This window comes from Streptomyces flaveolus, assembly GCF_044765825.1.
Taxonomy (GTDB): Bacteria; Actinomycetota; Actinomycetes; order Streptomycetales; family Streptomycetaceae; genus Streptomyces; species Streptomyces flaveolus.
Genome location: NZ_JBIWKU010000004.1, coordinates 368,063 through 424,429 on the forward strand (window position 1 = coordinate 368,063; position 56,367 = coordinate 424,429).

Here is a 56,367-nt window from a genome sequence, read left to right on the forward strand (position 1 = left end):
AGCCACCGACAAGGCCGGCAACACCTCGACGGCCAAAACCGTCCAGTTCACCATCACAGCCCCCGAACCACCCAAGGACACCACCGCCCCCGACACATCAGCAACCGTGACCGGCACAAAGGACAACAACGGAAACTACGTCTCCAACGCAACCATCACCCTGACCGCCTCCGACACCGAATCCGGCGTCGCCACCATCGAATACTCCCTCGCCGGCGCCGCATACACCGCATACACCACACCCATCGCCGTCAACACCGTCGGCCAGCACACCCTCACCTACCGAGCCACCGACAAAGCCGGCAACACCTCGGCCGCGCAGTCGGTGAATTTCACCGTCGTGGCGGCTCCGCCACAGGACAGGACGCCGCCGCAGGTGTCGGCCTCCGTCTCCGGCACGAAGAACGACGCCGGTGACTATGTCGGCAGGGCGACGGTGACGGTGACGGCTTCGGACGCGGAGTCGGGTGTGGCGAGGATCGAGTACTCCCTCGACGGTGGCCCCTACCTGCAGTACTCCGCCCCGGTGGCGATCGACAGGGCCGGGAGCCACACCTTGCTCTACCGGGCCAGCGACAAGGTCGGCAACACGTCCACGCCGCAGTCGCTGTCCCTCACCGTCGTCGACAGCGAGCCGCCGACCGACTGTCCCGAGGCGGACGGCCGCTCAACCGTGTTCACCGGCTCGATCAACACCGGTGTGCCGAACCGTGTCACGGCCAACGGCTGCACGATCAACGAGCTGATCGAGGATCACCGGGCCTGGAAGAACCACGGCACCTTCGTCTCCCACGTCGGGGAGGTCGTCATGACGCTGCGCAAGCAGGGTGTCATCGACCAGCGGGAGGCCGCAGCGATCAAGAAGGCAGCCGGCCAGTCCGACGTCGGTACGCCGGACCACGGTCCCACCCGTCACTGAGTCACTGAGTCACCGGACAGCACACCAGGCCCGATGGGGGTGGAGAGTCGGACGGCTCCGCTCCCATCGGGCCTGGCCGCCTCCGCGGCGGCCGAGGCGGCAACACGGCCGGCTGCCACGCACCGGCTCCGTCCATCAACTGGAGCACGTTCTGTGAAGCGGTACAGGAGCCTTTGCTACCGTCCAGGTGGAAGGTCGCACCCCCAAACACCGGGCATGCGAACGACTCTGATCTCCACGGGGGCGACGTGAGGAGTACGACGACTCGACCGGCCAACCTTCATCAGGCCCGACTGCTCCGGCTCCTGCGCGACCTCGGTCCGCAGTCCCGGGTGGCCCTCGGGGACCAGGTCGAACTGTCGCGTTCCAAGCTCGCCTTCGAGATCGACCAGCTCCTGGGTTCCGGTCTCGTCGTCCCGGACGGCCTCGCCGCCTCCCGTGGCGGCCGGCGCTCGCACACCGTCCGGATCGCCCCGGCCTTGCGGTTTCTCGGCGTGGACATCGGCGCGACCTCAGTGGACGTCGCGGTCACCAACGCCGAGTTGGAGATCCTCTGCCATCTGGCCGAACCGCTGGACGTGCGCGACGGGCCGGTCGCGGTCTTCGAGCGGGTGCTGGCTCTGGTCGGCAAGCTGCGTGAGACGGCGTCGGTGGAACACTTCGACGGCGCCGGGATCGGCGTGCCGGGCCCCGTCCGGTACCCCGAGGGTGTCCCCGTCGCACCGCCGATCATGCCCGGGTGGAACGGCTTCCCCGTCCGCGAGGCCATGAGCCAGGAGCTCGGCTGCCCCGTGCTCGTCGACAACGACGTGAACCTGATGGCCCTGGGCGAGCAGCAGGCCGGCGTCGCCCGGTCCATGCGCGACTTCTTGTGCGTGAAGCTCGGGACCGGCATCGGCTGCGGCATCGTCGTCGGTGGCGAGGTCCACCGCGGAGTCACCGGCAGTGCCGGTGACATCGGCCACATCCAGGTGGAACCGGACGGGCTGCGGTGCGCCTGCGGCAACACCGGCTGCCTGGAGGCGTACTTCGGCGGCAACGCCCTCGTACGCGACGCGACCGCGTCCGCCCAGTCCGGCCGTTCGACGGAGCTGGCCGGACGGCTCGCATCGGCAGGGAGGCTGACCCCCGAGGACGTGTCGGCCGCCGCGGGCGCCGGGGACACCGTGGCCCTGGATCTGATCCACTGGGGAGGGAGACGTACCGGTCAGGTCATCGCAGGCCTGGTCAGCTTCTTCAACCCCGGCCTGGTGGTCGTCGGAGGAGGCCTCACCGGACTGGGGCACAACCTTCTGGCCAGCATCCGCACCCGGGTCTACCGTCAGTCGCTGCCGCTGGCGACCGGCCATCTGCCGATCGTGCTCGGCGAACTCGGGCAGGTCGCCGGCGTCGTCGGCGCCGCCCGGTTGATCAGCGACCACGTCTTCTCACCGGCCTGACACTTCGCTGCGCCCCCGGAGCCCGTGGTGGGGCCGGCCTCGCGGCAGGGAGCCTCGCCCCGGCCACCCCGACCGACCACGCCGAGTCACGGAAACGACACAAGGACCGCGACCGTACGGTCGGGGTCCTTGCATGCGCATCGTTGAGCACAGTGTCCGAGGGGGGACTTGAACCCCCACGCCCGATAAAGGGCACTAGCACCTCAAGCTAGCGCGTCTGCCATTCCGCCACCCGGACTAGGTGTCTGCCGCCGTGACCGGGGGTGTTCCCCGCGGCGACATGGACAACCATACCAAGGTTTCGCAGCGCCTTTCACCTGCGTTTCCGTCCCCTGAGCGGTGGCGGACCGGGGCACACCGTGCGTGTCCGGACGGCTACACGACCGGCGCCATGAGCTGGTGGTCCGGGAAGTTCCCCGGCAGCCTCTCCCCCGCCGGCCCTGTGTCACCGCGCGCACCAGCAGCTCGCCGCCGACGAAGGCGCCGCGCCAGGAGGCGCCGTGTCCGCCGAACAGCTCGTCGCGGTCGCCGCGCGAGCGCGGTACACCGTGGCCGACCTTGAAGGCGCGGATCTGCGGTGCGAGCCTGTCGTAGGTCGCCCGGTCGTCCGTGGACAGCGTGGCGACCAGGGCGCCGTTGGAGGCGTTCATCGCGGCGAGCAGCTCGGCCTCGGTGTCGACCAGGACGATGGTGTCGACCGGGCCGAACGGTTCCGCGTGGTGCAGCGGTGAGGACGGGGGCGGGTTGAGGAGCGTGACCGGCTGGACGTACGCCGAGGTGTCCTGGCCGGGCAGGAACCGCGCGTCGGCGGCGTCACCTCGGTGCAGCGGTACGGCACCGCGGTCGACGGCCTCGGCGACCTGGTCCCGCAGTTCCTTCGCCTTGGCCGCGTTGATCAGCGGCCCGAAGTCCAGTGCCGGGTACGGGTCGTCCGGGTGCGCGACGGCGAGCGGGTGACCGACGCGCAGGGAGCGGACCGCCGGGAGGTAGGCCGCGAGGAAAGCGTCGAACAGCTCGCGCTGGACGACGAAGCGCGGGTAGGCCGTGCAGCGCTGCTTGCCGTAGTCGAAGAGCCCCGGGATCACCGCCGTGAGCGCGTCCCAGTCCGTGAAGTTCCAGACGCCCCAGGTGTTGAGTCCCTCCTGTTCGAGGATGTGCCGTTTGCCGAGGTCGGCGACGGCGGTGGCGACGGCGGCGCCGGTGTCGCGGCCGCCGACGAAGGAGACGCAGCCGATCTCCGGCGCCCGCACCAGGGCGTGGGACAGCTCGCCTCCGCTGCCGCTGACGAGGGTGACCGGGACTCCCTCGCGGGCCGCGAGCGCGCAGGCCAGGGTGAGACAGGCGACACCGCCGTCGGTCGGGGTCTTCGCGATGACCGCGTTGCCCGCCAGTGCCTGGACCAGCAGGGCGTGGACGAGCACGCTCATCGGGTAGTTCCAGCTCGCGATGTTGGACACCGGGCCGTCCAGCGGGGCCCGGCCCGCGGTCATCTCGTCGATGCGGTCGACGTACCAGCGCACGCCGTCGACGGCGCGGTCGACGTCGGCCTGTGCGAGCCGCCAGGGCTTGCCGATCTCCCGGACGAGGAGCAGGGCGAGGAGTTCGCGGTGCCGGGCGAGGGCGTCGAGGGTGGCGGCGACGCGGGCCCGGCGTTCGGACAGGGGGACGTGGCGCCAGGCCCGGTGCTGGTCGAGCGAGGCGCGTACGGCCTGGTGGGCGGTCCGGCGGTCCAGCCGTGGCGGCCCCGCGATCGGAGTGCCGTCGACGGGGCTGGTGGCGGGCAGGACGCGGCCGTCCGCCTGCCAGCTCGCACCCCAGAGGTTGAGCACGCGGTCGTCCCGGAATGCCTCGGGGGCCGCGGTGAGACAGCGCTGCCAGGCGTCGGCCCAGGAGGTGCCGGACTTGACGGTGAGCGCGGGTGCGGCGGCTGCGGTGGGTGTCATGCGAGGGCTCCGTCCCGCGCCTCGCCGCCGAGTACGGCGACGACGTGCCGTGCCGTCTCTGTGGGGGTGCTTCCGACCCGTACGCCGGCCGCTTCCAGCGCCTCCTTCTTGGCCCGGGCGGTGCCGGAGGAGCCGGACACGATGGCGCCCGCGTGTCCCATGGTCCGGCCCTCGGGTGCGGTGAAGCCGGCGATGTAGCCGACCACCGGCTTGGTGACGTGCTCGCGGATGAAGGCCGCCGCGCGTTCCTCCGCGTCGCCGCCGATCTCGCCGATGAGGACGATCAGTTCGGTGTCGGGGTCGTCCTGGAAGGCGGCGAGGCAGTCGATGTGGCTCGTGCCGGCGACCGGGTCGCCGCCGATGCCGACGCAGGTCGAGAAGCCGATGTCGCGCAGCTCGTACATGAGCTGGTAGGTGAGGGTGCCCGACTTGGAGACCAGGCCGATCGGGCCGGGCTTGGTGATGTCCGCCGGGATGATGCCGGCGTTGGACTGGCCCGGGGTGATCAGGCCCGGGCAGTTGGGGCCGATGACGCGGGTGCCCCTGGCGCGGGCGTACGCGGTGAAGGCGACGGAGTCGTGGACGGGGATGCCCTCGGTGATGACGACGGCGAGGCCGATGCCGGCGTCGGCGGCCTCGGTGACCGCGGCCCTCGCGAAGGCGGGCGGGACGAAGACGACGGTGACGTCCGCGCCGGTGGCCTCGACGCCCTCACCCACCGAGCCGAAGACGGGTACGGCACGCTCGTCGAAGTCCACGGTGCGGCCGGCCTTGCGCGGGTTGACGCCGCCGACCACGTTCGTCCCGGCCGCCAGCATGCGGCGGGTGTGCTTCATGCCCTCGCCGCCGGTCATGCCCTGGACGAGGACCTTGCTGTCCTTGGTGAGGTGAATGGCCATGTCGTCCTTCTCCTTATGCCGTGGTGGCGAGCCGGGCGGCACGGCGGGCGGCGTCGTCCATGGTGGTGGCCTGTTCGACCAGCGGGTGGGCGCGGGCGTCGAGGACGGCCCGGCCCCGGGCGGCGTTGTTGCCGTCGAGGCGCACGACGAGCGGTTTGGTCGGCCGGACCTCGTCCAGGGCCCTGACGATGCCGTCGGCGACCGCGTCGCAGGCGGTGATGCCGCCGAAGACGTTGACGAGGACGGATCTCACGTCCGGGTCGGACAGGACGACCGAGAGTCCGTCGGCCATGATCTGCGCGGACGCGCCGCCGCCGATGTCGAGGAAGTTGGCCGGGCGGGCGCCGCAGCCGGCGACCACGTCGAGCGTCGACATGACCAGGCCGGCGCCGTTGCCGATGACGCCGACCTCGCCGTCCAGCTTGACGTAGTTCAGGCCCTTGGCCGCGGCCCGCGCCTCCAGCGGGTCGTCGGACGCCGCCTCCTCCTCGCCCCAGCGGGCGCGGCGGAAGCAGGCGTTGTCGTCGAGGGTGACCTTGCCGTCGAGGGCCACGATCCTGCCCTGGGCCGTCCTGACCAGCGGGTTGACCTCGACGAGCAGGGCGTCCTCGCGGACCAGTACCTGCCAGAGGCGGACCAGGACGTCGACGGCCTGCGGGGGCAGTCCGGCGGCGGCGGCGATCTGTGCCGCCCTGGCCGTGGTGACGCCCTCGGCGGGGTCGACGGGGATGCGTGCCACCGCCTCGGGCCGCTCTGCCGCGACCTCCTCGATCTCCATGCCGCCCTCCGCGGAGGCGATGGCGAGAAACCGGCCGGCCGCGCGGTCGAGGACGTAGGAGACGTAGAACTCCTGGTCGATGTCGACGGGTTCGGCGAGCATGACGGTGCCGACCGTGTGGCCCTTGATGTCCATGCCGAGGATCCGGCGTGCCGCCGCTTCGGCCGCGGCCGGGTCGGCGGCGAGTTTCACTCCGCCGGCCTTGCCCCGGCCGCCGGTCTTCACCTGTGCCTTGACGACGACGCGTCCGCCGAGCCGGCGGGCGATCTCGCGGGCCTTCGCGGGCGAGTCGGTGACCTCCGCCCGCGGCACCACGATGCCGTGTTCCTCGAAGAGTTCCCTTGCCTGGTGTTCGTACAGGTCCATCTCGGCTCCTGACTGAAAGTGCCGCACGCCCCCTGGACACCACCCACCGGATGCGGGATAACAAGCTTCATACAGTATTCGTCGACTGTATGCAATGTACCGCGAGAGCGCCCCAACCCCTCGTGAAGGGACAGGACTTCGCCATGCCCGACGACACCCAGGACGTCATTTCAGGCGGTCACCTCGTGGCCAAGGCCCTCAAGGCCGAGGGGGTCGACCGCATCTACACGCTGTGCGGCGGCCACATCATCGACATCTACGACGGCTGCGTCGACGAGGGCATCGAGGTCGTCGACGTGCGCCACGAGCAGGTCGCCGCGCACGCCGCCGACGGATACGCCCGCATCACCGGCAAGCCCGGCTGCGCGGTGGTCACCGCCGGCCCGGGGACGACCGACGCCGTCACCGGGGTCGCCAACGCCTTCCGCGCCGAGTCACCGATGCTGCTGATCGGCGGTCAGGGCGCGCACACCCAGCACAAGATGGGGTCCCTCCAGGACCTGCCGCACGTCGACATGATGACGCCGATCACCAAGTTCGCGGCGACCGTGCCGGACACGGCGCGTGCGGCGGACATGGTGTCGATGGCGTTCCGCGAGTGCTACCACGGGGCGCCCGGCCCCTCCTTCCTGGAGATCCCGCGCGACGTGCTGGACGCCAAGGTGCCGGCGGAGAAGGCGCGGGTGCCGCGGGCCGGGGCCTACCGCGCCTCGACCCGCTCGGCCGGGGACCCCGAGGCCGTGGAGAAACTCGCCGACCTGCTGGTGCACGCCGAGAAGCCCGCCATCCTGCTCGGCAGCCAGGTGTGGACGACCCGCGGGACCGAGGCCGCCGTCGAGCTGGTCCGCACGCTCAACGTGCCGGCGTACATGAACGGCGCGGGCCGCGGCACGCTGCCGCCGGGCGACCCGCACCACTTCCAGCTCTCGCGCCGCTACGCCTTCTCCCACGCCGACGTGATCGTGATCGTCGGCACGCCCTTCGACTTCCGCATGGGCTACGGCAAGCGGCTCTCCCCGGACGCGACCGTCGTGCAGATCGACCTCGACTACCGCACCGTCGGCAAGAACCGCGACATCGACCTCGGCATCGTCGGCGACGCGGGACTGGTGCTGAAGTCGGTGACCGAGGCGGCGTCGGGGCGCATCAACGGCGGAGCGTCCCAGCGCAAGGAGTGGCTGGACGAGCTGCGCGCGGCCGAACAGACGGCGCTCGACAAGCGGCTGCCGCAGCTCCGGTCCGACGCCTCCCCCATCCACCCCTACCGGCTGGTCAGCGAGATCAACGACTTCCTCACCGAGGACTCCCTCTACATCGGCGACGGCGGCGACATCGTCACCTTCTCCGGGCAGGTCGTGCAGCCCAAGTCGCCGGGCCACTGGATGGACCCGGGCCCGCTGGGCACGCTCGGCGTCGGCGTCCCGTTCGTGCTGGCCGCCAAACAGGCCCGGCCCGACAAGGAGGTCGTCGCCCTCTTCGGTGACGGCGCCTTCTCCCTCACCGGCTGGGACTTCGAGACCCTCGTCCGCTACGACCTGCCCTTCGTCGGCATCGTCGGCAACAACTCCTCCATGAACCAGATCCGCTACGGGCAGGCCGCCAAGTACGGCAAGGAGCGTGAGCGGGTCGGCAACACCCTCGGCGACGTCCCGTACGACCAGTTCGCGCGGATGCTGGGCGGTCACGGCGAGGAGGTCCGCGACCCCGCCGACATCGGCCCCGCGCTGCGCCGGGCCCGCGAGTCCGGCAAGCCGTCCCTGATCAACGTCTGGGTCGACCCGGACGCCTACGCCCCCGGAACCATGAACCAGACGATGTACAAGTGAGGTGAAGGCCCATGACAGCCAAGGCACTCGAGGGCATCCGCGTCCTGGACATGACGCATGTGCAGTCCGGGCCCTCGGCGACCCAGCTCCTCGCCTGGCTCGGCGCGGACGTCGTCAAGCTCGAAGCGCCGACCGGTGACATCACGCGGGGACAGCTGCGCGATCTGCCGGACGTCGACTCGCTCTACTTCACGATGCTCAACTGCAACAAGCGGAGCATCACCCTCAACACCAAGACCGAGCGCGGCAAGGAGATCCTCACCGAGCTGATCCGGCGCTCGGACGTCATGGTCGAGAACTTCGGACCGGGCGCGGTCGACCGGATGGGCTTCACCTGGGACCGCATCAGGGAGATCAATCCACGGATCGTCTACGCCTCCGTCAAGGGGTTCGGCGAGGGCCCGTACACCGACTTCAAGGCGTACGAGGTCGTTGCGCAGGCCATGGGCGGATCGATGTCCACCACCGGATTCGAGGACGGGCCGCCGCTGGCGACGGGGGCCCAGATCGGGGACTCGGGCACGGGCGTCCACGTCGTGGCGGGCATCCTCGCCGCCCTCTACCAGCGGGAGCACACCGGACGCGGTCAGCGGGTGAACGTGGCCATGCAGCACGCGGTGCTCAACCTCTGCCGGGTGAAGCTGCGCGACCAGCAGCGCCTGGCCCACGGTCCTCTCGCCGAATATCCCAACGAGGACTTCGGCGACGAGGTTCCCCGCTCCGGGAACGCGTCCGGAGGCGGTCAGCCCGGCTGGGCGGTGAAGTGCGCGCCGGGCGGCCCCAACGACTACGTGTACGTCATCGTGCAGCCGGTCGGCTGGCGGCCGCTCAGCGAGCTCATCGGCCGGCCCGAGCTGGCCGACGACCCCGAGTGGGCGACGCCCCAGGCCCGGCTGCCGAGGCTGAGCAAGATGTTCCAGCTGATCGAGGAGTGGTCGTCCACCCTTCCCAAGTGGGAGGTGCTGGAGCGGCTGAACGCCCACAACATCCCGTGCGGGCCGATCCTGTCCACCAAGGAGATCATCGAGGACAGTTCGCTGGCCGCCAACGAGATGATCGTCAAGGTCCCCCACCCCGAGCGGGGGGAGTTCGTGACCGTCGGCAGTCCGCTCAAGCTCTCCGACTCGCCGGTGCGGGTCACCAGTTCACCGCTGCTCGGCGAGCACAACGAAGAGGTCTACGTCGGCGAGCTGGGCCTCGGCGACGAGGAGCTGCGCCTGCTCAAGTCGAACGGGGTGATCTGACGTGATGGCCGAGGACCGGGTGCAGCGGGTGCGCCGGCTGCTGGACGCCGTGCGGGCCGAGGAGCGCACCGCCCTGACCGCCCCCGAGGGCAAGGTGCTCGCCGACGCCTACGGGATCGCCGTACCGGGCGAGGAGCTGGCGCGGGACGTGGACGAGGCGGTGGCGTGCGCGGCGCGCTTCGGCGGTCCGGTCGTGATGAAGATCGTGTCGCCGGACATCCTGCACAAGACCGACGCCGGCGGTGTGGTCGTCGGGGTGGAGGGTGCGGCGGACGTGCGGACCGCGTTCTGCCGGATCATCGGCAACGCGCGCGCCTACGACGCGTCGGCGCGGATCGAGGGCGTGCAGATCCAGGAGCTGCTGCCGAGCGGGCAGGAGGTCATCGTCGGCGCGGTGACCGACCCGACGTTCGGGAAGGTGGTGGCGTTCGGGCTCGGCGGGGTGCTGGTCGAGGTGCTGAAGGACGTCACGTTCCGGCTGGCGCCCGTGGACGCCGACGAGGCCCTCTCCATGCTGGACTCGATCCGGGCCGCGGAGGTGCTGCGCGGGGTGCGCGGGCAGGCCGGCGTGGACCGGTGGGCGGTGGCGGAGCAGATCCGCCGGGTCTCCGAACTGGTGGCGGACTTCCCGGACATCGCCGAGGTCGACCTCAACCCGGTGATCGCCACGCCCGAGGGCGCGGTCGCCGCCGACATCCGGGTGATCCTCGCGACCGAGTCGCCCAAGGAGCGCCGCCGGTACACGCGCGAGGAGATCCTCACCTCGATGCGCCGGCTGATGCAGCCCTCGTCGGTCGCCGTGATCGGCGCCTCCAACGAGGCCGGCAAGATCGGCAACTCGGTGATGCGCAACCTCGTCGACGGCGGTTTCGCGGGCGAGATCCACCCGGTGAACCCCAAGGCCGATGACATCTTGGGCCGCAAGGCGTACAAGAGTGTCACCGACGTTCCCGGTGAGGTGGATGTGGCGGTCTTCGCGATCCCCGCGAGGTTCGTGGCGGCGGCTCTGGAGGAGGTGGGGCGCAAGGGGATCCCCAACGCCGTGCTGATCCCCTCCGGGTTCGCCGAGACCGGTGAGCACGAGCTCCAGGACGAGATCGTGGCGGTCGCCGAGCGGCACGGCGTCCGGCTGCTGGGCCCGAACATCTACGGCTACTACTCGACCTGGCAGGACCTGTGCGCCACGTTCTGCACCCCGTACGACGTCAAGGGCGGCGTGGCGCTGACCTCGCAGTCGGGCGGCATCGGGATGGCGATCCTGGGCTTCGCGCGGACCACGAAGACGGGCGTGTCGGCGATCGTGGGCCTCGGCAACAAGTCGGACCTGGACGAGGACGACCTGCTGACCTGGTTCGGCGAGGACCCGCACACCGACTGCATCGCGATGCACCTGGAGGACCTCAAGGACGGCCGCGCGTTCGTCGAGGCCGCGCGGGCGACCGTGCCGAAGAAGCCGGTCGTGGTGCTCAAGGCGGGGCGCACGGCGGCGGGCGCGAAGGCCGCCGGGTCGCACACCGGGGCACTCGCCGGGGACGACGCCGTGTACGACGACGTCCTCAGGCAGGCCGGCGTCATCCGGGCGCCGGGGCTGAACGAGATGCTGGAGTACGCCCGCGCGTTGCCGGTGCTGCCCGCTCCCCGGGGGGACAACGTCGTGATCATCACCGGGGCCGGCGGCAGCGGCGTGCTGCTGTCCGACGCGGTGACGGACAACGGCCTGTCCCTGATGGAGATCCCGCCCGACCTGGACACGGCGTTCCGCGCGTTCATCCCGCCGTTCGGGGCCGCGGGCAATCCGGTCGACATCACCGGCGGCGAGCCGCCGTCGACGTACGAGGCGACGATCCGGCTCGGTCTGGAGGATCCGCGCATCCACGCGCTGGTCCTCGGCTACTGGCACACGATCGTCACTCCCCCCATGGTGTTCGCCGAGCTCACCGCGCGCGTGGTGGCCGAGTTCCGCGAGCGCGGGATCGAGAAGCCCGTGGTGGCCTCCCTCGCCGGCGACGTGGAGGTGGAAAAGGCCTGCCAGTACCTCTTCGAACGCGGGGTCGTGGCGTACCCGTACACGACCGAGAAGCCGGTGGCCGTCCTGGGCGCGAAGTACCGCTGGGCGCGCACCGCGGGGTTGCTGGGGGGCGGTTCATGAGCTGAGGGAGCACGGGACCGGCCGACGGTGCGCGTCGGCCGGCCCCAGGACCCGCGCGCGCACGAAAGGCATGGGACAGGGGGCGCTGGCCAGATCTTTCGAACGCAAGGGGTGCACACGACATGACAACCACCGATGTCACACGGGTCGCCGTCTACCGGGAGGTGACCGACAGGAACGGACGCGTCTATCGCGTGGGCGAGTCCGACATCGACATCATGGGGCGCAAGCGCAAGTGGATGGTGATCCTGCCCTGGATCGGCATGATGGGCATCTCTTCCGCCGAGTACGCGTTCGCGTCCGCCGAGGACACGCTCCACGAGGCCCACCACTGGTCCAGCGGCAGCATCTACTGGATGATGACCGCCTGGATATTCTGCCAGGCCGCGGTCGCCTTTCCGGCGGGGCGGCTGCGGGAGAACGGCAGACTGCCGGCGCGCTGGGCGATGATGCTGGGTTCGGCCGGCACCCTGCTCGGCTATCTGTCACTGGCGTTCGCGCCGCATGTCTCGCTCGCCTTCATCGGGTTCGGCGTGTTCAGCGGCATGGGTGCGGGCATGGTGTACGCGACCTGCGTCAACATGGTCGGCAAGTGGTACCCGGAGCGCAGGGGCGGGAAGACCGGCTTCGTCAACGGCGGTTTCGCCTACGGCTCGGTGCCGTTCGTCTTCATCTTCCACGGCTACATGGACGGCTCCAACTTCCGCTGGGTGCTGGTCTCGGCGGGTGTCTTCCTCGCCGCGACGGTGGCTCTCGCCGGCTTCTACTTCCGGGACCCGCCGAAGAACTGGTGGCCGGACTCGATCGACCCGCTGAACCCGCCGGACGACCCGCGGGCCCGGCGTTCGCTGGAGAAGAACCCCCCGGCCACCAAGCAGTTCTCCCCCCTGGAGGCCTGGCGGACCGGCCGGGTGGCGCTGATGTGGTTCTGTCTCGCCTGCACCTCCGGAGTGAACATCTTCGGCATCGCCTTCCAGGTCGACATCGGCGAGGAGGCGGGCTTCGCGGCCGGGATCGTGGCCACCGCGATGTCGCTGAAGGCGATCGTCAACGGCACCGGGCGCGGTGTCATCGGCTGGCTCTCCGACCTCTACGGCCGCAAGCAGTGCCTGCTCTACGTGTGCGCCATCCTGGGCTTCGCCCAGTTCGGCATCATCTTCTCGGCCGAGATCAAGAACCTGCCGCTGTTCCTGCTCTTCTCCGCCGTCTCCGGTTTCGGCGGCGGTGCCATCTTCCCGATGTTCGCGGCGCTGACGGCGGACTACTTCGGCGAGAACAACAACGCCACCAACTACGGGATGGTCTACAGCTCCAAGCTCGTCTCCGGTCTGGGCGCGGGCATGGGCTCCGTGGTCGTCGGCGCCTGGGGCTACAACGGCGCCTTCAGCCTGGCGGGCTGCATCTCGATCTTCGCCGGGTTCGTGGCGCTGTTCCTGCAACCGCCGGGTCGCTCGAAGGACAAGCGCATCACGCCCAACCCCCGGCCACTGGGTGAGGGATGACCTGGCGAAGCTTGCTTCGCACGGACCGGGCGGGGGGGGCCCCCCCCCCCCCCCGGGGGGGGCCCCCGCCCGGTCCGTGTCCGTCAGCGGCGCTTGCGCAGGGCCGCGAGGTTGTCGTAGCCGGTCTTGGCGTGCCGCAGGGACTGGCCCGGGTCGGTGGAGCTCGGGGCGTTGTCCTGCTCGACCATCGGGTTGTGGTAGTTCCGGTGGCCGACCCGGGTGAAGAAGGTCCGGTAGTCGATGACGCCCGTTCCGAAGGGCACCATGTCGTAGCCCTGGCCGTTGGTGGTGTTGACGGTGCCGTCCTTGGCGTGGAACAGCGGGTAGCGCTTGTCGTTGCGTTCCACCAGGCCGGCCGGGTCGAAGACGTTCTCCCGGGTCGAGCCGTCGTGCGCCGTGTAGGTGTGGAACTTGTACTGGGCGACGTGCGCCCAGAAGATGTCCATCTCCAGCCAGACGGACTTGGGGTCGGTGATCTTCAGGAAGTACTCCAGCTTCCGGATGCCGGAGCTGCGGGTCGGCCGGCCCTGGGCGTCCAGCGGGCCGCTGTCGAGCAGGAAGCCGTAGGCCGCGTCGTGGTTGTGGGTGTAGAGCTTGATGCCTTCGCGGCGGGCGATGGCGCCGAGGGCGTTCCACTTGTCGGCGGCCACGTCCCAGTCGGCGCGGTAGGAGCTGCCCGTGGGGTCTCCGCCGGTGCCCATGTGGTCCATGCCGAGGATGTTGGCGATCTCCAGGTGCTTCTTGAAGGTGTCCAGGTCCGCCGTGGTCAGCGGCCAGGAGGACGGGATGAAGCCGTGGTTGCCCTGCGCCCGCAGGCCGTACTCGTCGAGCCAGGAGCGCAGCAGCTTTGCGCCCGCGACGGACTCCAGGCTGGCGCCGCCGGGCGCGTTCGCGTGCTGGCCGTAGCCCGCGAACTCCACCTGGCGGTAGCCGAAGCGGGAGAGCTGCTTGAACACCTCGCGGAAACCGGAGGGCAGGTCGGTGGAGAGGGGGTCGCGGCCGGTGGCGTCGCGCACGGTGTAGAGGATGATGCCGCGCCTGTCCGCGGGGACCAGGACGTCCCCGCCGCGGTCGTGGCCGTGGCCGTGGTCTTCGTTCCGGCCGCCGGCCAGGGCCGGGCCGGCGCCGAAGACGGGGGCCGCGACGGCGCCGGCCGCGACGGCGGTGCAGGTGGTGAGGAAGCGGCGGCGGCCGACGCCGAGGGTGCGGCGCAGGGCCTCGCCGGGGCCGTCGGCGGCGGGGGTGGTGTCGGTGCGGGACGGGTCGGGGAACAGGTTCACGGGTGCCTGCCTTCTGGATCGTGGCCTGCGCCCATGCGACGGGGCGGGCCGTTGTCAGTGCCGTGTGTTTCACTCTGGGTAGCTGGATTCCGGGGGCTGTACGCCGTGGTGCGTGGCCGTACGTCACCCGAGTCCGGCGAGCCGGAGCAGGAGTTGCTTGACGTCGGTGGCCGCGACGCGGTCGCCGACTGCGCGGGGGGTGGAGCAGATGAGGAGCGGACCTTCGTCGTCGCTCGCTGGGAGGCGGCCGTGGCTGCCGCGAATAGGTGAGGCGTCCAGGGGCACGACCGCCATGCGGTAGCGCATGCCGAGTTTCTTGCGGGCCACGGCGGTGGCCGCCTTGACCTTGACGTAGGGGTCGAGCGGGTCCATGAACAGCTCGACCGGGTCGTAGCCGGGTTTGCGGTGGATCTCGACGAGCTGAGCGAAGTCGGGCGCGCGGTCGTCGTCGAGCCAGTAGTAGTACGTGAACCAGGCGTCCGGCTCCGCTACGGCGACGAGTTCGCCGGCGCGGGGATGGTCGAGGTGGTGGGCCTTCTTGCCCTCGTCGTCCAGGAGTTGCTCGATGCCGGGCAGGCGGTCGAGGGCGGCGCGGGTGGCGTCGAGGTCCTCGGGACGGCGGACGTACACGTGGGCGATCTGGTGGTCGGCGACCGCGAAGGCGCGGGAGGCCATCGGGTCGAGGTACTCCATGCCGTCCTGTGTGTGGACCTCCAGCAGTCCGGCGCGGCGCAGGGCGCGGTTGATGTCCACGGGCCGGTTCACGCGGGTGATGCCGTACTCGGACAGCGCGACGACGGTGCGGCCCTCGGCGCGGGCGTCGTCGAGGAGCGGGGCGAGCGCCGCGTCCAGGTCGGTGGCGGCCTTCAGGGAGCGCGGGTCGTCGGGGCCGAAGCGCTGCAGGTCGTAGTCGAGGTGAGGGAGGTAGCAGAGCGTGAGGTCGGGGTGGCGGGTGGCCATGATGTGCCGGGTGGCGTCGATGATCCACTGGCTGGAGACCAGGTCGGCGCCGGGGCCCCAGAAGTGGAAGAGGGGGAAGGTGCCGAGTTTCTCGGTGAGTTCGTCGTGCAGGGCCGGGGGCCGGGTGTAGCAGTCGGGTTCCTTGCGGCCGTCGGCGTAGTAGACGGGACGGGGGGTGACGGTGATGTCGGTGTCGGCGCCCATGGCGTACCACCAGCAGATGTTGGCGACGGTGTAGCCGGGGTGGGCGCGGCGGGCGGCGTCCCAGAGTTTGTCGCCGGCGACCAGGCCGTTGTGCTGGCGCCACAGCAGGACGTCGCCGAGTTCGCGGAAGTACCAGCCGTTGCCGACGATGCCGTGCTCGGAGGGGTGGGTGCCGGTGAGGAAGGTGGACTGGGCGGCGCAGGTGACGGCCGGCAGGACGGTGCCGAGCGGTGCGCGGGAGCCGGACTGGCCGAGCGCCTTGAGGTGGGGCATGTGGTCGAGGAGACGGGGGGTGAGGCCGACGACGTCCAGGACGAGGAGCGGGGTCGGTCCGTCGGAGGGGATCGGTGGGGTCATGGCAGTTCCTTCAGGCCGAGGTCCGTCAACAGGTCGCGGGCGAGGGTCAGCTCGGCGGCGATGCCGTCGGTGAGCTGGGCGCGGGCGCGGGGCCGCAGCTCGGGCGGGAGGGCCTGCCAGGTGTAGGTCTCGACCTCCAGGTGCCGGGTGAGCGGGTGCGGGCCGCCGACGAGCCGGGTCAGCGCGGCCTTGAGCACGGGGAGGGTGGAGGTGAGGGGCGCGGCGGGTGCCGCGTGCAGCGGGACGTGGAAGTGGGCGCGCCACGGCGCGGTGTCGGGCAGCGGGCCGTCGGCGGCGAGGGCCTCGTCGAGGTCGTCGGTGCCGTGCAGCGGCGCGGTCCCGGACCCGTCGGCGGTGCCGGCGCTGCGGGTCTGGTGCAGGAAGCGGGGTTCGGCGAAGGCCGCGAGTGCTTCGCGGACGTCGGGGAGACGGGGGTGTTCGGCGTGCAGGGCGGCGGAGAGCTGGGACTTGACGACGGGGACGCGGGCCTCGGTCAGGGCGTCCAGGGCGGTGTGCGGGTCTTCGAAGGAGGTGGCGAGGTGGCACGTGTCGACGCAGATGCCGATGCGGTCGTGGGCGATCGCGGTCAGCGGGGCGATGGCGTCGTGGGTGGTCTCCACCACGCAGCCGGGTTCGGGTTCGAGGCCGATGCGGATGGAGCGGCCGGTGAGCTCCTCGAGGGCGTCGAGACGTTCGGCGAGGGTGACCAGGGCGCCCCGGGCCTTGTCGGCGCGGGTCTCGTCGTAGGCGGTGCGCCAGGCCAGCGGCAGGGTGGAGATGGTGCCGTCGGTGACGTCGTCGGGCAGCAGGCCGGCGAGGACGCGGGCGAGGGAGGTGGTGTGGTCGAGGCGCTCGGGGTCGGCCCAGTCGGGCTTGTAGACGCGGTACTTGACCTCTTCGGCGCCGAAGCCCTCGTAGGGGAAGCCGTTGAGGGTGACGACCTCCAGGCCGCGCCGGTCGAGTTCGGTGCGCAGCCCGCGCAGCGCCGAGGGGTCGGTGACCAGGGCATGGGCCGCGTCGCGGGCGAGCCACAGGCCGATGCCGAGGCGGTCGCGGCCCAGGCGTTTACGGACGGGTTCGCAGTGGTCGCGGAGCTGGGCGAGGACACCGTCGAGGGTCTCGGCGGGGTGGACGTTGGTGCAGTAGGCGAGGTGGACGGTGGAGCCGTCGGGGTGCCGGAAGCGCATCGCTCACTCCCCGCCGCGCAGGATGGAGTTGCCCTCGTGCGTGGCGTCGGGCGCGGTCACGTCGAGGCTCAGGCGCCCGCTGAGCCCGTAGAAGGCCACGGGGTTGCGCCACAGCACCCGGTCCACGTCGTCCTCGGTGAACCCCTCGGCGAGCATCAGGTCGCCGACCTTGCGGGTTTTGAGCGGGTCGCTCCTGCCCCAGTCGGCGGCGGAGTTCACCAGGACCCGTTCCGGGCCGTACTCGCGCAGGAGGGCGACCATGCGGATCTCGTCCATCTTGGTGTCCGGATAGACGGAGAAGCCGAGCCAGGCGCCGCTGTCCTTGGCGTCCTTGACGGTGGTCTCGTTGAGGTGGTCGACCAGGACCCGGTCCGTGGGCAGGGCGGACTCGCGGACCACGTCGAGGGTGCGGCGCAGGCCGGCGAGCTTGTCGCGGTGCGGGGTGTGCACGAGGGCGGGCAGGCCGTGGTCGGCGGCGAGCTGGAGCTGGGCGGCCAGGGCCGTGTCCTCGGCGGGCGTCATCGAGTCGTAGCCGATCTCGCCGACGGCGACGACGCGGTCCTTGACGAGATAGCGGGGCAGTTCGTCCAGGACGGGGAGGCAGCGCGGGTCGTTGGCCTCCTTGGGGTTGAGGGCGATCGTGCAGTGGTGGGCGATGCCGTACTGGGCGGCCCGGAAGGGCTCCCAGCCCAGGAGGGCGTCGAAGTAGTCGCGGAAGGAGTCGGGAGAGGTGCGGGGCTGGCCGAGCCAGAAGGAGGGCTCGACGACGGCGCGGACGCCCGCGGCGTACATGGCCTCGTAGTCGTCGGTGGTGCGGGAGGTCATGTGGATGTGGGGGTCGAAGATGCGCATCAGGACTCCTTGCCGTGGGGGTCGACCGTGCCGTGCGAGGAGCGCGGGGCCTCGGTCAGGGCCAGGACGCGGTGCAGGTCGTCGGGGACGGGACGGCCCGCGGCGGTGCGTTCGGCGGCGTAGTCGGCGAGCATGCGGGCGAGTTCGGCGTCCGCGCCGGCCCGCCGGTCCAGGTCCGCCACCTGGTCGACGGGGACGCCGGTGAACAGGCACTTCAGCACGGCGTGCCGCCACTGGTGGGCGTCCAGGTGCCGGGCGGCGTACGGGCCGAGGGCGGCGGCGACCAGCCGGGTGTCGTTGGTGCGCAGGGCGTCCTCGACGAGCGGGAGGGCGTCGGGGCCGGGCACGAGGTGGGGCAGCGCCAGCAGGACGGCGCGGCGCTCGTCGGCGGTGCCCTGCGCGTACACCCGGGACAGGACGGCCGCGTCGGCGTGGGCCGCGTGCAGGATGAGGACGCGGGCGGCGTCGGCGTGGGCGGGGCCGCAGCGGCGGCCGGCCTCGGCGAGGCGCAGCTCCCAGACGGAGATGGGGCCGTGGGCGCCGGGGTGGGCGGTGGCCTCGTCCAGGGCCTGGTCGAGCCAGGCGCGGGCGGCTCCGTCGAGCCGGGAGGCGAGCGTGGCCCGCAGGTCGGCCGGCGCGGTGTGGGCGGGGGTGGTGCCCTGGGCGGCCTGCTCGACGGGGGTGCCATCCGTGTCCTGGGTGCGGTGGGTGGCGTGGCTTCTGGTCATGAGGTGGCTCCCTTCAGAGGGTGGCGGACGGCTCGCCCCGGTGGTTCGTGGAGGTGGACGCCGCTGCCGCCGCCCGGCGGAGGAACGGGAGGGAGTGTTCGGCGAAGTGGGGGCCGGCGTGCGAGTGGCGGGGCAGTTCGACGACGGTGAGGCCCTGGTAGCCGGTGGCGGCGAGGGCCTCCAGGACGGGCGGGAAGTCGATCTCGCCGTCTCCGAAGGGGAGGTGTTCGTGGACACCGCGGCGCATGTCCTCGATCTGTACGTGCCGCAGCCAGGGAGCGGCTTCGCGCACGCACTCGGCGGGCGGGAGGGGTTCGAGGCACTGGCAGTGGCCGAGGTCCAGGGTGAGGCCGAGGTTCCCGGGGTCGCCGAGGGTGCGGCGCAGGACGTGGAAGTCGGCGAGGGTGGCCAGCAGGTGGCCCGGTTCGGGTTCGACGGCCAGGGGCACGCCGGCCGTGTCGGCGGCGTCCAGGACCGGGACGAGGGACTCGGCCAGCCGCTTCCAGGCCGTGTCCTCGTCGGTGCCGGGCGGGGTGATGCCGCTGAAGCAGTGCACGGCGTGCGCCCCGAGGTCGGCGGCGACCCGGACGGCCCGCACGAGGAGGTCGGTGCGGCGTGCGCGGTCCTCCGGGTCCGGGTCGAGGAGGGACGGGCCGTGCTTGCGGCGCGGGTCGAGCACGTAGCGGGCGCCCGTCTCGACCGTGACGTCCAGCCCGAGTGCGTCCAGACGGTGCGCGACCCGGCGGGTGCGGGCGACGAGGCCGGGGGCGAGCGGGTCGAGGTGCATGTGGTCGAGGGTCAGGCCGACGCCGTCGTAGCCGAGGTCGGCGAGGAGGGCGAGGGCGTCGTCGAGGCGGAGGTCGGTGAGGCCGTTGGTGCCGTAGCCGAAGCGGAGGGGGGACGCGGAGGCGCCGTCCGGCTCCGGCCGCGGGCCGGCGGGCGCGGTCACGTCCGCGTTCGCGTGCGGCTCCTGCTGCGGGTTCCGGTTCATGTGATGCTCACCTTCCTCATGCCGGCCCTCCTCGCGAAGAGCCGGCCGGCCGGGGCCAGGGCCGCGACCAGGAGGGACGTGGTGACCGCGCCGGAGCGGGCGGCGAGGGCCGCCTGGAGCGGGATCGTGGCCCGGATGCCGCCGCCGACGGCGCGCTGGGTGAGCGGGGGTGAGGGGTTGAGCGTGGCGTGGAAGTAGGGGCGGGCGGCCGCGGCCGCGTAGGCGGCGCCCAGGGCGGTGGTGAGGACACCGTCGGCCCGGGGCGGGCGCCCGGCCGGGCCGGGGCCCGGCAGGCCGGGGGCGGCTGCTGCCCGCCGGCCTGCCGGGAGTCGGGTGCGGCGGTGGGTGACCAGCCGGGTCAGCGCCCCCGTCGTGGCGAGGGCGGCCAGCGGCGCCAGGACCGAACCGCCGGTGGTCTCCCGGCGGGAGACGGCCGTGACGGCGAGGGTGTGCGTGCCGAGCAGCGCGGCGGAGGGAAGCGCGGCGCGCGTGCCGCCGCCGGTGGCCGCGGCGCCCAGGAGCAGGTCCAGTCCGCGGGCGGCGGCCATGGCCGCGGGACCGGCGGGCGTGTGCTTCAGGGCGAGGTCGTAGGCCCAGACGGTCGCCGCCAGGGGCGCGGCCACCGCGAGGGCGGGCCGTCCCGCACCGGCGGCGAGCGCCAGCCCGGCGCCGGTGAGGGCACCGGCGGCGGCGAGGGCGGCGGCCGGGCGGACGCGGCCGGACGGGATCGGGCGGTGCGGGCGCTCCACGGCGTCCTCGGCACGGTCCGCCCAGTCGTTCAGGGCCATGCCGGCCTCGTACAGGCACAGGGAGGACCCGATGGCGAGCAGGGTGCGGGGGCCGGGGCGCGCGCCGGCCGCGGCGGCGCCGGCCAGGGCGTCGCCGGGGACGGTGAACAGTGCGGGCAGACGCAGCAGTTCGGCCCAGGCGCCCGCGCGGCCGGAGCGGGAGGGGCCGGGCGTCGTGCCACCGGAGGCGGCCGGGGTGGCCGTCTCGGCGGTGGGGCCCCCGGCCGCCGTCGGTCCGGCGGGCGCGGACGCGCCCCGCGCCGTGGCGACCGTGCGGCTCATCGCTGTGCTCCTCGGTCGTCGGCGTCGTCCCGCAGCCGCCCGGCGAAGCGCCGCAGCTCCACGTACTGCTCGGCCAGTGACGACGGGCCGTCCCCGACCGGGTCCTTGAAGTAGAAGCCCAGTTCGCCCAGCGGTCCGGTCAGGCCCTTCTCCTGGGCGCGGGCGACCAGCCGGGCCAGGTCGAGGACGAGCGGGGCGGCGAGCGCCGAGTCGCAGCCCTGCCAGATGGTCTGCAGGATCATGCGGGAGCCGAGGAAGCCGTCGAAGGCGATGTGGTCCCAGGCCGTCTTCCAGTCGCCGAGCGCGGGGACGTCGTCGATGTGGACCTCGCCCTCGGGTGCCGCACCGAGGGTGTCGGCGAGGACGCGTTCCTTGCCCGCGTTCTTGGCGGCGGCGGCAGCGGGGTCGGCGAGGGCGGCGCCGTCGCCGCCGCCCAGCAGGTTGGTGCCGGACCAGGCGCGCACGGCGAGGGCGCGCTGCGCGAACATCGGGCCGAGCACGGAGCGCAGCAGGGTCTGCCCGGTCTTGCCGTCGCGGCCCGCGTAGGGCACGCCGGAGGACGCGGCGAGCGGTGCCAGCGCCGGGTGGTGCAGGCCCGTGGAGGGGGTGAAGTTGACGTAGGGGCAGCCGGCGCGCAGGGCTGCCGCCGCGTAGAGGGAGCTGGGCGGCAGGGCGCCGCCGGTGGGCGCGGGCTCCGTGGAGGCGACGTTGACCACGACGGCGCCGGCGAGGCCCTGGCGGTGCACGAAGTCGCGGATGTCGGCCGCGAACACGTCGATCCACTCGTCCTGGGTGCGGTCCGGGCCGCCGTCCGTGTCGCCGGGCAGGGGGCCGCCGGGCCTGATCTCCCCTTCGGCGGCGGCGAGTTCGGCGTGCACGGCGGACGGCAGGCCGTGCGGCAGGACACCGCCGGCGGCGAGGTGTTCGGCGCGTTTGGGCAGCGGGCAGTCGACGGTGTCGTGGCCCCCGAAGACGAGGGACGACAGCGGCGGCAGACCGCACGAGGTGAAGTCGGGGGTCTCGGTGACCATCCCGGTCGGCGGGTGGAGTCCGGCGGCGACGGCGGCGCAGCCCGCGATCGCGGTCGTGGCGACGGATCCGCGCGCCCCGATGAGCCAGACGCCGAAGCGCGGGGCCGGGGAGGGGGTGGGCAGGGACGGTTCGGCGGACATGGGCAGCCTCCTTGTCGTACGCGAACCGGGTGGGAGTGCCGGAGGGGACGAGCGGGGTACCGGGCGCGTGGCCCGGGGAGACGGCGGGCGGAGATCCGGCGTTCTCCGCCCGCCGCCGTTCCGGTTGCCCTACTCGGGCAGTTCCTTCAGCTGGATGTTGCGGAAGGAGACCTGGTCGTCGGCGCCGTGGTTCTGCAGGCCGATGTAGCCGTCGGTCAGGCTCCGCTCGGGGTCCTTGTTGGTGAAGTCGTTGATCTTGACTCCGTTGAGGAACACCTGGAGGCGTTCGCCCTGGACCTTGATCTCGTAGGAGTTCCACTGGCCGGGCGGCCGCAGGACCTGGTCACGGGCCTTGATGTTCGCCGCCTTGAACGTGTAGATCGCACCCGTGGTGCGGTCCACGGCGTCCGTGGCGTCGATCTGGATCTCGTAGCCCTTGTTCACCGCGGACCAGGGGTCGTCGGAGGCCGGGAAGCCCACGAAGACACCGGAGTTGTCGTCGCCCTGCATCTTCCAGTCGAGCTTGAGCGAGTACGACTTCAGCTCCTTGGCCTGGTACCAGAGCAGGCCCATGCCGCCCTCGGACTCCAGGGTGCCGTCCTTGACGTTGAACTTGCCGGGGCCGGCCTGCTTCCAGCCGTCCAGGGTCTGGCCGTTGAAGATCTTCCGGTAGCCCTTGGCCGGCTTACAGTCGGCCTTGACCTGGCCGGTGGCGTACCGGAGGCCGCCGAGCAGATGGGCGCGGAACGTCTCGTCGGCGTAGGACTCCTTGGTGTGGCCGAGGCCGGTGTAGAAGGAGCGGCCGCCCTCGTAGTCCTGGCACCAGGCGATCGGGTGGTCGCCCTTCATGGTGCCGCCCTGGTAGGTGGTCTCGTCGAGGGTGGCGAGGACCTTGGCCTGCTCGCGCGGGTTGGTGCGGTAGTTGTACAGCTCGTCGGTGCGCTCCCAGGTGTCGCCCAGGTGCGCGGTGGACGGGTGGTCGTGGTCCTCGACGCGCACGGTGGCCTTCTGGATGGCCGGGTGCGACTGGAAGTAGGCGCCGACGAGGCCGCCGTAGAACTTCCAGTCGTACTCGGTGTCGGCCGCGGCGTGGATGCCCATGTAGCCGCCGCCGTTCGCGACGTAGTTCTCGAACGCCTTCTGCTGGTCGGCGTTCAGGACGTCACCGGTGGTGGACAGGAAGGCCACCGCGTCGTACTTGGCGAGGTTGGCGGTGGTGAACTGCTTGGCCTCCTCGGTCGCGTCGACCGTGATGCCGGCCGGGGCGCCGAGCTCCTTCAGGGCGGCGATGCCGGCCGGGATGGAGTCGTGCCGGAAGCCCGCGGTCTTGGAGAAGACCAGGACCTTCTTGCCCTGTTTGAACGGCTCCTTGGAGAACTCGAAGTCGTCCACGTCGTAGAGCGCGCCGTCGCCGCCCCGGAAGACCAGGTAGATGTCCGTGGTGCGCCCGGGCAGGGCCCGCAGCGGCACGTCGACGTTCTGGAACGTCTCCCAGCTGCCGGTCGGCGGGATGTACGCCGAGCCGTGCAGCGGTCCGTCGGGCGAACCGGTGCGCAGCTCGATGAAGCCGCCGGAGCCGCCGGAGGAGGCCCGTACGGTCATCTTCTTCTGCCCGTCGAACTTGTAGGGGCTGAAGGAGATCCAGTCGCCGTCGTGGATGTCGCCGACGGTCTTGCCGCCGTTGGCGGTGGCCTTGTCGAAGGTGTTCACGCCCGACTGGGCGGTGAAGTGCTCGGCCTGGCGGTGCAGCGGCTGGACCACGGTGCGGGCGGTGCCGGTCAGGGCCTCCTGGCCGTTCGCCCCGCCGTCGGTGTAGGCGGCGCCGACGACGCCGTAGATGTTGGCGTTGGGGTCGTGACCGCCGTCCCCGGCGGGCGGCTTCAGGGTTCCCTCACAGCCCGTCTCGCTGGTCAGCTCGTGGGCGTGGGAGTCGTGACCGAGGCTGTAGGCGACCTTGACCTTGGAACAGTCGACGGTCTCCTCGGGGTCGGTGACGGTCACCTTGAACGGGACGGGCTCGCCGAAGGCGGCCATGCTGCCGTTGCCCGGCACCTCGATCTTCACCTTGGGCTCGGTGTTGCCGACCACGATCCGGACGCTGGCGTGGCCGGTGTTGCCCTCGGGGTCCTTCGCGGTGAAGGTCGCGGAGTAGGTGCCGACCTTCTTGTACTGGTGCGTGGGCGTGAGCCCCTCGCCCTTGGTGCCGTCGCCGAAGTCCCAGCTGTAGGTGAGGTCGGGGGAGTCGGCGTCCTTGGCGGAGCCGGTGAAGGTGACCTTCAGGCCGGCGGCGCCGGACGTCCTGTTCGCGCTCACCTCGGCGATCGGGGAGAAGCCGTCCGAGGCGTTCTCGATCCGGTAGAGCGCGGAGTCCTTGTCGCCCTGGAACCAGGAGAGGCCGTAGTCGAGGACGTAGAGCGCGCCGTCGGGGCCGAACTCCATGTCCATGATCTGGGTGCCGGTCCACGGGAAGTCGTTGATCTTCGCGACCGTGCCGTCACCGTTCTGCTCGATCCGCTTGATCCAGCGGCGGCCGAACTCGCCGGCGAAGAAGTCGCCGTCGTACTCCTCGGGGAACTTCACCGAGGATTCGAGGTTCGGGTCGTAGCGGTAGACCGGGCCGCCCATCGGGGACTCGGAGCCGCTGCCGAACTCGGGCACGGAGCCGCCGTCGTACGGGATCCAGGCGGCCTGCGCGGGCGGCAGGTCGACGAGGCCGGTGTTGTGCGGCGAAGTGTTCTTCGGTGCGGCGCAGTCGAACGTCTCGCCGGAGGTCTTGGTGGCGAAGTCGTAGTCGACGTAGGGGTCGTTGTCGCCGGTGCAGAACGGCCAGCCGAAGTTGGCGGCCTTGGTGACCTTGGCGAACTCGACCTGTCCCCCCGGGCCCCGCTTCGGGTCGGCGGCGCCGGCGTCGGGGCCGTAGTCACCCACGTAGACCGTGCCGGTCTTCTTGTCGACGCTGATGCGGAACGGGTTGCGGAAGCCCATCGCGTAGATCTCGGGACGGGTCTTCTCGGTGCCGGGGGCGAAGAGGTTGCCCTCGGGGATGGTGTACGAGCCGTCCTCGGCGACCTTGATGCGCAGGATCTTGCCGCGCAGGTCGTTCGTGTTGCCCGCGCTGCGGCGGGCGTCGAAGGCCGGGTTGCGGTCCGGGCGCTCGTCGATCGGCGTGTACCCGTCGGAGGCGAACGGGTTGGTGTCGTCGCCGGTGGACAGGTAGAGGTTGCCCTGGGCGTCGAAGGCGATGTCGCCGCCGACGTGGCAGCAGGTGCCGCGGGAGGCCGCGACGTCCAGGACCTTCTTCTCGCTGGCCATGTCCAGCGTGCCGTTGGGGTTGAGGACGAAGCGGGAGAGGCGGTTGACGCCGTCGAACTTCTTGAAGTCCTCGGCGGTGCCGGTCTCCGGGGCGTCGCCCGCGGGGGTGTCGAGCGGCGGGGCGTAGTAGAGGTAGATCGCCCGGTTGTTCTTGAAGTCCGGGTCGATGCCGACGCCCTGCAGGCCCTCCTCGTCGTGGTTGTAGACGGGGATCCTGCCGGCGACCTTGGTGACGCCGCCCTGGTCGGTGAGGCGCAGTGTGCCGTCGCGGGCGGTGTGCAGGACGCTGCGGTCCGGGAGGACGGCGAGCGACATCGGCTCGCCCATCTCGGGTTCGCCCTTGGCGAGCGGTACCTGCTGGAACTGCCCCTCGGCGGCCGCGGGGGCCGCCGCCTCGTCGAGCGCCGAGCCGCCGGGCTGGGCGCCGGCGACGGTCGCCGGGGTGGCCACCGCCAGTGCGAGGCCGGTGATCAGGGCGAGGGTGGTGCGAAGTCTGGGCCGCCTCGTGGTGTCGGTGCCTTTGAGTCTGCTTCTGTGCACGAAGTCCCTCCGGGAACGGAATGGGCCGTACGGAACGGGTGCGAAGGCGTGCGGTGCGGGCGCCGGGGTGCGCCGTCACCCCGGAGGCGTGTGTGTCCTGAACACTTCAGGGACGGTAGCCGCGTTTGTCCTGACCGAATACCCCTTGGACCGCGAATAGTTGAACTTTTACCCCGCTCAGGACAAAGCGGTGCCCGGGCAGGTCGGACCGGGGACCGGCGGGTGTCCCGGCCCCCGTGCCGACCTGTCGTCGGTGGCGTGGATCAGCTGTTGAACGCGGCGTCGAAGGACGCGCTGGGCGGCTCGAAGTCGAACGCCTTGAGCCGGGTGAGGGCCTCGGGAGCGCCCTGGAGCCGGTCCATGCCGGCGTCCTCCCACTCGACGGAGACCGGGCCCCGGTAGTCGATGGAGCGCAGCATGCGGAAGACGTCCTCCCAGGGGACGTCGCCGTGCCCGGCCGACACGAAGTCCCAGCCGCGCCGCGGGTCGCCCCACGGCAGGTGGGAGCCGAGGCGGCCGTTGCGGCCGTCGAGGCGCCTGCGGGCCTCCTTGCAGTCGACGTGGTAGATCCGGTCGCGGAAGTCCCACAGGAAGCCGACCGGGTCGAGGTCCTGCCACACGAAGTGCGACGGGTCGAAGTTGAGGCCGAAGGCGGGCCGGTGGTCCACCGCCTCCAGGGCGCGCTGCGTGGTCCAGTAGTCGTAGGCGATCTCGCTGGGGTGGACCTCGTGCGCGAACCGCACACCCTCGGCGTCGAAGACGTCCAAAATGGGGTTCCAGCGGTCCGCGAAGTCCTGGTAGCCGCGTTCGATCATCGACTCGGGCGCCGGCGGGAACATGGCGACCAGATGCCAGATGGCGGAGCCGGTGAAGCCGATGACGGTGTCGACGCCGAAGCGGGCGGCGGCGCGCGCGGTGTCCTTGATCTCCGCGGCGGCGCGCTGCCGGACGCCTTCCGCGTCGCCGTCGCCCCAGATCCGGGCGGGCAGGATGGCCTGGTGGCGTTCGTCGATGATGGCGTCGCAGACGGCCTGCCCGACGAGGTGGTTGGAGATCGCCCAGCACTTCAGGCCGTACTTGTCGAGCAACTGATGGCGGGAGTCAACGTAGGACGGGTCCGCGAGGGCCTTGTCGACCTCGAAGTGGTCGCCCCAGCAGGCGAGTTCGAGGCCGTCGTAGCCGAAGTCGCGGGCGAGCCGGCAGACCTCCTCCAGGGGCAGGTCGGCCCACTGCCCGGTGAACAGCGTGAAGTTGCGCGGCATGCGCTTCTGGCCTCCTCAGACGGCGATCGACGTGATGGCGACGGGGGTGTAGACGGAGTTCTTCTCGGCGCTCTCCTCCACGGCCGCGAGCACACGCTGCACCTGCAGCCCGTCGGCGAAGGAGGGGTCGGGCCTGCGGCCCTCGGCGACCGCGTGGACGAGGTCGCGCGCCTGGTGGACGAAGGAGTGCTCGTAGCCCAGTCCGTGGCCCGGCGGCCACCAGGCGTCCAGGTAGGGGTGCTCGGGCTCGGTGACCAGGATGCGGCGGAATCCGGCGTGCTCCCCCGGTTCGGAGGCGTCGTGGTACGACAGCTCGTTCAGCCGTTCCAGGTCGAAGGCGAGCGAGCCGCGCTCCCCGTTGAGTTCGATGCGCAGGGCGTTCTTGCGGCCGGTGGCGTACCGGGTGGCCTCGAAGGAGGCGAGGGCGCCGGAGGTGAAGCGGCCGGTGAACACGGCGGCGTCGTCCACGGTGACCTCTCCCGTGCCGGCCGCCGACGTGGCGGACAGGCCCCGCGCCGCACCGCCGGGCAGGGGACGCTCCCGCACGAAGGTCTCGGTGAGGGCGGAGACGCCGGCCAGCCGCTCTCCGGTCAGGTACTGGGCGAGGTCGATGATGTGCGCGCCCAGGTCGCCGAGCGAACCGGAGCCGGCCAGCTCCTTGCGCAGCCGCCAGGTCAGCGGGGCCTGCGGGTCCACCAGCCAGTCCTGGAGGTACGTCACCCGCACGTGCCGCAGCCGGCCGATGCGTCCCTCGGCGACCATGCGCCGGGCCAGCGTGGTGGCGGGCAGCCGGCGGTAGTTGAAGCCGACCATGGCCAGCCGGCCGCGCGCGCCCGCCTCCTCGGCGGCCCGGGTCATCGCCTCCGCCTCGGCGACGGTGTTGGCGAGGGGTTTCTCGCACAGGACGTGCTTGCCGGCGGCGAGCGCGGCCAGCGCGATCTCGGCGTGGCTGTCGCCGGGGGTGCAGATGTCGACGAGGTCGATGTCGTCCCGTTCCACCAGGGACCGCCAGTCGGTCTCGGCGCTCCCCCAGCCGTGCCGGTCGGCCGCCGTGCGGACGGCGTCGGCGTCCCGGCCGCAGATGGCGGTCATGACCGGGTTCAGCGGCAGGTCGAAGACCCGGCCGGCGGTGCGCCAGCCCTGGGAGTGGGCTGCGCCCATGAAGGCGTAGCCGACCATGCCGACGCGCAGCGGCGGTCTGGTCGCGGATGCCCCCGTGGCCGTGTCGCCGGTACCGGCACCGGTACCGGTCGCTGCTGCGTCCGCCCCTGCCCCCTCGGGCTGCTGCGGCTGTCCCATGCGGATGTCCTCCTCGTCGTGGTGGCGCGGTGGGGGGTGGGCCCCGCCCCGGCCGGCTGGTCAGGCCGCTGCCGGGGCGGCGGGCCTCACTTGAAGCCGGTGGACATGTACTGGTCCACGTTCTCCTTGTCGACGACGGCCGAGTAGCAGGTGACCGTCGACGGGATCTCGAACTCGGCGAGTCCGCCGATCCCCTTGCCCTGGCCGAGGGCGCGGGCCAGGTCGATCGCGGAGGCGGCCATGGTCGGCGGGTACAGCACGGTCGCCTTCAGGACGCCGCTGTCCGCCTTGATGGCCTGGAAGGCGGAGAGCGCCCCGGCGCCGCCGACCATCAGGAAGTCGTCGCGGCCCGCCTGCTCGATGGCGCGCAGCGCGCCCACGCCCTGGTCGTCGTCGTGGTTCCACAGGGCGTCGAACTTCGACTGGGCCTGCAGGAGCTGGGCCATCTTGGCCTGGCCGGACTCGACGGTGAACTCGGCGGCCTGGCGGGCCACCTTCTTGATGTTCGGGTAGTTCTTCAGGCCGTCGTCGAAGCCCTGGGTGCGCTGCTGGGTCAGCTCCAGGTTGTCCAGGCCAGCCAGCTCGATGACCTTGGCGTCCGGCTTGTCCTTGAGCTTCTCGCCGATGTAGTGGGCGGCGTTGAGGCCCATGCCGTAGTTGTCGCCGCCGATCCAGCAGCGGTACGCCTGGGGGCTGTTGAAGATGCGGTCGAGGTTGACGACCGGGATGCCGGCGCGCATCGCCTTCAGTCCGACCTGGGTGAGTGCCTTGCCGTCGGCGGGCAGCACCACGAGGACGTCGACCTTCTTGTTGATCAGGGTCTCGATCTGGCCGATCTGGGCGGCCGTGTCGTTGGAGCCCTCGGTGACCTCGAGAGTGACGTCCGAGTACTTCTCGGCGCGCTTCTTGGCGTTGTCGTTGATGGCGTTGAGCCAGCCGTGGTCGGCCTGCGGACCGGCGTAGCCGATGGTGACGGCCTTGCCCGGCTTGTCGTCGGCGGCCGGCTGGTCGTTCGCCGCCGGCTTCTCGTCGTCGCTCTCGTTGCTCGTGCAGCCGGTGAGGAAGGCACCGGCGGACACGGCGGCGGCTCCGAAGAGCAGTCCTCTGCGACTCGCGTTGAGTTGCTGCATGGTGGTGGACCCTTTCCTCAGTTCGTGCTCGCGGTACGGCGCTGGACCAGCACGGCGGCGACGATGATCGCTCCCTTGGCGATCTGCTGGACGTCGCTCTGCAGGTTGTTCAGGGCGAAGATGTTCGTGATCGTGGTGAAGATGAGGACGCCGAGCACGGAGCCGACGATGGTCCCGCGCCCTCCGGTGAGGAGCGTGCCGCCGATGATCGCGGCGGCGATGGCGTCGAGTTCGTAGAGGTTGCCGTTGGTGTTCTGGCCGGAGCCGGCCAGGACGATCAGCAGGAAGGCGGCGATGCCGCAGCACAGCCCGGACAGCAGGTAGAGGTAGAGCCGCTGGCGGCGGACGTCGATGCCGGCGAGCCGGGCGGCCTCCGCGTTGCCGCCGACGGCGACGGTGCGGCGGCCGAAGGTGGTCCGGTTGAGCAGCAGCCAGCCGATGACGGTGACGGCCGCGAACACCAGGACCAGCGGCGGCACGCCCAGCACATAGGAGTCGCGCTCGCCGAGGTCCAGCACGCTGGGCACCGTGACGACCTGGGTGCGGCCGTCGGTGATCTGCAGCGCGAGGCCGCGTGCCGAGGCCAGCATGGCGAGGGTGGCGATGAACGGGACCATCGCGCCGTACGCGATGAGCACCCCGTTGACCAGCCCGCAGCCCACTCCGACGATGATCGCGGTGAACAGGATGCCGGCGAAGCCGTACTCCTGGGTGGCGACGGTGGTCGCCCACACCGACGACAGGGCGACGATGGCGCCGACGGACAGGTCGATGCCGCCGGAGACGATCACGAAGGTCATGCCGACGGTGACGACGCCGATCACGGACGCCTGGGTGAGCACCAGTTGCAGGTTGCGGGTGTCGAGGAACGAATCGGGCTGGGTGATGCCGCCGATGAGGACCAGTACGGCGAGCACGCCGAGCAGGCTCAGGGTGCGCAGGTCGGCGCGGGCCGTCAGGCTCCGCCAGGCGGGCGGACCGTCCACCGGTGCCGCCTTGCCGGTGCCGCCCCGTGGCGGGGACACGTGCTGCGTCATGACGCCGGGCTTCCTTCCATCACGAGGTCGAGTACGCGGTGTTCGTCGAGTTCGCGGGCGGGGGCCTCGTGCACGACGCGGCCCTCGCGCAGCACCAGCACCCGGTCGGCGAGGCCGAGCACCTCGGGCACCTCGCTGGAGACCAGCAGGACGGCGAGGCCCTCGTCGGCGAGGCGGCGGATGACCGCGTAGAGCTCGGCGCGGGCGCCGACGTCGACGCCGCGGGTGGGTTCGTCCAGGAGCAGGACCCGGCAGCCGCGCAGCAGCCAGCGGGCGAGGACCGCCTTCTGCTGGTTGCCGCCGGACAGGGTGCGCACGGGCACGGACGGGTTGTCGGGCCGAAGCGACAGTTCGCGGGTGGCCGAGCGGGCCGCGCCCAGTTCGGCGCCGCGGTCGATCCAGCCGGCGCGCGAGAAGCGGGACAGGGCGGAGACCGACACGTTGCGGGTGACGGACTCCAGCATCAGCAGGGCCTGCGCCTTGCGTTCCTCGGGGGCGAGCCCGAGTCCGGCGCGGACGGCGGCGCGCACGCTGCCGGGGCGCAGCGGGCGTCCCTCCACGAGGACCTGTCCGGCGCTCGCCCTGCGGGCCCCGTAGACCGTCTCCAGGATCTCGGAGCGGCCGGAGCCGACCAGCCCGGCCAGGCCGACGATCTCGCCGGGGCGGACGTCCAGGTCGAGCGGGGCGAACTCGCCGTCCCGGGCCAGCCCCCGCACGCTCAGTACGGGATCCGCCGCCGGCGGCGAGGCCGGCCGCTCGGGGAAGACGTACTCGACGTTGCGTCCCGTCATCAGCGCCACCACGTCGCGGGTCGGGGTCGACTCGGCGGGCAGCCCGCCGGCGACGGCCCGGCCGTCCTTCAGGACGGTGACCCGGTCGCCGATGCGGCGGATCTCCTCCAGGCGGTGCGAGATGTAGACGACGGCGACGCCGTCGGCGGTGAGGTCGGCCACGATGCGGAAGAGGTTGTCGACCTCGTCCGGGTCGAGGGCGGCGGACGGCTCGTCCATCACGATCAGCCGTACGTCGTGGGAGAGCGCCCGCGCCATGGACACGATCTGCTGCTGTGCCGCCGACAGGTCACCGACCAGCCGCCCGGGGTCGACCTCGGGGTGCCCGAGCCGCTTGAGCAGCTGGGCGGTCGACGCCCTGGCCGCTCGTCCGCGGACGACGAATCCGGCGGTGGTCGGCTCGTGTCCGAGGTGGACGTTCTCGGCGACCGACAGGTGTTCCACCAGGTCGAGTTCCTGGTAGATGGTGGCGATGCCGAGGCGCATCGCCGCGATCGGCGAGCGCAGGGTGACGTCCTCGCCGCGCCAGCGGATGGTGCCGGTGTCGGGCTGGTGGGCGCCGGCGAGCACCTTGATGAGGGTGGACTTGCCGGCCCCGTTCTGGCCGAGCAGGCAGTGCACCTCGCCGGCCTGGACGTCGAGGTCGACGCCGTCGAGGGCCCGGACTCCGGGGAACGACTTGGTGATGCCGGACATGCTGAGCAGCGGTGGTTCTGGTGCCATGTGAGGTCCCCTCGGCGGGCATGCGGGCCGGTGTCAGGGCAGAGCAGGGCAGGGCAGGGCAGAGCGCTGTACTGGTGGAGCTCGGGAGGCGGGTGGTGCCTACGCGGGTGAGAAGAGGTGGTCGCTGATCAGCCGGGCCGCGCCGATGACGCCGGCGGTGGGGCCCAGCTCCCCGAGGACTATGGGCAGGTTGCCGGTCGCCAGTGGCAGCGACTGGCGGTAGACCTGCGTGCGGATCGCGGCGAGCAGGTTGTGCCCGAGGCCGGTCACCCCGCCGCCGATCACGACCAGACCCGGGTTGAAGAAGCTGACCAGGCCGGCGATGACCTGGCCGGTGCTGCGGCCGCCCTCCCGGATCAGGTCGAGTGCGGTGGCGTCGCCCGCGGCGGCCGCTGCGGCGACGTCGGCGGCGCTGAGGGCCCCGCCCGCCTCCAGCCGGGTCGCGAGCTCGGCGGACCGGCCCTGTTGGGCGGCCTCCGTGGCGTCGCGGGCCAGTGCGGCGCCGCTGAAGTGCGCCTCCAGGCAGCCCCGGTTGCCGCAGGCGCAGGGTCGTCCGTCGGGCACGGCCTGGATGTGGCCGATGTCGCCCGCGCTGCCGGTCGTCCCCCGGTAGACGTCACCGCCGACGACGATGCCGCAGCCGATGCCGGTGCCGATCTTGACGACGAGGAAGTCGGCGACGGTGCGGGCGACGCCCGCGTGCTGCTCCCCCAGCGCCATCAGGTTCACGTCGTTGTCGACCATGACCGGGCAGCCGAGTTCCTGGCTGAGCGCCTCCCGCACGGGGAAGCCGTCCCAGCCCGGCATGATCGGCGGCGCGACCGGCACGCCCTCGGGGAAGCGGACCGGTCCCGGGACGCCGATGCCGGCGCCATCGAAGCCCTCCGCGAGCCCCGAGGCCCGCAGCTTGGCGGCCATGGACAGCACCTGCTCGAAGACCGCGACCGGTCCCTCGCGTACGTCCATGGGCTGGTTGATGTGCCCGAGGATCTCCAGTTCGGCGTTGGTGACCGCGAGGTCGATCGACGTCGCGCCGATGTCGACGCCGAGGAAGCGGAGTTCGGGGTTGAGGCGGACGTTGTGGGAACGGCGGCCGCCGCGCGAGGCGGCGAGTCCGTCGGCCACCACCAGCCCGGTCTCCAGCAGCCGGTCCACCTCGACCGCCAGCTTGGACCGGGACAGGTCGACCTGGTCGCCGAGTTGGGCGCGGGAGTTGGGGCCGCCGTCACGCAACAGCTGCAGCAGCCGGGCCTGATGGGCGTTCGCAGGTCGTGCCGTCATGCGTCTCACGAACCCCTCCCCGCCTCAATCGGCTTGAGTGTACCGGTTTTCCGGCCACATCCGTGGCTTGCTTTCGGAGGGAACGTAGCAGTGGGCGCCCGGTGTGGGAAGAAGTCGCGCATGAATTGCTGCCAACTTTCTCCACTGAGAGGACAAAGGGGGGCGACGGGTCCGGTGGCCGGGGCCACGACGAGGCCGCCCGGTCGGTGCGCCGGACGGCCTGGTTACGCCTGTGGTCTCAGGAGGTGCGGTGCTCGTGGTACGAGCGCCGCGTGTGCTCCGTGTGCTCGCGCATCAGCCGTGTCGCCCGCTGTTCGTCGCGGTCGCCGATGGCGGCGATCAGCTCGCGGTGTTCGACCCAGGACTGCATGCCGCGCTGCCGGGCGACCGGTGTGTGGTACCAGCGGACCCGGCGGTCGACCTGCGCGGCGAGCTCGGCGAGGACGGTGTTGCGGGCCAGCTCCATGATCGTCGCGTGGAAGCGGGCGTTGAGGACGACGGTGGCGTCCACGTCGTCGGCGGCGACGGCCCGCTCCCCCTCCGCGCAGAGCTCCTCCAGCGCGGCCACGCCCGCCTTGCCGGCGTTGGCGGCGGCGAGCCGGGCGGCCTCGGCCTCCAGCAGCGTACGGACGGTCAGCAGCTGGTCGGCCTCCTCCTCGGTCGGCTCGTGCACGAACGCGCCCTGCGCGGGACGCAGATCGACCCAGCCCTCGGTGTTGAGCCGCTGGAGCGCCTCCCGCACGGGCTGACGGGACACCCCCAGATGACCGGCGAGCTCGCTCTCGACGAGATGCTGGCCGGGCTGGAGGGCACGTGTGGTGATGAGTTCGAGCAGTGCCTCGTAGACACGGTCGCGCAGCGGGCCGGGCCGTTCGAGCTTGGGCACCGCGCCCTGCGGCAGTCCTGCGGACAACATCGGTCCCCCTCGACGGACGGCACGAGCAGTACGCCAAGTATCGATTGTCTTTCGTCTACAGTCTACGGCGCACGGAGGCCGGGACCGGGAGTGTCGGCCACGTCACACCGCGGCCGGGGCCGCCCCCTGTGGTGTCACGGGCAGCGGACGACCTGCCCGGCGTAGGAGAGGTTCCCGCCGAACCCGAAGAGCAGCACCGGATCCCCGGCCGTGATGTCGCCGCGTTCGACGAGCTTGGAGAAGGCGAGGGGGATGCTCGCCGCCGAGGTGTTGCCGGACTCCACGACGTCGCGGGCGACGACCGCGTTGACGGCGCCGATCTTCGCGGCGAGGGGCTCGATGATCCGCAGGTTCGCCTGGTGCAGGACGACGGCGGCGAGGTCGGCGGGCTCGAGTCCGGAGCGTTCGCAGGCCCGGCGCGCGATGGCGGGCAGTCTGGTGGTCGCCCAGCGGTAGACGCTCTGCCCCTCCTGCGCGAACCGCGGGGGCGTGCCCTCGATGCGGACCGCGTTGCCCATCTCGGGCACCGAGCCCCACAGGACCGGGCCGATACCCGCGTCCTCGCCCGGGGCGCAGGGCTCCACGACGGCGGCCCCCGCCCCGTCGCCGACGAGCACGCAGGTGGTGCGGTCGGTCCAGTCGGTCACCTCGGACATCTTGTCCGCGCCGATGACGAGGGCGCGGTTCGCCGAACCGGCCCGGACGGCGTGGTCGGCGGTGGCCAGGGCGTGCGTGAAGCCGGCGCAGACGACGTTGAGGTCCAGCACGGCGGGCCCGGGGATGCCGAGGCGGGCCGCCACCCGGGCCGCCATGTTCGGCGAGCGGTCGATGGCGGTGGAGGTGGCCACCAGCACCAGGTCCACGTCCGCGGGGACCAGCCCGGCCGCGGCGAGCGCCTTCGCGGCGGCGTGGCCGGCCAGCTCGTCGACGGGCTCGTCGGGTCCGGCGATGCGGCGGGTACGGATGCCCACCCGGCTCCTGATCCACTCGTCGCTGGTGTCGACCATGCCCGCCAGGTCCTCGTTGGTGAGAGTCCCGGCGGGCTGGTAGTGGCCGACGGCGGTGATGCGCGAGCCGTGCATGGATGGAATCCTCGTTGCCTCGGGGACGGGATCCACCAGTGTGATGAGTGACCGGCGAGTACGTCGGCAGGTGAAGCGACAGGAAACGGGCGCCCGCCTTGTCGGCTTCGGTCAGCATCCGGGGCGCCCTTCCCCTCATCCGGTGAACAGCTGGGTGGCCTTCCGGACGAGTTCGTACAGCCCGTAGGCGAGCGGTGCTCCTACCCAGATCCAGGTGAACGCGATCAGCGGGCGCCGGTCGGGCAGGTCAGGCGGACTCTGGCTGCTGTCGGGGGACATCGGCGGCCTCCTTCTGCGCGGGTGCGGGCATGTGGTGGCGGGCGTGGACCGGGCGGATGAGTTCGTTGGCGGCGAAGCCGGCCACCAGCAGCCCGATCATGATGACGAACGACAGCCCGTACAGGGACGGGCCGTGCCGCCCGGCCTCCTCCTGCCGGTCCGCGATCCAGTTGACGATCAGCGGCCCGAGGACGCCGGCCGTGGACCAGGCGGTGAGCAGCCGCCCGTGGATCGCGCCGACCTGGTACGTGCCGAAGAGGTCCTTGAGGTAGGCGGGTGCCGTGGCGAAGCCGCCGCCGTAGAAGGAGAGGAGGACGAGGGCGCACAGCACGAACAAGGGCTTGGAGGCGTCGCCGAACAGGGCGACGAGCGTGTACATCAGCGCGCCGACGCCCAGGTAGACGCGGTAGATGTTCTTGCGTCCGATCAGGTCGGAGGCCGTGGACCAGCCGAGCCGTCCCGCCATGTTGGCCGCCGACAGCAGCGCGACGAACCCGGCGGCGGCCGTGGCCGACACGGGGGTGGAGGTGTCGGCGAAGAAGTCCGTGATCATCGGGGCGGCCTTCTCCAGGATGCCGATGCCGGCGGTGACGTTCATGCAGAGCGCGACCCACAGCAGCCAGAACTGGGGGGTGCGCACCGCTTCGCGCGCCGAGACCTGCACGCCCCGGGCCCCGTCCGGGCCGCCGTCGGCGCGTTCCTTCGGGCGCGGTACGCGCACCAGCAGGACGCCCAGCAGCATGAAGACGGCGTACGTCAGTCCGTGCACGAGGAAGGCCAGCGCGATGCCCGAGCTGTCGGCGCCGAAGGACTCCAGCATCTGGGCCGACCAGGGCGAGGCGATCAGCGCGCCGCCGCCGAAGCCCATGATGGCGATGCCGGTGGCCATGCCCGGCCGGTCGGGGAACCACTTGATCAGTGTGGAGACCGGTGAGATGTAGCCGATGCCGAGGCCGATCCCGCCGACGAAGCCGTAGCCGAGGACGATCAGCCAGTACTGCTCCACCGCCGCGCCGAGTGCGGAGAGCAGGAACCCGGACGAGAAGCAGACCAGGGCGACGGTCATCGCCCAGCGCGGCCCGTGCCGTTCCACGAGTGTGCCGCCGAACGCGGCGGACAGGCCGAGCATGACGATGCCGAGCTGGAAGGGCAGCGCGCTCTGCGTGCCGCTGAGGCCGAGCGCGGATTCGAGGGGCGGTTTGAACACGGACCAGGCGTAGGCCTGGCCGATGGAGAGGTGGACCGAGAGGGCGGCGGGGGGAACGAGCCAGCGGCTCCAGCCCGGGGGTGCCATGGGGGGACTCATGAGTCCCCAACCGTAGGCAGCGGAACCACGGTTGAGAAGACAGTTGAGGAGACAACCAACACCGCTTGCACCAAGCCGTGCTCGGAGCCTTGCTGGGGCAACCTCCATACTGTAGACAATATTTCGTCGACACAGGGCCACCCGGCACCTTCCGGCCCGCAGTTCCTCGGTATCCCTCGACCGAACGGAGCTCCCCCGTCATGAAAGTCGCAGTCCTCGGCGCCGGGGCGATCGGTGCCTACGTCGGCGCCGCGCTCCACCGTGCGGGCGCCGACGTCCACCTCATCGCCCGTGGACCGCATCTGGCGGCCATGAGGCAGTACGGAGTACGGGTGCGCAGCCCGCGCGGCGACTTCACCGCGCATCCGCGTGCCACCGACGACCCGGCCGAAGTGGGCCCGGTCGACTATGTCTTCCTGGGTCTGAAGGCCAACTCGTACGCGGCGTGCGGGCCGCTGATCGAGCCGCTGCTGCACGACACCACGGCCGTCGTGGCCGCGCAGAACGGCATTCCCTGGTGGTACTTCCACCGGCACGGCGGCCCGTACGACGGGCGCCGCCTCGAGAGCGTGGACCCGGGCGGCGCGGTCAGTGCGGTGCTCGCACCCGAACGGGCCGTCGGCTGCGTCGTCTACGCGGCCACCGAACTCGAACAGCCGGGCGTCGTCCGGCACGTGGAAGGCACCCGCTTCTCGATCGGGGAGCCCGGCCGCGGTGTCTCGGAGCGCTGCCTGGCGCTCAGCGAGGCGATGCGGTCGGGCGGCCTGAAGTGCCCGGTCGAGCCGGACCTGCGGGCCGACATCTGGCTGAAGCTGCTGGGCAACATCTCCTTCAACCCGATCAGCGCGCTGGCCCGCGCCACCATGCGGCAGATGTGCCTGCACGGCGGCACCCGGCAGGTCATCGAGACCATGATGACCGAGACGCTCGCGGTCGCCGCGGCCCTCGGCTGCGAGGTCGGCGTCTCCATCGAACGCCGGCTCGCGGGCGCCGAGAAGGTCGGCGACCACCGCACCTCCACGCTCCAGGACCTGGAGCGCGGCAAGCCGCTGGAACTCGACGTCCTGCTCGCGGCCGTCGTCGAACTGGCGGAGATCACCGGCGTCGAGGTGCCCACCCTGCGCACCGTGCACGCCCTGTCGGACCTGCTCGCGCTGAGGAGTGCCGCATGAGGAAAGCCGACCGCAAGGGGCGCGACCGCGGCCCGAGGACCTACACCCGCCTCACCCACCCGCTGGTGCGGGACTCCCGCGACCAGCCCTTCCGCCGGGCGACCTGGGACGAGGCCCTGGACCGGGCCGCCCGGGGCCTGGCGGCGGCGCGCGGCGCGTTCGGGATGTTCTCCTGCGCCCGGGCGACCAACGAGATGAACTACGTGGCGCAGAAGTTCGCCCGGGTCGTCATGGGCACCCACAACGTCGACTCCTGCAACCGCACCTGCCACGCGCCGAGCGTCGCGGGTCTGTCGGCCGCCTTCGGCTCCGGCGGCGGGACGTCGTCGTACGAGGAGATCGAGCACACGGACGTCATCGTGATGTGGGGTTCCAACGCCCGCTTCGCGCACCCGATCTTCTTCCAGCACGTGCTGAAGGGCATCAGGAACGGCGCCCGCATGTACGCGGTCGACCCGCGGCGGACGAGCACCGCGGAGTGGGCGGAGAGCTGGCTCGGCCCCAACGTCGGCACCGACATCCCGCTGGCGCACGCGGTGGGCCGCGAGATCATCCACGCCGGTCTGGTCAACGAGGCGTTCGTCGCACGGGCGACCACCGGGTACGAGGAGTACCAGGCCCTCGTCGAGCCGTGGACGCTGTCCCTCGCCGAGAAGGTGACGGGCGTACCGGCCGCCGCCATCCGCGAATTGGCCCATGCCTACGCCCGCGCCGAGCGCGCCCAGCTGTGCTGGACGCTCGGCATCACCGAGCACCACAACGGCACCGACAACGTCCGTGCGCTGATCAATCTGTCCCTGCTGACCGGCCACGTCGGCCGTTACGGTTCCGGGCTGCAGCCCCTGCGCGGCCAGAACAACGTGCAGGGCGGCGGCGACATGGGCGCGATCCCCAACCGGCTGCCGGGCTTCCAGGACATCCTCGACGCGGACGTACGGCTCAAGTTCGAGTCGGCGTGGGACACGGTCATCCAGCCGCACTACGGCATGACCCTGACGGAGATGTTCGAGGCGATGGAGGACGGCACGCTGAAGGCCGTCTACTGCATCGGCGAGAACCCCGCGCAGTCGGAGGCGGACAGCGAGCAGGCGGTGCGCCGGCTGGGCGCGCTGGACTTCCTCGTCGTCCAGGACATCTTCCTGACGAAGACCGCCGAGCTCGCCGACGTGGTCCTCCCGGCGACCGCCGGCTGGGCGGAGACGGAGGGCACCACCACCAACAGCGAGCGGCGCGTGCAGCGCGTCCGCAGGGCCGTCACCCCGCCCGGCGAGGCCCGCGAGGACATCGACATCCTGTGCGACCTGGCGGCGCGGCTCGGCCACGACTGGAAGTACCCGGACGCCGAGGCGGTCTGGAACGAGCTGCGGTCCCTCTCCCCGGACCACCACGGGATGACGTACGCGCGCCTGGCGCAGCACCAGGGCATCCAGTGGCCGTGCCCGAGCGCCGAGGAACTGGAACCGCCCTACCTGCACGGCAGGTTGTGGGACCCCGACCCGGCCCGGCGGGGCCCCCTCGCGCCCTTCGGCATCGTCCGGCACGACCCGCCCGTGGACCTCACCGACGAGGAGTACCCGATCCGGCTGACCACGGGCCGGCGGCTCGACTCCTACAACACCGGTGTGCAGACCGAGAGTTACGCGTCACCGCTGCGGCGCGGCGAGGCCGTCGAGCTGTGCCCGGAGGACGCGGAGCGCTATGGAGTGGCGGTAGGCGAGGAGGTGCGGGTGACCTCACGGCGCGGCTCACTGATCGCGCCGGTCTGGGTCGACACCGCACTGCGTCCCGGGCTCGCCTTCATGAGCTTCCACTTTCCCGACGAGGTGGACACCAACCAACTGACCATCGAGGCCAACTGCCCGATCGCGGGGACGGCGGAGTTCAAGGCCTCGGCGATCCGGATCGAGAAGGTGAGCACCAGTGGACCTGCACTTCGGTGACAGCAAGCCCACCGACGAGGAACGGGCGGCCGTCGACGCCCTGCTCGGCCCGCCCGAGTCCGCCTGGGAGGGCGCCGACCGCACCGACGCGGACCTCCGGTGGGCCCGCGGCGGACGCGAGGCCCGCGACCGGCGCGACCTGCTGCTGCCGGGGCTGCACGCGCTCAACGACCGCGTCGGCTGGATCAGCGAGGGCGCCCTGGACTACCTGTGCCGGCGCCTGACGGTACCGCCGGCCGAGGCGTACGGCGTCGCCACCTTCTACGCGATGTTCTCCGTCCGCCCCCGCCCGGCGACGGTGCTCCACCTCTGCACCGACCTGGCGTGCACGGCGGCGGGGGCGACCGAGTTGTGCGCGGACGTGGAGGCACGGCTGGGACCGGAGAGCGGGGTGAAGGTCGAACGCAGCCCCTGCCTGGGGTTGTGCGAGCGGGCCCCGGCGGCGTTGGTGATACGCGCGGGCCGTCCAGCCCCCTCGGCGCCGGAGGGCTTGTCCGCCCGTCCGGCGTTCGAGGACGAGGCCGTTCAGGCCGACAGCCGGGGTCCGGGGGCGGCAGCCCACGGGGACGGGAAAGGGAAGGGGCCGCGGGGACGAAACACCCTCCACGCGACGGCGGTCTGCGCCCCCGCGACCCCGGACGCGGCAGTCCGAGCGGCCGGCCACCCCGAATCGGCCCCCGCCGAACCCACCCCCGCAACGGCGGTACCCCAGACCGGCACCCCCACCCTCACCCTTCTCACCCGCATCGGCACCGTCGACCCCACCTCCCTCGACGACTACCGCGCCCACGGCGGCTACACCGCCCTGCGCCGCGCCTTCGCCCTCGGCCCGGCCGGCGTCATCCGCGAGGTCACCGACTCGGGCCTGCTCGGCCGCGGCGGCGCCGCCTTCCCCACCGGCCGCAAGTGGCAGGCCGCGGCTGCCCAGCCCGACCACCCCCACTACCTCGTCTGCAACGCCGACGAGTCCGAGCCGGGCACCTTCAAGGACCGCGTCCTCATGGAGGGCGACCCGTACGCGCTCGTCGAGGCCATGACGATCGCCGGGTACGCCACCGGCGCGCACAAGGGGTACCTCTACCTCCGCGGCGAGTACCCCCGCGCCCTGTCCCGCCTCACTCACGCGATCGCGCAGGCCCGTGCCCGCGGACTGCTCGGCGACGACGTCCTCGGGCAGGGCTACTCCTTCGACATCGAGATCCGGCGCGGCGCGGGCGCCTACATCTGCGGCGAGGAGACGGCCCTGTTCAACTCCATCGAGGGCTACCGGGGCGAACCGCGCTCCAAGCCGCCGTTCCCGGTGGAGAAGGGCCTGTTCGGCAAGCCCACGGTGGAGAACAACGTCGAGACCCTGGTCAACGTGCTGCCGATCCTCACCCTGGGCGCCCCGGCGTACGCGGCGATCGGCACGGCGGCGTCCACCGGGCCGAAGCTGTTCTGCGTGTCGGGCAGCGTGGACCGCCCCGGCGTCTATGAACTGCCGTTCGGCGCGACCCTGGGTGAGCTGCTCACCCTCGCCGGAGTGCGCGACGGTCTGCGGGCGGTGCTGCTCGGCGGGGCCGCGGGCGGCTTCGTACGCCCCGACGAACTGGATGTCCCGCTCACCTTCGAGGGGACGCGCGAGGCGGGCACGACCCTCGGCTCGGGCGTCGTCATGGCCTTCGACGACACGGTGCCGCTCCCCCGCCTGCTGCTGCGCATCGCCGAGTTCTTCCGCGACGAGTCGTGCGGCCAGTGCGTGCCGTGCCGGGTCGGGACCGTGCGGCAGGAGGAGGCGCTGCGGCGGATCGTGGACCGCACGGGTGCCGGCGCCGCCGGGGACATCGCCCTGCTGCGGGACGTCGGCCGCGCGATGCGGGACGCCTCGATCTGCGGTCTGGGGCAGACCGCGTGGAACGCCGTCGAATCCGCCATCGACCGTCTGGGGGCCTACAAGTGACCGCGATACCGCTGGGTGTGCCGCGCCGGCTGGTGGAGTTCACCGTCGACGGACAGGAGGCGCGGGTGCCGGAGGGCTCCACCGTCCTCGACGCCTGCCGGGCCGCCGGGAAGGAGGTGCCCACCCTGTGCGAGGGCGACACGCTCACCCCGAAGAACGCCTGCCGGGTGTGTGTGGTGGAGGTGGAGGGCTCCCGGACCCTCGTTCCGGCCTGCTCGCGCGAGGCGGTGCCGGGCATGCTGGTCAGGACGGACACCGAACGGGTCCGGCACAGCCGCAGGCTGGTCCTCGAACTGCTCGCGTCCTCCGTCGACCTGTCCACCACCCCCCGGGTGGCCGACTGGATCAAGGAGTACGAGGCGAAGCCGGACCGTTTCGGCCCGGACGCGGCCCGCGTCGACGAACAGCCGAGGGTGGACAACGAGCTGTACGTGCGCGACTACGCCAAATGCATCCTCTGCTACAAGTGCGTGGACGCCTGCGGCGACCAGTGGCAGAACAGTTTCGCCATCTCCGTCTCGGGCCGGGGCTTCGACGCCCGCATCTCGGTCGAGCACGACGCGCCGCTGACCGACTCGGCCTGCGTCTACTGCGGCAACTGCATCGAGGTGTGCCCCACCGGGGCGCTCTCCTTCAAGTCGGAGTTCGACATGCGGGCGGCGGGTACCTGGGACGAGGCACGGCAGACGGAGACGACCACGGTGTGCGCATACTGCGGTGTGGGCTGCAATCTGACTCTGCACGTGCAGGACAATGAGATCGTCAAGGTCACCTCGCCGCACGACAACCCGGTGACCCACGGCAACCTGTGCATCAAGGGCCGCTTCGGCTACCAGCACGTACAGAACCGGGACTGACCGGTACGAGGGGCACGGACATGGGACGAGTCACGGAACGACGCAAGGTGATCCGCATACGGGACGGGGCGGTCTCCACCCGCCCGGACACGCTCGTGGCCGAGGAACCGCTGGAGATCCGGCTGAACGGCAAACCCCTCGCGATCACCATGCGCACACCGGGCGACGACTTCGCGCTGGCGGCCGGGTTCCTGGTCAGCGAGGGCGTGCTGGCCGAGCGGGACGACCTCCAGAACATCGTGTACTGCGCGGGCGCCACGGTCGACGGCTCCAACACCTACAACGTGGTCGACGTGAAGACGGCCCCGGACGTGCCGGTCCCGGACATCACGCTGGAGCGCAACGTCTACACGACCTCGTCCTGCGGCCTGTGCGGCAAGGCCAGTCTGGACGCGGTGCGCACCACGGCCCGCTGGCCGATCGCCGACACTCCCCCGGTCCGCGTCACCCCGGAGCTGCTGGCCGGTCTGCCCGACCGGCTGCGCGCCGCCCAGCGGGTCTTCGACCGCACCGGCGGCCTGCACGCGGCGGCCCTGTTCACCGAGGACGGTGAGCTGGTGGACGTACGGGAGGACGTGGGCCGGCACAACGCGGTCGACAAGCTGGTCGGCCGCGCCCTGCAGAACGGGGACCTGCCGCTGTCCCGGTCCGTGCTGCTGGTGTCGGGCCGGGCCTCCTTCGAGCTGGCGCAGAAGGCCGTGATGGCGGGCATCCCGGTGCTCGCGGCGGTGTCGGCGCCGTCCTCGCTGGCGGTGGACCTGGCCGCCGAGACCGGGCTGACGCTGGTGGGCTTCCTGCGCGGCACCTCCATGAACGTGTACGCGGGCGAGGACCGCGTCGCCCTGCGGGCCGCGGCCGCCCAGGGCTGACCCACCTCTCCGCGGCACGGCGGCGGGGCCCCGAACGGCGGGGAGCGCCCCCTGCGCCGCAGGGGCCCCGCCTCATCCGGCCCACCACCTCGTCCGGCCGCCGCCGCCCCGCCCCCACTCGGGTACAGGCGGTCAGCCGTCGGCGTCCATGCCGGCGACCCGCCGGACCATGTCCAGCAACCGGGTCCGCTCCTGCGCGGTGAGCGGCGCGAGCAGCTCGTCGTTGGCCGCGCGGGCCGCCTTCTCGCACCGCGCGAGCACCCGGCCGCCCTCCTCGGTGAGGGACACCGCGTTCTTGCGGCGGTCGTCCGGGTCCGGGGCGCGGACGACGAGCCGTGCCGCCTGCAGATCGTTGAGGACGCCGACCAGGTCCTTCGGGTCGAGCCCGATGCCGCGGCCGAGGTCGGCCTGGGCGACGGGAGCGAGGTCGCGGACGGCCGAGAGCACCACGTGGTGCCACATCTTCAGACCCTCCGCGGCCAGCGCCTCGGCCACCAGGGCCCGGCCACGGGCGGCGGCCCTGCCCAGCTGCCAGCTCGGCAGGGAACGGATCTCGGGAAGCGGTGCGTCGGCCATGGGGCCAGCTTATTCAGCGTGGCTCGGGAGCCCGGCGCCCGTGATGGCGTCCGTCACATCGCCTGTCCCCACGACCTCGCACTCTGGTAGGTGTGGCTGGGTCAGTACGTCCTCTCGTGGAAGCTCCCTCATGCCTGCCGGTCCCGCCCCGCACCTTCACCCCTTCGTCCTCGACCTCTCCCTGGAGGAGACCCGACGGCGTGCGGAGGTGGTGGCGGCACTCGGCCCCGACTGGGACCCGGGGGCCGCGCTGCGGTCCGAGCAGGAGGCCCACGCCCTGCTCTACTCCGGACTGGACGCCGAGCAGCGGCGGACACACGCGATGCTCGTGGCCGCCGGTGTGCTGCCGGAAGGGGACACGGGCGATGCGGCTGCCCATTGATCCGCAGGCGGACCGGGCCCGCCGGGCCTGGGTCCCCTGTCCCGGCTGCGACGACGCACGCGACTGCGTCACGTGCGCCGCACAGCGGAATTGCGCGGCCCACTGGCGCTACCTCATAGCGAACGAGGGCCCGCGGGTCCACCTCCAGTGCCCTGGCTGCACCCACACCTGGACCCTCGACACGCGGCCCGGCAGACGCGGCCGGGCGGGCTGACGCGCCGCCCCCCGCCCGACGGGGCGTTGCGGCAGTCAGCAGATCCGCGGCAGTTGCTCCCCGAGCGGCATGTCCACCACACGCGTGCCACCGAGACCGGTGCGGGCGACGACCATGCCGGGGTGGTCGGCGACGACCTCACCGATGATCACCGCCTCGGCCCCCAGGGGGTGGGCACGCATGGCGGCGAGGACCGCGTCGGCGTGCTCCCGGGGGGCGAAGGCGACGAGCTTGCCCTCGTTGGCCACGTACATCGGGTCCAGGCCCAGCATGGCGCAGGCGCCGGCCACGGGAGGCGGCACGGGTACGTCGCGCTCACGCACGACGATCCCGGTCCCCGAAGCCGTGGCGATCTCGTTGAGCGAGGCGGCCAGACCGCCGCGGGTGGGGTCGCGCAGCGCGTGCAGGTCCGGGCAGACGGACAGCATCGCCTCGACGAGCCCGCCCAGCGCCGCGCAGTCGCTCACGACGTCGGCCTCGAACCGCAGGTTCTCGCGCTCACTCATGATGGCCACGCCATGGACGCCGATGGCGCCGTTGACCAGGACCACGTCGCCGGGGACGACCCGCCCGGGACGCAGGTCGACACCGGCCGGCACCAGGCCGATGCCCGAGGTGTTGACGTAGACGCCGTCGCCGTGACCGGCCTCCACCACTTTGGTGTCACCGGTGACCACCCGCACTCCCGCGGCACGGGCGGCGGCCCCCAGCGCTGCGGACACCCGGGCCACGGTGTCGATCTCGACGCCCTCCTCCAGGATCAGGCCGCAGGAGAGGTAGGCCGCGCGGGCTCCGCTCATCGCGAGGTCGTTGACCGTGCCGTTGACGGCGAGGTCGCCGATGCTGCCGCCGGGGAAGAACAGCGGCCGGACCACGAAGGAGTCCGTCGAGAAGGCGAGCCGCGCCCCGCCGAGCTCGACCACGGCGGAGTCGTTGAGCGGTGCCGGCGCAGGGCCGTCGACCGCGGGCAGGACGATCTGTTCGATGAGCTCGGCGGACAGGGTGCCGCCGCCGCCGTGACCCATCACCACGCGCGGACCGTCGCGCAGGGGAGCCGGGCAGGTCCAGGACAACATGTCCGGTACTGCGGTGGTGTCAGACAACGGAGCTGTCCTCCAGACTCACGGTGGCCGCGGCGGCGGCCGGTCGCGTCGGCCCCGCCGCCGGGCGGGCCGGCAGATCCAGCCGGCGGTACAGGTAGTACGCGGCGCACGCGCCCTCGCTGGAGACCATGGTGGCTCCCAGCGGTGTGCGCGGGGTGCACGAGGTTCCGAAGGCCTCGCACTCGTGCGGCTTGAGCAGTCCCTGCAAAACCTCACCGCTGCGGCATTCGGCGGGCTCGCGCGTGGCGATGTCGCCGACGTCGAAGCGGTACTCGGCATCGTGGTCCCGGTAGCGGGCGGACAGGCGCCAGCCACTGGCCGGGATGGTCCCGATGCCGCGCCAGGCGCGGTCGGTGACCTCGAAGACGTCGTCCAGCATCGCCCGCGCGGCCGGGTTGCCCTCGGGCCGGACGGCACGCGGATAGGCGTTGTCGACCGTGTGCTCGCCCCGTTCCAGTTGCCGCACGGTCCGCCGTACGCCCTCCAGGATGTCCAGTGGCTCGAACCCCGTCACCACGATGGGCACCTTGAATCGCTCGGCGAGCGCCGGGTACTCCTCGGTCCCCATGACGCTGCACACGTGTCCGGCGGCCAGGAAGCCCTGGACCCGGCAGTCCGGCGACTGCATGACTGCCTCGATCGCCGGCGGCACCCGCACGTGGGAGACGAGCAGACTGAAGTTGCGGATACCGCGTCTGCGGGCCTGGTGGACGGTCATCGCGTTGGGCGGGGCGGTGGTCTCGAAGCCGATGCCGAAGAAGACGACCTCGCGGTCGGGGTTCTCCTCGGCGATGCGCAACGCGTCGAGTGGGGAGTAGACCACGCGGACGTCGCCGCCCGCCCCCCGGACCTGGAACAGGTCGCGGCCCGTGCCCGGAACCCGGAGCATGTCGCCGAACGAGCAGAAGATCACGCCGGGCCGGGAGGCGATCTCCAGTGCCTTGTCGATGACCTCCAACGGGGTCACACACACCGGGCAGCCGGGACCGTGGATCAACTCCACTTCTTCAGGGAGGAGCTGGTCGATCCCGTGTCGGATGATGGTGTGGGTCTGACCGCCGCACACCTCCATGAGCGCCCACGGCCGGGTCACCGTGGCCCTGATGTCGTCGAGCAGCCGCGCCGCCAGCTCCGGGTCCTGGAACTCGTCGATGTACTTCACCGCCGCACCTCCCCGGCGAGGTCCTCGCCGTCGTCGGCCCGCGCCGCCTGCTCCCACGGGTCACCGAACTCCTCCTGGAGCATGCCGAGGTTCTCGAACAGCTCCAGCGTCCTGCGGGCCGACTCCTCGTCGAGCCGCTGGAGGGCGAAGCCGACGTGGACGATGGCGTACTCGCCGACCTGCAGATCGGGCAGGTACTCCAGGCACACCTCCTTGACCACACCGCCGAAGTCGACGGTGGCCATGCGGGTGCCGTCCCGTTCCTCGACGCCCAGCACTCTGCCGGGTACCGCCAGGCACATGTGTGTCTCCTCACTTGTCGAGCGGCGGAGCCCGCTCCGGTCATCCGCTCCGGGCTCCCGCACGGGCGGCCACGACGAGCTGGCCGAGGGCCAGTCCGCCGTCATTGGGCGGGATGTCGCGATGGCGCAGCACGGTGAACCCGTCCGCCCGCAGACCGCGGGCACAGGCCTCCGACAGCAGCGTGTTGGCGAACACGCCGCCGCTCAGGGCCACCGTCCGCAAGCCGGTCGCCTCGCGGGCCGCGCCGCACACCGATCGCACCAACCGGGCGACGGCGTGATGGAACCGGACCGCGATCAGGGCCGCGGCGGTCCCCTCGCGGACGTCCGACGCGACGGCGGCCAGCAGGGGCGCGGCGTCGGCGATCAGGGGAGCGCCATGGGGCCGATGATCCGTCAGGCCGAAGGCGTAGCGCGGGTCGTCGTCCACACCGTCACCCGCGGACACCGCTGCCGCCTCCAGCTCGATCGCCGCCTGCGCCTCGTATCCCGCGTGGTGGCAGACACCCGCCAAGGAGGAGACGGCGTCGAAGAGCCGGCCCATGCTGGACGTGGGGACGCAGTTCAGACCGCTCTCCAGCTGCCGTTCCAGCACGGTGAGTTCGGCCGGCGGGCAGGCGGCGGTACAGGGCAGGCCGGGGTCGTGGCCGAGACCTGCCGCGTGCAGGTGCGCCAGCGCCATGCGGTACGGCCGCCGCACCGCCGCGTCGCCCCCGGGCAGCGGCACGTAAGCCAGGTGCGCGAACCGGTGGTATCCGTCGTAGTCCGCGAGCAGGAACTCACCGCCCCAGACCGCACCGTCGTCCCCGTGCCCGGTGCCGTCGAAGGCGACCCCGATCACCCTGGTGCCCTCCGGCATGCCTCGTTCGGCCATGACCGAGGCGATGTGCGCGTGGTGGTGCTGCACTCGCAGCACGGTGCGGCCCCCGGCGTGCCGCCGCGCCCAGGCGGCCGACCGGTAGCCCGGGTGGGTGTCGGTCACCAGCAGCGAGGGGTGCACGCCGGTGACGGTTTCCAGCCGGCGTTCGGCGCGGCCGAAGGTCCGTTGGGTGGCGAGGTCGTCCATGTCCCCGATGTGGGCGGACAGCCAGGCCCGGTCGCCCTGCGCGAGGGCGAAGACGTTCTTCAGGTCGCCGCCGACCGCCAGTGACGGGGACACCGGCACGGGCAGGGTGACCGGCAGCGGGGCGTGGCCGCGGGAACGGCGCAGCATCAGCGGCTCGCCGTCGCAGACGCGGACCACGGAGTCGTCGCACGGCACGTGGATCGGGCGGTCGTGCGTGAGCCAGGCGTCGGCCAGGCCGGCCAAGCGCTCCAGGGCTTCCTCGTCGTCCGTGACGATGGGTTCACCGGAGCGGTTTCCGCTCGTCATGACCAGCAGCCGGGGAGCGTCCGCCTCGCGGTCCGGACCGTCCGTCCCGAACAGCAGATGGTGGACGGGCGTGTACGGCAGCATGACGCCGAGGTCGGGACTGCCCGGCGCGACGGCGCGTGCGGGCACGGGGAAGCCGGGGGCGGGCCCGGCGTCGGTGCGCCGGCGCATCAGAACGACGGGCCGCACCCGTCCGGTGAGCAGCTCCCGTTCGAGAGGCCCGACGTGGACGAGATGTTCGATGTCCCTGACGTCCCGGGCCATCACCGCGAAGGGCTTGTCGCCGCGGGCCTTGCGGCGGCGCAGCTCGGCGACCGGCTCGGCACGCGTGGCGTCGCAGGCCAGGTGGTATCCGCCGAGGCCCTTGACGGCGAGGACGGCGCCCGCGGCGAGCAGCGAGCGGGCGGCGGCCACGGGGTCCGTGCCGCCCGGGCCGGTGGCGCCGGGCCCGGACGCCGTGACGAGACGCAGGCGGGGTCCGCACGCGGGGCAGGCGACGGGCTGGGCGTGGAAGCGCCGGTCGGCCGGGTCGTGGTACTCACGGGCACAGTCCGGGCACAGGGGGAAGCCCGCCATCGTGGTGTGGGCGCGGTCGTAGGGCAGGCCGGTGACGATGGTGAAGCGGGGGCCGCAGTGCGTGCAGGTGATGAAGGGGTGGCGGTGCCGCCGGTCCGCGGGGTCCGCGAGCTCGGCCAGGCAGTCGTGGCAGGTCGCGGTGTCGGGTGCCACGAGCGTGCGGACCTGGTCGCCGGCCCGGGAGGGGGCGATACGGAAGCCGCTGCCGCCGGTGGCCGGGACCTCGGACGTCTCCACCGATTCCACGATCGCGAGAGGCGGGGCGCCGGGCGCCAGGCGGGCGCAGAACAGGTCGACGGCCCTCGCCGGTCCCTCGACCTCCGCCACGACGCCGTCGCCGGTGTTGGTCACGTGTCCGGCGAGACCCAGCTCGGTGGCGAGTCCGTACACGAACGGGCGGAAGCCCACGCCCTGCACCACGCCCCGGACGACGACACGGGCGCGACGAGCGGACCGTGGTGGCGCGCCGGCGTCCGGAGCGGTGCTCATGCGTGCGCCCTGGCCATCACCGGCGCGTGCACGGCGTGTCCCCCGGCCGCCGCGAGCGCCCGGTCGACGAGGACACCGGCGCCCTCCCCGGTACGGACGGAGGTGAGGACGGTCTCCACGCCCGGGTTGACCCGCTGCACGTGGGCACGGAAGGCCGCCTCGTCGAACTCGGCCGGTGCGGCCAGGTCGGACTTGGTCACGATCACGAGCTGGGCCAGGCCGAACGCGGTGGGGTACTTGAGCGGCTTGTCCTCGCCCTCGGTGACGGAGGCGAGGACGACCCGCAGCGACTCGCCCAGGTCGTAGGAGGCCGGGCAGACGAGGTTGCCCACGTTCTCCACGAAGAGCAGGCGGGTGTCTTCGGGCAGCCAGTCGTGCAGGTGCCCGGCGAGCATGTCCGCCTCCAGGTGGCACAGCCCGTCCGTCAGCACCTGCTTGACGGGCACTCCCGAGCGGGCCAGGCGGGTGGCGTCGTTCTCGGTGGCCAGGTCCGCCGTGAGGGCCGCGGCGGCGATGTCCCTCTCCCGGGCCAGCCGCAGCTCGCGTTCCAACAGGGCCGTCTTGCCGCTGCCCGGACTGGACAGGAGGTTGATCAACGTCGTGCCGCGGGCGGTCAGTTCGGCGCGCAGGACGCCCGCCGCCATCGTGTTCTTGGCCAGTACGGCCTGCCGGAGGTCGACTGTGCGGCACATCGTCAGTTCTCCTCGTGGTGGGTGGCGACAGCGCTGCCGGGCTCCGGGGAGTCCCTGCGCCAGGCAACTTCGGTGATGGTCAGTTCGCGTCCTGCCAGCAGCTCGGTGGCGGCTCCGCGGCAGTCGGCGCACACCAGGTCGGGGGGCATCCCCGTCTCCCAGGTCCGTCCGCACGGCTCGCAGGACGCCCGGCCGGGAATCGTCCGGGTCAGGAGCTCGCAGCCCTCCAGGACCGTGCCGGCACAGGCGAGTCCGAAGCAGAACCCGAGCGCGTCGGGGACCACTCCGGCCAGTTCGCCGATGTCGATGCGCACGTGACGCACGCCGTGCGCGCCCCGGGACGTCGCCGCCCGCTCGACCTGGTCCACGACCGCCAGAGCGACGGACATCTCGTGCATCGCCACTCCGTCCTGGCCAGAATGTGTCTCGCGGCTCATTAGAGGAGGCCCCGGGGCGCCGGAGCGCCCGGCACGCCGGGCCAGGCGGGGCGCATAGCCCGTTCGGTGCATGCCTGACGGCGCCGGGGCGTCACATCCTGCGGATGCGCAGGTACCGCCGGATGTCGGGCCAGAAGGCGGCGACGAACGCCGTCAGGGCCGTGGTGGTCACGACGGCGGCGGCACCGCCGATGAGCTGCTTGTTCATGGGGTCTCCGTTGAGGGTGAATTCGAGGCTGTACGGGCTCCTGCTGCGCCGTCAGACGACGGCCGCGTCACGGACCAGCTCCCCCACCATGCGCACCGCGTCGGGCACCGCGGCGGCCACGGGCGGGCTGAGGCCGATGCACTCCTCGACGGTGCCGGGTTCGCAGCCCACCACCAGGATGCGCCGCGGGGGCCGCGCGCCGGTCCCCGCGCACAGGGTCCCCAGCAGCGCCAGCACGGCGTCCGGCGTCATCCGGTGCCCGTCCAGAGCGGCACCGGCAGGTCCCGGCCCGGTGCCTGGTCCCGGCGCCTCGATCAGGTAGAGCGTTCCCGGCGGTCCGCCCCGCGCCGTCGCGTCCAGCAGGATCAGCGTGTCGTACCCGTCGAGGAGCCGGTAGGCCAGGTGGACGCCGCGGATGCCGATGTCGGCGACCTCGACGCCCTCGGGCAGGTCCTGCCCGGCCAGGATCCGGGCGGCCTCGACGCCGAAGCCGTCGTCGCCGAGGAAGACGTTGCCCACCCCGGCGACCAGGGTGCGCGGGGGAAAGGGTGCCGCTGCGGCGGTCACGGGGCCTCCTCGGCGTCGGCGACGTCGACCTCGTCGGGCTGGAAATAGAGGTAACGGCCCTGCTCACGGCGGATGTCGGCGCCCGGGTCGTCCTCGACGGTGACCGCGATGTGCACGCCGCCGTCCACATCGTGCAGCACCGCCTCGACCAGGGCGCGTCGGCCGTCGAGGAACAGGTCCTGGGCGTCGGTGTGCCGCAGCCGGGGCCTGAGCACGACGCGGCTGCCCGCCCGCACCGGCCGTCCGCCGATCAGGACGTGGTCGTGGGCGGGGTCCACGGAGGCGTCCGCGCCCGGGTCCCACCACGGGGTGTCCGGCCGCTGAACGCCGCCCGATGCCCCGGGCTCAGTGACGCCGCGCAGACTGCGTACCGCGCCGTGCAGGCGTTCCAGCACCTCCGCCGGCATGGAGTCGGCGAGGTCGATCACCGCGGCGGCCCGGTCGTCCGTGCCCCGCGCCTCGCGCTTCTCCTCGTCGGTGAGGGCCGCCGTGCGCAGCGCGAGGATCTCGTCGATCTCCGTGGCGTCGTACAGCGCCCCGGGGCTCTCGGGGGCGATGGACGGATGGTCCTCCAGGATGATGGGCGAGGAGAGCACCAGGTCCCCGGCGCCCGGTTCACCGGCCAGCACGGGCCAGGTGTGCACGTTGCGGCATCCGGCCACCGCGCCCTCCGCCCACTCCGGCGGGTCGGTGACCGACAGGAACCGTCCGGCGTCCAGACACAGCAGTGTGTGTGCCGCGACCAGGGAGCGGGACAGGGCGGCGTCGCGGCCGTCACCGGCGGCGGGCGCCCACTCGCTGGTGTTCTCCACGACCGCACTCAGCCGTTGCGCGGTGTACGGGCCGTCCAGGTCGCTCGCCGACAGTCGCAGCAGACCTCTGATCGCCTCGCGGCGGCGCACGAGCCGGCCGACGACCCGGCCGGCGTCGTCCGTGACCGGCTCGGTCTCCTCGGCCGCCGGCCGGGTGAAGGGCACGGTCGTGCCCGCGCCGGCCAGCTCGTCGACGGCGACGGTGAGCCGGACCTGCTCCTCGTGACCCTCGTCCCAGGGGACCAGCACCCTGTCGCCCAGGCGCAGTTCGGGCACGGTCTCGAAGCCGCCGTCCGGCAGCGCCCGCTGGACCGTGCGCCGGCAGGAGTGCAGGAAACGCAGTTCGACGGCGAGGGTCGCGCCCCGCCGTGGTTCCATCAGGAGCTCGGTGCGCTGGACGTCGTGCTCCTCGGCGACCGCGGTCCAGGACGGGGGCACGAGCACCCCGAACTGCCAGCGCAGCCTGTTCTTGGCGGCCGAGGCCCGGTACGGGTAGAGCACGTACCCCTCGAACAGCACCGCGTCGGCCACGTGGCGGGCGACGGCCAGCCGGGCCTCGGTCGCCGGGGTGAAGGCCGTCGTCCCGGTCGGCGTCGTCTGCTTCGTCTGTGTCGTCACGGTGTTCTCTCCCCGGCCGCTCGCAGCAGCTCCTCGACGGTCGCCTGCCACGAGGGCAGCGCCTGACGGGACCGGTGCGCGAGCAGCGCGTCCATGGTGTCGTTGGGCAGGCGCAACCAGCCCGAGCCCGGGAAGTGCTGCTCGACCATCTCCCGCCAGGTCTTCACCGGCATCCGGAACGTGGCCTCCCTGTCCCAGGGAACCGGTTCGACGTGGAAGCCGCCCGCGCCGGTGAAGGCGGTGCCGGAGAACAGCATGAGCAGCGGCACCTCCCCCTCCTGCAGCGCGTGGAAGTACCGGGAGGACGCGATGTCCATGTCGTAGGTGCAGGGCACCACCACGTCGGTCTCCACCTCGTCGGTGAAGCCCTGGACCATCACCGGGACCTGCGCGAACTGCACGGGGTTGAGGCTGCTGCCCCAGCGGGAGCGCTCGCCGAACAGGTCGGTCAGGGCCCGGGCCTCGCCGTCGCCGTAACCTCGGCGGGCGGGTTCGATGCGGATCTGGCAGCGCAGCGCGAGCGCGTGCACCCGGGTGCCGGGGGTGGCGGTGACACGCAGCCGGAAGACGAGGGTGGGGCCGGCCGCGTACGGGTCGGCGCGCACCCCGGTGCAGGTGAAGGCGAATTCGGTCACGGCCGGCTCCCCCGGGTGTCGCGGGACCGGTCCCGGACGTGCGCGAAGAAGGCGTCGAGGTCGGCGCGCGCCTGAGCGCCCCCGTCGAAGCCCTGCCAGCGCAGTCGCATGCGGCCCACCAGTTCGTAGCAGATGTCGATCGGCACCAGGTGGCACTCGACGCGGCCTTCGTGGCGGCGCAGCAGGAGCGCCTCCACATCGGATCGGAGGAGTCCGGCCAGCGAGGAGGCCGCCAGGACCGACTGCCATGCCTCCGGTTCCAGTTCGCTCTCGGTCGCGCCGGCCGGGCTCGGGTAGAGCGCGACCAGCCGGTCGAGCGTGGAGTTGTGGAAGAAGAACGCGACGCCGACGGGGATGCGCAGCCGTTCCCAGGCCTGCTCGTCGAGGCGGTGTGCGGGGTCGCTCAGATACCGTCCGGGAACGGTGCGGAAGCGGCCCGTCGGCCCGCCCGAGCGGTCCAGCAACTGGGCGCAGGGTTCGCAGGAGCAGGCCAGCGCCCGCTTCTCGGTGTCCACGAGATGCCGGTGCCGTTCGTCGGCCAGCGGTCCCGAGCACAGGTCGCAGCGCTCGTCGCGGGGGCCCCGGGGCGCGGTGAAGCGTGCCAGGCCCCGGGGCGCGGGGCGGTGTCCGACCAGTTCCGGTCCGGGCGGATGCGTGTTCACGGCGCCGTGGTGGCCGACGGGCCACCGCTCGTGCCGGCCGTGTCCGCGGGGCCCGACCCGATCTGGAGCAGGACGGGTTCCCGTACCGCCGCCTCCTCCAGGACCACGGCCGTGACCTCCGGGGCGAAACAGGCGAGCGCGTCCCGTGCCGTCCGTTCGGCGGCCTCCGGGCTGCCGCCGCAACCGCAGCCCGCGGTTCCGGCCCGGCGCAGCCGCAGCTCGCCCGTCGCCGGGTCGAAGCCGGCGCTCTCCAGGGGCTGCGGCAGGCCCTTGAGGGCCCGGGCGATGCGGGTGGGCGCGTCGTCGGGGTGCAGCCCGTGGAGGACCAGCAGGCTCGCCACGAGTTCGTCCCCGAGGAGGGCGTCCAGGGCGTCCCCCGCCGGCGCTCCGCGGTCGCGGCCGAACAGGTCCACGGCACGGGCCAGCCCGGCCCCGTAGAACTCCATGAGGACACGGACCAGTTCGTCGGCGGCCTCGCACGCCGTGCGGTCGCCGGAGGCGGCGAGCCGGTCCAGGATCTCCTCGACCCGCCGTCCCGCCGTCTCCGCGTCGGGCCCGCCGCTCATCCGGCCAGGCCGCTCAGTCCGGTGGGCACGTGCATGGACTTCACCGTCCTGCCGTCGCCGACGTACATGTGGACACCGCAGGGCAGGCAGGGGTCGAAGCTGCGTACGGCGCGCATGATGTCGATGCCCTTGAAGTTCTCCGGGGTGTTCTCCTCGAAGATCGGGGTGTTCTGCACCGCGTCCTCGTACGGGCCGGGGGTGCCGTAGGTGTCGCGGGTGGACGCGTTCCACGGGGTCGGTGGGTACGGGTGGTAGTTGGCGATCTTGCCGTCCCGGATGACCATGTGGTGGGAGAGCACGCCGCGCACCGCCTCGGTGAAGCCGACGCCGATGGACTCCTCGGGCACCTCGAACTTCTCCCAGGTCTGAGTGCGTCCGGCACGGACCTCGGCGAGACCCATTTCGGCGCAGTGCAGGGCGACGGCGGCCGCATAGGCCTGGAAGTAGGTCCGGGCGCGGTTGCGCTCCAGGGCGTTGCTCCACTTAGGGATCTTCCACTCGAAGGTGGTCTCCGGCTTGGTGAGTGTGCGGGGCAGGTTGATGACGACGCTGTGCCCGGTGGCCTTGACGTAGCCGATGTCGACGAGCCCGGACAGGGCGGTGGACCACAGCCGGGCGATGGGGCCGCCGCCGGTGTCCAGCGCCAGGTGGTCCTTGCCGTCGAACCAGCGCGGAGACATGACCCAGCTGTACTTGTCGTCGAAGTTCCGCTTCTGCGGTGCCGGGATGGTGTGCTGGTTCCACGGGTGGCGCGGGTCGACCGGGTTGCCGAGCGGGTCGTGCGTGACGAACTGCTCCTGGCCCTCCCAGTCCTCGTAGTACGAGCTGCCGAGCAGGATGCGGATGCCGAGGTTGATCTCGGTGAGGTCGTTGGTGACGAGCTTGCCGTCCACGATCACGCCCGGGGTGACGAACATGCGCCGTCCCCAGTCCGACATGTTGGCGTACGTGAAGTCGCAGTACTCGGGGTCGTTGAGCGCGCCCCAGCAGCCGAGCAGCACCCGTCGGCGGCCGACCTCCTCGTAGCCGGGCAGTGCCTCGTAGAAGAAGTCGAAGAGGTCGTCGTGGAGCGGCACGACCCGTTTCATGAACTCGACGTAGCGCATGAGCCGGGACATGTAGTCGGTGAAGAGCTGGACCGAGCCGATGGTGCCGACGCCACCCGGGTAGAGCGTGGAGGGGTGCACATGGCGGCCCTCCATCAGGCAGAACATCTCCCGGGTGTAGCGGCTGACCTGGAGCGCCTCGCGGTAGAACTCGCCCTCCAGCGGATTGAGCGAGCGCATGATGTCGGCGATGGTGCGGTAGCCGTGCTCCGCGGCGTGCGGCGCCTCGGTGCGTTCGGCGAGTTCGAGCACGCCGGGGTTGGTCTCGCGGACCATCTTCTCGCAGT

At 72.1% G+C, this 56,367-nt stretch carries 48 protein-coding genes, 1 tRNA gene and 1 pseudogene (1 of these 50 running past the window's edge); 13 read left to right on the forward strand and 37 right to left on the reverse strand.

The window, feature by feature from the left end; genetic code table 11:
• Window positions 1-919 (forward strand): OmpL47-type beta-barrel domain-containing protein (locus ACIRG6_RS14820; protein WP_403322831.1); only part of this gene is annotated, 919 nt, incomplete at its 5' end.
• A 248-nt stretch (window positions 920-1,167) separates the two neighbouring features.
• Window positions 1,168-2,358, forward strand: coding sequence for an ROK family protein (locus tag ACIRG6_RS14825; RefSeq protein WP_403322833.1), 1,191 nt, complete (start codon window positions 1,168-1,170; stop codon window positions 2,356-2,358).
• Window positions 2,359-2,511: 153 nt separating this feature from the next.
• Here the strand turns inward: ACIRG6_RS14825 and ACIRG6_RS14830 are convergent.
• The 4 genes and pseudogenes from ACIRG6_RS14830 to sucC all read right to left on the reverse strand — a co-directional run bounded on the left by ACIRG6_RS14830 (window position 2,512) and on the right by sucC (window position 6,344).
• Window positions 2,512-2,596, reverse strand: a tRNA-Leu gene (locus ACIRG6_RS14830).
• Window positions 2,597-2,733: 137 nt separating this feature from the next.
• A pseudogene (locus ACIRG6_RS14835) lies at window positions 2,734-4,301 on the reverse strand (aldehyde dehydrogenase family protein).
• Entirely contained in the window at window positions 4,298-5,200 is a 903-nt protein-coding gene (sucD, locus tag ACIRG6_RS14840) for a succinate--CoA ligase subunit alpha (RefSeq protein ID WP_403322834.1), read from the reverse strand. The pseudogene ACIRG6_RS14835 and the gene sucD overlap by 4 nt, the downstream one beginning before the upstream one ends.
• A 13-nt stretch (window positions 5,201-5,213) precedes the next feature.
• The gene (gene sucC / locus ACIRG6_RS14845) at window positions 5,214-6,344 is read right to left on the reverse strand and encodes an ADP-forming succinate--CoA ligase subunit beta (protein WP_403322836.1); all 1,131 of its coding nucleotides are present in this window, start codon (window positions 6,342-6,344) and stop codon (window positions 5,214-5,216) included.
• 143 nt (window positions 6,345-6,487) lie between these two features.
• On the opposite strand from sucC, the gene ACIRG6_RS14850 reads away from it, so the two are divergent.
• The 4 genes from ACIRG6_RS14850 (at window position 6,488) to ACIRG6_RS14865 (ending at window position 13,065) form a co-directional block, all read left to right on the forward strand.
• Window positions 6,488-8,170, forward strand: coding sequence for a thiamine pyrophosphate-binding protein (locus ACIRG6_RS14850; protein ID WP_364677072.1), 1,683 nt, complete (start codon window positions 6,488-6,490; stop codon window positions 8,168-8,170).
• 11 nt (window positions 8,171-8,181) lie between these two features.
• The gene (frc, locus tag ACIRG6_RS14855; RefSeq protein ID WP_364677070.1) at window positions 8,182-9,414 is read left to right on the forward strand and encodes a formyl-CoA transferase; all 1,233 of its coding nucleotides are present in this window, start codon (window positions 8,182-8,184) and stop codon (window positions 9,412-9,414) included.
• A 4-nt stretch (window positions 9,415-9,418) separates the two neighbouring features.
• Complete coding sequence (locus tag ACIRG6_RS14860) at window positions 9,419-11,563, forward strand: acetate--CoA ligase family protein (RefSeq protein WP_403322838.1); 2,145 nt, start codon at window positions 9,419-9,421, stop codon at window positions 11,561-11,563.
• Window positions 11,564-11,685: 122 nt separating this feature from the next.
• Entirely contained in the window at window positions 11,686-13,065 is a 1,380-nt protein-coding gene (locus tag ACIRG6_RS14865) for an OFA family MFS transporter (protein WP_364677067.1), read from the forward strand.
• A gap of 83 nt (window positions 13,066-13,148) precedes the next feature.
• Here ACIRG6_RS14865 and ACIRG6_RS14870 read toward each other — a convergent pair whose 3' ends face one another.
• The 19 genes from ACIRG6_RS14870 to ACIRG6_RS14960 all read right to left on the reverse strand — a co-directional run bounded on the left by ACIRG6_RS14870 (window position 13,149) and on the right by ACIRG6_RS14960 (window position 36,824).
• Window positions 13,149-14,345, reverse strand: a complete 1,197-nt coding sequence (locus ACIRG6_RS14870) for a sugar phosphate isomerase/epimerase family protein (protein WP_403322841.1) — start codon at window positions 14,343-14,345, stop codon at window positions 13,149-13,151.
• Between the two features lie 123 nt (window positions 14,346-14,468).
• Window positions 14,469-15,866, reverse strand: coding sequence for a nucleotide pyrophosphatase/phosphodiesterase family protein (locus ACIRG6_RS14875; protein WP_403322844.1), 1,398 nt, complete (start codon window positions 15,864-15,866; stop codon window positions 14,469-14,471).
• Window positions 15,863-17,053, reverse strand: a complete 1,191-nt coding sequence (gene eboE, locus ACIRG6_RS14880) for a metabolite traffic protein EboE (protein WP_350715030.1) — start codon at window positions 17,051-17,053, stop codon at window positions 15,863-15,865. Before eboE ends, ACIRG6_RS14875 begins: the two co-directional genes overlap by 4 nt.
• A gap of 3 nt (window positions 17,054-17,056) precedes the next feature.
• Window positions 17,057-17,905, reverse strand: a complete 849-nt coding sequence (locus ACIRG6_RS14885; RefSeq protein WP_350715028.1) for a TatD family hydrolase — start codon at window positions 17,903-17,905, stop codon at window positions 17,057-17,059.
• The gene (locus tag ACIRG6_RS14890) at window positions 17,905-18,633 is read right to left on the reverse strand and encodes an EboA domain-containing protein (RefSeq protein ID WP_364822851.1); all 729 of its coding nucleotides are present in this window, start codon (window positions 18,631-18,633) and stop codon (window positions 17,905-17,907) included. The genes ACIRG6_RS14885 and ACIRG6_RS14890 overlap by 1 nt, the downstream gene beginning before the upstream one ends.
• A gap of 13 nt (window positions 18,634-18,646) precedes the next feature.
• A complete protein-coding gene (locus tag ACIRG6_RS14895; protein WP_364822854.1) occupies window positions 18,647-19,624 on the reverse strand; it encodes a sugar phosphate isomerase/epimerase family protein in 978 nt (325 codons plus the stop codon).
• Window positions 19,621-20,694 (reverse strand): SCO3242 family prenyltransferase, encoded by a 1,074-nt coding sequence (locus ACIRG6_RS14900; RefSeq protein WP_364822856.1) that lies wholly within the window; start codon window positions 20,692-20,694, stop codon window positions 19,621-19,623. Before ACIRG6_RS14900 ends, ACIRG6_RS14895 begins: the two co-directional genes overlap by 4 nt.
• Window positions 20,691-21,866, reverse strand: coding sequence for an inositol-3-phosphate synthase (locus ACIRG6_RS14905; protein ID WP_364677056.1), 1,176 nt, complete (start codon window positions 21,864-21,866; stop codon window positions 20,691-20,693). Before ACIRG6_RS14905 ends, ACIRG6_RS14900 begins: the two co-directional genes overlap by 4 nt.
• Before the next feature lie 129 nt (window positions 21,867-21,995).
• Window positions 21,996-25,718, reverse strand: a complete 3,723-nt coding sequence (locus ACIRG6_RS14910; RefSeq protein ID WP_364677055.1) for a ThuA domain-containing protein — start codon at window positions 25,716-25,718, stop codon at window positions 21,996-21,998.
• A gap of 263 nt (window positions 25,719-25,981) precedes the next feature.
• Complete coding sequence (locus ACIRG6_RS14915; protein ID WP_225636896.1) at window positions 25,982-26,980, reverse strand: sugar phosphate isomerase/epimerase family protein; 999 nt, start codon at window positions 26,978-26,980, stop codon at window positions 25,982-25,984.
• Window positions 26,981-26,995: 15 nt separating this feature from the next.
• On the reverse strand, window positions 26,996-28,279 hold the full coding sequence (locus ACIRG6_RS14920) for a Gfo/Idh/MocA family protein (RefSeq protein ID WP_403322849.1): 1,284 nt from the start codon (window positions 28,277-28,279) through the stop codon (window positions 26,996-26,998).
• An 86-nt stretch (window positions 28,280-28,365) separates the two neighbouring features.
• Window positions 28,366-29,409 (reverse strand): substrate-binding domain-containing protein, encoded by a 1,044-nt coding sequence (locus tag ACIRG6_RS14925; RefSeq protein ID WP_239764459.1) that lies wholly within the window; start codon window positions 29,407-29,409, stop codon window positions 28,366-28,368.
• A gap of 17 nt (window positions 29,410-29,426) precedes the next feature.
• Window positions 29,427-30,446, reverse strand: a complete 1,020-nt coding sequence (locus ACIRG6_RS14930) for an ABC transporter permease (RefSeq protein WP_318215272.1) — start codon at window positions 30,444-30,446, stop codon at window positions 29,427-29,429.
• Window positions 30,443-31,960, reverse strand: coding sequence for a sugar ABC transporter ATP-binding protein (locus tag ACIRG6_RS14935; RefSeq protein WP_364677051.1), 1,518 nt, complete (start codon window positions 31,958-31,960; stop codon window positions 30,443-30,445). The genes ACIRG6_RS14930 and ACIRG6_RS14935 overlap by 4 nt, the downstream gene beginning before the upstream one ends.
• 99 nt (window positions 31,961-32,059) lie before the next feature.
• Window positions 32,060-33,241, reverse strand: a complete 1,182-nt coding sequence (locus ACIRG6_RS14940) for an ROK family transcriptional regulator (protein WP_189232446.1) — start codon at window positions 33,239-33,241, stop codon at window positions 32,060-32,062.
• A gap of 238 nt (window positions 33,242-33,479) precedes the next feature.
• Window positions 33,480-34,157 carry a GntR family transcriptional regulator gene (locus ACIRG6_RS14945; protein ID WP_364677049.1) on the reverse strand — a complete coding sequence of 226 codons (678 nt, stop codon included), beginning with the start codon at window positions 34,155-34,157 and terminating at the stop codon, window positions 33,480-33,482.
• A gap of 134 nt (window positions 34,158-34,291) precedes the next feature.
• On the reverse strand, window positions 34,292-35,239 hold the full coding sequence (locus ACIRG6_RS14950; RefSeq protein ID WP_364677047.1) for a beta-ketoacyl-ACP synthase III: 948 nt from the start codon (window positions 35,237-35,239) through the stop codon (window positions 34,292-34,294).
• A gap of 135 nt (window positions 35,240-35,374) precedes the next feature.
• Window positions 35,375-35,518, reverse strand: a complete 144-nt coding sequence (locus ACIRG6_RS14955; RefSeq protein ID WP_239764454.1) for an MFS transporter small subunit — start codon at window positions 35,516-35,518, stop codon at window positions 35,375-35,377.
• The gene (locus ACIRG6_RS14960; protein WP_364677045.1) at window positions 35,487-36,824 is read right to left on the reverse strand and encodes an OFA family MFS transporter; all 1,338 of its coding nucleotides are present in this window, start codon (window positions 36,822-36,824) and stop codon (window positions 35,487-35,489) included. Before ACIRG6_RS14960 ends, ACIRG6_RS14955 begins: the two co-directional genes overlap by 32 nt.
• 200 nt (window positions 36,825-37,024) lie before the next feature.
• On the opposite strand from ACIRG6_RS14960, the gene ACIRG6_RS14965 reads away from it, so the two are divergent.
• Genes ACIRG6_RS14965 through fdhD form a run of 5 tightly spaced genes read left to right on the forward strand, consistent with a single transcriptional unit; the run spans window position 37,025 to window position 43,601 of the window.
• Window positions 37,025-37,996, forward strand: a complete 972-nt coding sequence (locus ACIRG6_RS14965; protein WP_350715003.1) for a 2-dehydropantoate 2-reductase — start codon at window positions 37,025-37,027, stop codon at window positions 37,994-37,996.
• Window positions 37,993-39,936: a molybdopterin oxidoreductase family protein gene (locus ACIRG6_RS14970; protein ID WP_403322854.1), complete on the forward strand. Its 1,944-nt coding sequence runs from the start codon at window positions 37,993-37,995 to the stop codon at window positions 39,934-39,936. The genes ACIRG6_RS14965 and ACIRG6_RS14970 overlap by 4 nt, the downstream gene beginning before the upstream one ends.
• Complete coding sequence (locus tag ACIRG6_RS14975; protein WP_364677042.1) at window positions 39,917-41,875, forward strand: NAD(P)H-dependent oxidoreductase subunit E; 1,959 nt, start codon at window positions 39,917-39,919, stop codon at window positions 41,873-41,875. The genes ACIRG6_RS14970 and ACIRG6_RS14975 overlap by 20 nt, the downstream gene beginning before the upstream one ends.
• A complete protein-coding gene (locus ACIRG6_RS14980) occupies window positions 41,872-42,732 on the forward strand; it encodes a 2Fe-2S iron-sulfur cluster-binding protein (protein ID WP_403322856.1) in 861 nt (286 codons plus the stop codon). The genes ACIRG6_RS14975 and ACIRG6_RS14980 overlap by 4 nt, the downstream gene beginning before the upstream one ends.
• Before the next feature lie 20 nt (window positions 42,733-42,752).
• Window positions 42,753-43,601, forward strand: coding sequence for a formate dehydrogenase accessory sulfurtransferase FdhD (fdhD, locus tag ACIRG6_RS14985; protein ID WP_351140285.1), 849 nt, complete (start codon window positions 42,753-42,755; stop codon window positions 43,599-43,601).
• Between the two features lie 132 nt (window positions 43,602-43,733).
• On the opposite strand, the gene ACIRG6_RS14990 is transcribed toward fdhD, so the two are convergent.
• Window positions 43,734-44,177, reverse strand: a complete 444-nt coding sequence (locus ACIRG6_RS14990; protein WP_364677036.1) for a MarR family winged helix-turn-helix transcriptional regulator — start codon at window positions 44,175-44,177, stop codon at window positions 43,734-43,736.
• Between the two features lie 130 nt (window positions 44,178-44,307).
• On the opposite strand from ACIRG6_RS14990, the gene ACIRG6_RS14995 reads away from it, so the two are divergent.
• Window positions 44,308-44,559, forward strand: coding sequence for a DUF6400 family protein (locus ACIRG6_RS14995; protein ID WP_318215260.1), 252 nt, complete (start codon window positions 44,308-44,310; stop codon window positions 44,557-44,559).
• Complete coding sequence (locus tag ACIRG6_RS15000) at window positions 44,543-44,773, forward strand: hypothetical protein (RefSeq protein WP_318215259.1); 231 nt, start codon at window positions 44,543-44,545, stop codon at window positions 44,771-44,773. The genes ACIRG6_RS14995 and ACIRG6_RS15000 overlap by 17 nt, the downstream gene beginning before the upstream one ends.
• A 35-nt stretch (window positions 44,774-44,808) precedes the next feature.
• Here ACIRG6_RS15000 and hypE read toward each other — a convergent pair whose 3' ends face one another.
• The 13 genes from hypE to ACIRG6_RS15065 all read right to left on the reverse strand — a co-directional run.
• Window positions 44,809-45,876, reverse strand: coding sequence for a hydrogenase expression/formation protein HypE (gene hypE, locus ACIRG6_RS15005; protein ID WP_318215258.1), 1,068 nt, complete (start codon window positions 45,874-45,876; stop codon window positions 44,809-44,811).
• Complete coding sequence (hypD, locus tag ACIRG6_RS15010; RefSeq protein WP_364677033.1) at window positions 45,869-47,038, reverse strand: hydrogenase formation protein HypD; 1,170 nt, start codon at window positions 47,036-47,038, stop codon at window positions 45,869-45,871. Before hypD ends, hypE begins: the two co-directional genes overlap by 8 nt.
• Window positions 47,035-47,340, reverse strand: a complete 306-nt coding sequence (locus ACIRG6_RS15015) for a HypC/HybG/HupF family hydrogenase formation chaperone (RefSeq protein ID WP_239764443.1) — start codon at window positions 47,338-47,340, stop codon at window positions 47,035-47,037. Before ACIRG6_RS15015 ends, hypD begins: the two co-directional genes overlap by 4 nt.
• 40 nt (window positions 47,341-47,380) lie before the next feature.
• Complete coding sequence (gene hypF / locus ACIRG6_RS15020) at window positions 47,381-49,777, reverse strand: carbamoyltransferase HypF (RefSeq protein WP_403322860.1); 2,397 nt, start codon at window positions 49,775-49,777, stop codon at window positions 47,381-47,383.
• Complete coding sequence (gene hypB / locus ACIRG6_RS15025) at window positions 49,774-50,469, reverse strand: hydrogenase nickel incorporation protein HypB (RefSeq protein ID WP_364677030.1); 696 nt, start codon at window positions 50,467-50,469, stop codon at window positions 49,774-49,776. Before hypB ends, hypF begins: the two co-directional genes overlap by 4 nt.
• Window positions 50,470-50,471: 2 nt before the next feature.
• On the reverse strand, window positions 50,472-50,867 hold the full coding sequence (locus tag ACIRG6_RS15030; RefSeq protein WP_403322863.1) for a hydrogenase maturation nickel metallochaperone HypA/HybF: 396 nt from the start codon (window positions 50,865-50,867) through the stop codon (window positions 50,472-50,474).
• Window positions 50,868-50,997: 130 nt separating this feature from the next.
• Window positions 50,998-51,114: a DUF6893 family small protein gene (locus ACIRG6_RS15035; RefSeq protein ID WP_403322865.1), complete on the reverse strand. Its 117-nt coding sequence runs from the start codon at window positions 51,112-51,114 to the stop codon at window positions 50,998-51,000.
• 51 nt (window positions 51,115-51,165) lie between these two features.
• Window positions 51,166-51,681, reverse strand: a complete 516-nt coding sequence (locus ACIRG6_RS15040; protein WP_364677027.1) for a hydrogenase maturation protease — start codon at window positions 51,679-51,681, stop codon at window positions 51,166-51,168.
• On the reverse strand, window positions 51,678-53,111 hold the full coding sequence (locus ACIRG6_RS15045) for a hypothetical protein (protein WP_403322869.1): 1,434 nt from the start codon (window positions 53,109-53,111) through the stop codon (window positions 51,678-51,680). The genes ACIRG6_RS15040 and ACIRG6_RS15045 overlap by 4 nt, the downstream gene beginning before the upstream one ends.
• On the reverse strand, window positions 53,108-53,746 hold the full coding sequence (locus ACIRG6_RS15050) for a DUF6084 family protein (protein ID WP_318215251.1): 639 nt from the start codon (window positions 53,744-53,746) through the stop codon (window positions 53,108-53,110). Before ACIRG6_RS15050 ends, ACIRG6_RS15045 begins: the two co-directional genes overlap by 4 nt.
• Complete coding sequence (locus ACIRG6_RS15055; protein ID WP_403322871.1) at window positions 53,743-54,408, reverse strand: DUF5947 family protein; 666 nt, start codon at window positions 54,406-54,408, stop codon at window positions 53,743-53,745. Before ACIRG6_RS15055 ends, ACIRG6_RS15050 begins: the two co-directional genes overlap by 4 nt.
• Window positions 54,405-54,974: a hypothetical protein gene (locus ACIRG6_RS15060; RefSeq protein ID WP_364677023.1), complete on the reverse strand. Its 570-nt coding sequence runs from the start codon at window positions 54,972-54,974 to the stop codon at window positions 54,405-54,407. Before ACIRG6_RS15060 ends, ACIRG6_RS15055 begins: the two co-directional genes overlap by 4 nt.
• A protein-coding gene (locus ACIRG6_RS15065) for a nickel-dependent hydrogenase large subunit (RefSeq protein WP_318215248.1) crosses the window boundary here: on the reverse strand, window positions 54,971-56,367 show its 3' portion. The gene runs 385 nt beyond the window's last position; 1,397 of the gene's 1,782 nt are visible here — the last part of the coding sequence; its start codon lies beyond the right edge, outside the window; the stop codon is at window positions 54,971-54,973. Before ACIRG6_RS15065 ends, ACIRG6_RS15060 begins: the two co-directional genes overlap by 4 nt.

What these genes read in the sequence shown, in the direction of transcription:
- ACIRG6_RS14965 (WP_350715003.1), top strand. Translation starts at nt 37,025, where the DNA reads ATGAAAGTCGCAGTCCTCGGCGCCGGGGCGATCGGTGCCTACGTCGGC.
- ACIRG6_RS14970 (WP_403322854.1), top strand. Translation starts at nt 37,993, where the DNA reads ATGAGGAAAGCCGACCGCAAGGGGCGCGACCGCGGCCCGAGGACCTAC.
- frc (WP_364677070.1), top strand. Translation starts at nt 8,182, where the DNA reads ATGACAGCCAAGGCACTCGAGGGCATCCGCGTCCTGGACATGACGCAT.
- fdhD (WP_351140285.1), top strand. Translation starts at nt 42,753, where the DNA reads ATGGGACGAGTCACGGAACGACGCAAGGTGATCCGCATACGGGACGGG.
- ACIRG6_RS15000 (WP_318215259.1), top strand. Translation starts at nt 44,543, where the DNA reads ATGCGGCTGCCCATTGATCCGCAGGCGGACCGGGCCCGCCGGGCCTGG.
- ACIRG6_RS14945 (WP_364677049.1), bottom strand. Translation starts at nt 34,157, where the DNA reads ATGTTGTCCGCAGGACTGCCGCAGGGCGCGGTGCCCAAGCTCGAACGG.
- ACIRG6_RS15060 (WP_364677023.1), bottom strand. Translation starts at nt 54,974, where the DNA reads ATGAGCGGCGGGCCCGACGCGGAGACGGCGGGACGGCGGGTCGAGGAG.
- ACIRG6_RS15015 (WP_239764443.1), bottom strand. Translation starts at nt 47,340, where the DNA reads ATGTGCCTGGCGGTACCCGGCAGAGTGCTGGGCGTCGAGGAACGGGAC.
- ACIRG6_RS14900 (WP_364822856.1), bottom strand. Translation starts at nt 20,694, where the DNA reads ATGAGCCGCACGGTCGCCACGGCGCGGGGCGCGTCCGCGCCCGCCGGA.
- eboE (WP_350715030.1), bottom strand. Translation starts at nt 17,053, where the DNA reads ATGCGCTTCCGGCACCCCGACGGCTCCACCGTCCACCTCGCCTACTGC.
- ACIRG6_RS14955 (WP_239764454.1), bottom strand. Translation starts at nt 35,518, where the DNA reads ATGTCCCCCGACAGCAGCCAGAGTCCGCCTGACCTGCCCGACCGGCGC.
- ACIRG6_RS14890 (WP_364822851.1), bottom strand. Translation starts at nt 18,633, where the DNA reads ATGACCAGAAGCCACGCCACCCACCGCACCCAGGACACGGATGGCACC.
- ACIRG6_RS14925 (WP_239764459.1), bottom strand. Translation starts at nt 29,409, where the DNA reads ATGCAGCAACTCAACGCGAGTCGCAGAGGACTGCTCTTCGGAGCCGCC.
- ACIRG6_RS14895 (WP_364822854.1), bottom strand. Translation starts at nt 19,624, where the DNA reads ATGAACCGGAACCCGCAGCAGGAGCCGCACGCGAACGCGGACGTGACC.
- ACIRG6_RS14950 (WP_364677047.1), bottom strand. Translation starts at nt 35,239, where the DNA reads ATGCACGGCTCGCGCATCACCGCCGTCGGCCACTACCAGCCCGCCGGG.
- ACIRG6_RS14930 (WP_318215272.1), bottom strand. Translation starts at nt 30,446, where the DNA reads ATGACGCAGCACGTGTCCCCGCCACGGGGCGGCACCGGCAAGGCGGCA.
- ACIRG6_RS14850 (WP_364677072.1), top strand. Translation starts at nt 6,488, where the DNA reads ATGCCCGACGACACCCAGGACGTCATTTCAGGCGGTCACCTCGTGGCC.
- sucD (WP_403322834.1), bottom strand. Translation starts at nt 5,200, where the DNA reads ATGGCCATTCACCTCACCAAGGACAGCAAGGTCCTCGTCCAGGGCATG.
- ACIRG6_RS14940 (WP_189232446.1), bottom strand. Translation starts at nt 33,241, where the DNA reads ATGACGGCACGACCTGCGAACGCCCATCAGGCCCGGCTGCTGCAGCTG.
- ACIRG6_RS14915 (WP_225636896.1), bottom strand. Translation starts at nt 26,980, where the DNA reads ATGCCGCGCAACTTCACGCTGTTCACCGGGCAGTGGGCCGACCTGCCC.
- ACIRG6_RS15035 (WP_403322865.1), bottom strand. Translation starts at nt 51,114, where the DNA reads ATGAACAAGCAGCTCATCGGCGGTGCCGCCGCCGTCGTGACCACCACG.
- ACIRG6_RS14935 (WP_364677051.1), bottom strand. Translation starts at nt 31,960, where the DNA reads ATGGCACCAGAACCACCGCTGCTCAGCATGTCCGGCATCACCAAGTCG.
- ACIRG6_RS14875 (WP_403322844.1), bottom strand. Translation starts at nt 15,866, where the DNA reads ATGACCCCACCGATCCCCTCCGACGGACCGACCCCGCTCCTCGTCCTG.
- hypF (WP_403322860.1), bottom strand. Translation starts at nt 49,777, where the DNA reads ATGAGCACCGCTCCGGACGCCGGCGCGCCACCACGGTCCGCTCGTCGC.
- ACIRG6_RS14990 (WP_364677036.1), bottom strand. Translation starts at nt 44,177, where the DNA reads ATGGCCGACGCACCGCTTCCCGAGATCCGTTCCCTGCCGAGCTGGCAG.
- ACIRG6_RS14960 (WP_364677045.1), bottom strand. Translation starts at nt 36,824, where the DNA reads ATGAGTCCCCCCATGGCACCCCCGGGCTGGAGCCGCTGGCTCGTTCCC.
- hypB (WP_364677030.1), bottom strand. Translation starts at nt 50,469, where the DNA reads ATGTGCCGCACAGTCGACCTCCGGCAGGCCGTACTGGCCAAGAACACG.
- sucC (WP_403322836.1), bottom strand. Translation starts at nt 6,344, where the DNA reads ATGGACCTGTACGAACACCAGGCAAGGGAACTCTTCGAGGAACACGGC.
- ACIRG6_RS15030 (WP_403322863.1), bottom strand. Translation starts at nt 50,867, where the DNA reads ATGCACGAGATGTCCGTCGCTCTGGCGGTCGTGGACCAGGTCGAGCGG.
- ACIRG6_RS14860 (WP_403322838.1), top strand. Translation starts at nt 9,419, where the DNA reads ATGGCCGAGGACCGGGTGCAGCGGGTGCGCCGGCTGCTGGACGCCGTG.
- ACIRG6_RS14885 (WP_350715028.1), bottom strand. Translation starts at nt 17,905, where the DNA reads ATGCGCATCTTCGACCCCCACATCCACATGACCTCCCGCACCACCGAC.
- ACIRG6_RS14920 (WP_403322849.1), bottom strand. Translation starts at nt 28,279, where the DNA reads ATGGGACAGCCGCAGCAGCCCGAGGGGGCAGGGGCGGACGCAGCAGCG.
- ACIRG6_RS14905 (WP_364677056.1), bottom strand. Translation starts at nt 21,866, where the DNA reads ATGTCCGCCGAACCGTCCCTGCCCACCCCCTCCCCGGCCCCGCGCTTC.
- ACIRG6_RS14865 (WP_364677067.1), top strand. Translation starts at nt 11,686, where the DNA reads ATGACAACCACCGATGTCACACGGGTCGCCGTCTACCGGGAGGTGACC.
- ACIRG6_RS14995 (WP_318215260.1), top strand. Translation starts at nt 44,308, where the DNA reads ATGCCTGCCGGTCCCGCCCCGCACCTTCACCCCTTCGTCCTCGACCTC.